Raw genomic sequence first — 55784 nt, forward strand, 5'->3', positions numbered from 1 at the left:
CCGGCAATCGCCGTCTCAGCTCTCCGGCAGCTCGACGCCGCGCATGCGCAGCCAGTCTTCCATCTGGTCCACCTCACGCTGCTGTTCGGCCAGGATGTGACGGGCAAGGTCGAGGATCTCCGCGTCGCCGCCGGCTTCGAGCTGGATGAGGGCCATGTCGATGGCGCCCTGGTGGTGGGGGATCATGCCGAGGACGAAGGCGACGTCCGGGTCGGGATGGGCGATGCCGGTCATCATCGCCTCGTGCATGCCGGCCATCGAGGCCGCGTAGGCGCCGGCGAGGTCTTCGCCTGTGGCGGCGGCTTCCGTCCCGGCCTGGGGCCGGGCGTTCATGGCCGGGGGGCCGTGGGGGTGCTCGGCCGAGAAGCTGTGCGTCGCGCGCTCGGCCTGAAGCTCGGCCATCGTCCGGGCATCGGCGCCGTAGAAGCCCGCGTGCAGGCCCCAGTAGCCGGCGACGAACAGCACCATCGCCGCGCCAAGCCCCGCGGGCACCCCGGCGAGCGCGCCGCGCAGCCTCGGCAGGACGTGCAGGTCGCGGCCCGGGTCGGCGAAGATGACCACGATGATTGCCATGATCAGCGCGTGGCCGATCAGGTCGATCCGGCCGAACGGGTAGACCGCGGTGATGAAGATCACCAGCAGCGCCAGCGCCGACAGGCGCCGCACCAGCGGCGTCCAGAGCAGACCGAAGCCCAGCGTGAACTCGGCGACGCCGGCCATCGGAATAAAGGCATCGCGGGCGATGCCGAAGGTCAGGAACGGCTTCTCCTCCACCAGCGGATGGAACCATTCGGGGTAGGCGAACTTCTCGAGGCTCGACCACATCAGCGCGATCGCCACGCCCCAGCGCAGCACCGCGAAGCGCTTCGCCCGCCAGTCCGGCCGGTCGGAGGCGGCGAGGACGAGGTAGGCCGCGACCGCGACGCCGAGGGCGAGGTAGTCGAGCAGGTGGAACAGGTCGTAATCGCGCAGGGCCAGCAGCCACAGCCCGATGATGCCTGCTGCCGAGAGCGGCATCGTGCGGCGCCAGATCACGCCGACCGCGATCAGCAGCTGCATCCACGACACCCATTCCGACGGCGTCGCCAGGTCGGGCGTGAGGTAGACGCCGCCGACCGAAAAGATGGCCACGAAGAAGCCCGCGATGACGATGCGCAGGAAGCCGTCGATCCCGTTCCAGAGTGGCGCGCTGGCCCGGTCCATTGCGGCCAACGCCTGCTCGCCGGCCGGGCGCCGCTCCACGAGGCGGGTCGCGAGGAAGAAGGCCAGCACCAGCACCAGTCCGGTCCAGAACCATGGATCGGCGAGGGTGCGGGCAATCGGCGCGGGTGCGGCGTCGACGATGTAGGGCGCGAACCACTTCACGTGCGCCGTGGCGATCCCGGGCCACGCTGCGAAAACGAGCGCGGCGGGCAGGAGCGCAGCGCGATCAAGAGGGAGGGACATTGCTTGGGTCTCCAATGGTGATGACAGTCGACGCCATAACGGAGGCGCCGTGAGGGAAGGGGCGCTCAGCCTTGCAGCGTCGCGAGATACTCGCCGAGGGCGGCGAGCGCGGCGGGCGTCGGCGTCAGGATGCCGTCGCCGCTGTCGAACGGGATCAGGGTGCCGCCGAGCGCGTCGCCGAACTCGGGCATGACGAGGTCCGGATCGTCGGCGCGGCGATAGCCGTCGATGTGCGACATCGCCTGCGCCATCGGAAAAGCACCGTCCGGGTCCGTCAGCCGCGTCAGGTCGGTCGGCGCGCGGGGCAGCCCGTCGGCCAGCGGACCGTCGCCGCGCCCGCCGTCGCCGTGGCAGCTGGCGCAGTTGGCCCGGTAGAGCGCCCGGCCATCGACCGCCCCCTCTGTCGGCGCCTGCGGGGCGCAGGCCGCGACAAGCAGGAAAGTGGCGATGAGCGCTCGGGTCATGGTCGTTTCTCCAGTCGATTTGCGGGCGGTCCGTTCGGCCGCTGCCCGGGTTTCGCCGGAGCGCTCGGGGCGCGCCTTGATCTGGATCAAGGTCGGAGAGGAATTTGCGGGACATGATCCGGGCACACGCTTGCACAGGAGTTTGCCATGCCCCGCGGAACGCTCGCCGTCATCGCAACCGACACCTCTTCCGACCGGGAAACCGTCGCCGCCGCCGTCCGAATAGCCGAAGCCGAGGACGCGCATCTGGACATCCACGGCCTCGGGATTGAGATGGTCCTGCCCGAGGCGTACGTCTCCGGGGCTGCCGGGGTCTTGGCCCGGCCCGACCTGGCGGCCGCCGAAAAGCGCGTCGAAGACCTCGAGGCGGAGCTGCAGATGCTGGCGCCCACGACTCGCGCGGAGGTCCAGGTGCATCGGCATGTGGTTCTGCAGGATGCGCTGGCGAGCAAGGTCGTCGAGCTCCTGCGCTTTGCCGATCGCGCTGTTCTGACAGCGCCGTCTCCCGGTGAGCCGCTCGACCAGCTCCAGTTGGTCGAGAGCGCGCTGTTCGCGGGACGGTGCCCGGCGGTGGTGCTGCCGACCGACCCGCTACCTGCCGCCGCGCCGCGGCCCGAGCGGGTCGTGCTGGCCTGGGATGACAGCGATCCCGCGCTCGCGGCCGCCCGGGCAGCCCTGCCGCTCATGCGGCGTGCTGGCGGGGTCGAAGTGGTGCTGGTCGATCCGCCCGCACAGGCGCGGGACCGCTCCGATCCCGGCGGCGCGATCGCGCAGTTCCTTGCCCGTCACGGCCTTCGCGTCGAGGTGACGGTGCTGGCCCGCACGCGCCGCCGCATCTCCGATGTGCTGCGCCGCCACGTGCTGGAGACGGGCGCCGACGCGCTCGTCATGGGGGCGTGGGGTCACTCCCGGCTACGGGAGGCGGTCTTCGGCGGCACCACCCGCGACCTGCTCGCCGATCCGCCGGTCCCGCTCTGGCTCGCTCGCTGACGCGCCCGGTCAGGCCGCCTCGCCGATCTCCGCGGCGAGGTGGTCGATGTCGGGCAGGGCGAGGGCGCGGCCGGGACCGAGCACCAGCAGCCCGTCCCGCGCCAGCGCACCAAGCTGACGGCTCACCGTCTCCAGCGTCAGGCCGAGGCAGTTGGCCATCGCCTCGCGTGTCAGCGGAAAGTCGAGCCGCAGCGGCTGGCCCGCGCGCCCGCGACCGGGCGTCAGCGCGGTCTGCCGCCGCGCCACGGTCCAGAGCAGGCTCGCGACCCGCTCCCGCGCGGTCTGCCGCCCCAGCACCGACATCCAGGCCCGCGCCGCGTCGAGTTCGTCGAGCGTCATCTCCAGCAGCCGGCTGGTCAGGTGGGGGCTGTCCGCCAGCAGCCGCTCGAACGGCTTGCGCCGGAAGCAGCAGAGCGTGACCTCGCCCGCCGCGCTGGCGTCGAAGGCCACGGTTTCGCGCCCCGGCCGGCCGAGGAAGTCCGACGGCAGCAACAGCCCGACCGTCTGCGCCCGCCCGTCCTCGAGCGTCTGCGACAGCACCACCACCCCCGACACCACCGAGGCCACCACCTCGGCCGGATCGCCCGCCCAGGCGATCGGCTGCCCGGCCGGGAAGCGGCGGTAGAACTTCACCGCTTCCAGCTGCTCGAGTTCGTCATCGTCGCAGCGGGCACAGACGGCGCGGTGCCGGATGCCGCACTCGGCACAGGAGGGGGGTGGGCCTGAAGCAGTCATGGCAGTCTCCGCACGCGCCGGTCTCAGATGCCGCCACTCTAGCAGCCGTCCAGGTTCTCGATAGACGCGCTGTCGTCGCAGCTCGGGAGTGGCGACGAACCGAGGGGCAGCAGCTCTCCAAGGCGTGGTCGGTGGTCCCGCGCGGGCGGTGCTCGACGTCGATCTCCCCGTCGAGCCGCCTGCTCAGGTCCAGCTCAGGATCGCCAGCGGGTCAGAGGTCGATGCGCAGACCGTCATGGCCCACGATCAGCGCGCCATCGTAGTGGCCTGCGACGGCGTCGTGCCAATCCTGCGGCCCGTAGGACGGATCGTCGGAGGGGATGAGGTGCGACAGGGCGAGACGGGTCGCACCGGCCCTCGTCGCCGTCTGCGCGACGTCGTGGGCGGAGGTGTGCGAGCGGAGCAAGTGCTGCATCAGCTTTTCGGAGCCGTTCCCGACGCGCGCCGTCAGAGCCGGCAAGGCCGACTTCAGCATCGCCTCGTGGATCAGCAGATCAGCGCCGCGCGCGAAGTCTTCCAGTGCGGGCAGGGGCGCGGTGTCGCCGGAGAAGACGACGTGGACCCCGTCGGTCTTGAAGGACAGCGCGAAGGTGTCGACCAGCGGCGGATGCTCGGTGCGGAGGGCGGAGACGGCGACGCCGTTGCGCACCATCACATGGCCCGCGTCCATCACGTGAATCGCCACGAGATCGCGCAGGTCGGGCCGCCCCTCGTCCTCGATCCTCAGGTCGATGTCGGCCCGCATGGAGGCCAGAAACGCCTGCCAGTAGGCGTCGACACCCGCAGGCCCATAGACATCGACTCGGGTCTTCAGGCCCGCGGTCCAGGCCGTGTGCAGGAGGGGGCCGAGTTCGAGGTAATGGTCCGAATGCAGGTGCGTGATGAAGATGAGGGACAGGTCGCGCAGCTGCATCCCCTGGTCGACGAGGCCCCGGGACACGCCGAGGCCGCAATCCACAACGATCTGTTCGCCCTCCAGGCAAAGCAGGTTCGACGTCGGCATGGAGGAGCCGGGGCGGATCGCGGGGCCGCCCTTGGTGCCCAGAAGGACCACGTAATTTTGCGTCATGTCGGGGTTCTCCGGTGACGGTGGGACCAGCGGCGAGCGCGCGGTTCAAGCTGGTGCGTAGCATGCCGCCGTGCTGGCAGGCGAGCCGGCCCGACCCATCCGCGCGGCGAGCCGCTTGACCCGCCAGTCACGCTGCGGCTTCGCTCGGCCGGTTGGCTGTCGGGCCTCGGGGCGGGCCAAGGCTACCTGTTGCGACGGAGGTCGGGGAGCGAGGGTCCGTTCACTCGAGAGCCCGCACTGGCGGAACCGACGGGTGGAGCTCTCACCCGTCGCAGCGCGCCATGAGGGCTTCGGCGGTGAAGAGGTCGAGGTGGCCGCCGCCGACGTTCTTGCAGACGGTGACCTCGTCCTGGTCGCTCCGGCCGGGATGGCCGCCCTGCACGAGTTCGTAGAAGTCGGCGCGGATGTCGGACCAGTCCAGAAGGCCGTTCCCGACCGGCTGCGCGAGATCGCCTGCGCCCTCCATTCCGTTTCGGGTATCGACGAACAGCGTGCCGCGCGACATCGCCCTGTCGTCGGCCTCGCGCATGTCGGGGCGGTAGGCTCCGACGAGGTCGAGGTGGCAACCGGGCTTCAGCAGGTCGCCGCGCACCAGCGGAGTGGTCGACATCGTGACGCAGGAGATGACGTCTGCCTCGGAGGTGGCGGCGTCGAGATCCTCGGTGGCGGTGACGGTCACGTTTTCGAGCTCGGTGCCCCCCGCCAGGCGGCGGGCGCGCTCGGCGGTCCGGTTCCAAACCAGCACGCGGCGGATCGAGGGCCGCGCGGCGCAGTGGGCCGCCAGCACGTGCGGGGCGAGCCCGCCGGCCCCGACGACCAGCAGGACCTCGCTGTCGCGCCGCGCCAGCAGGGCCGCGCCGAGCCCGGAGACGGCGGCGGTCTTGCGGAAGGTCATCGCCTCGCCATCGGCCACGAAGCGCGGCGCGCCGGTGTCGGGGTCGAAGCCCGCGACGATGCCCTGCACGCTGGCCTGCGGCGGGTCGAGGTCGCGGTTGCCGGGGAAGACGCCGACGAGCTTGGCGGCGATGGCGCTCTCGGCCTTCCAGCCGAGCAGGCTGACGAACTGGTTGCCGCTGCCGGCGGGATCGTCGGCGAGCAGGTGGTCGCCGTAGGGATGCTCGGAGAGATGCGCGCGGCGCAGGGCCTCGATCAGGTAGGGGTAGTCGAGCAGGCGGTGCACCTCCTCGGCGGAAAACAGTTTCATGGGACGATCCTGGGTCAGGTCCGGATGGAGAAGGTGATGAGGTGGGTCGGGGTGACCAGCCTGGAGAAGGCGAGCGGGTGGCCATCGGCGGCGAACAGCGTCTTGTCGACGAGGTAGACGGGCTGCGTGGAATTGATCGCCAGGTGCTGGCGCTGGGTCGTCGTCGGGAAGCCGACGTTCATCACCCGCTCGGCGGAGGCGGGCTGCGGCGCGCCCTCGCTGCGCAGCGTGGCGAAGAGCGGCGCGCCACGGCCGACCTGCGCGACGACGTCGCCTGGGAGGGCGGGGTCGAGATAGAGCGATTCCAGCGTCAGGGGCCGTTCGTCCAGCAGGATCAGGCGGTCGATGCGGGTGGCGCTTGGTGTCTTCAGTGCGGCCAGCGCCTCCGGCGTCCGCGCCTCCTCGACGATCTCGAGGATCTCGTGGACCACGCGGTGCTCGCCCTCGAACGCCTCCGAGAAGCCCGAAAGCGAGACCAGCGTCTGCTGCAGCTTCTTGCGGGCCACGATGGTGCCCCGACCCTGCTGGCGCACCAGCAGGCCCTCGTCGCAAAGCTCCTTGACCGCGCGGCGCACGGTTATGCGGCTCACGCCCATCTCCGCGCAGAGGTCGGGCTCCGGCGGCAGGAAGTCGCCTTCCCTGAGCGCGCCGGCGGTGATGCGCGCCGACAGCCGCTGCTTGACCTGGGCATAGAGCGGGGCGAGCTTGTCATAGGCTTCCACGATACTCGCCCCTTGTCCCTAGTAGTCGTCCAGCTTCTTCATGTAGCGCCGCGCCTCGAGCATCTCGTGGCCGCGAAGGTCGGCGATCTTATAGGCAAAGCGCCAGAGCGTGTCGAAGAAGATCAGCGGAACGAGGTTGCCGCGCAGGGCGGGATCGATCCCGGACAGGTCCAGCGTCTCGGCGTCGAGGACCATGATGTTCTCGGCCGATCCGAACCGGGTCAGGAAGGTTTCGGCGCGCTCTTCCAGCGCGCGGGTGCTGTCGAGGCCCTTGAAGAGGATGAAGGCGCTGTCCTCGTCGAGAACCTCGAATGGGCCGTGCAGGAACTCGTTGGCGTGGATGGCCTGCGAGTTGATCCACTGCATTTCCATCAGCACGCAGATGGCGAAGGAGTAGGCCGCACCGTAGCTCGCCCCGCTGGCCATGGTGTAGATGACATCCTTGCGGGCCAGGCGCGGAGCGTAGTCGTCGAACAGCGGAGCGAAGGTTTCCTGCGCCTTGTCGATGGCCGTCTGGAGGTTGCCGAGCGAGGCCAGCAACGCGTCGATCTGGGTGTTGCCGTCGAAGGCGCGGGCGAGGCCCAGCACCAGCTGGTAGAGGCGCGCGTAGTTGCTGTTCTTGGCGTCGATCGGAACGCCCGTCGTGTAGGGGGCCTCGAAATCGACGACGTGGTCGCCCGCCTGCGCGAGCGGCGAATCCGTGTCGGTGGTGAGCACGATGGTGCGCGCGCCGGTCTCGCGGGCGAATCGCGTGGCGGCGACGGTTTCGCGCGTCGTCCCGGTCATCGAGCAGAGGATCACGAGGCTCTGCGGCGTCAGGCGGCGTGGCTTGCGGCTGGTGAACTCGGCCGCGTTGTAGACGTCCGACGGCAAGCTCGCCGAGGCCTGGTCAAGCATGAACTTCGCCGGGTGCATGATCGAGAGCGAGCCGCCGCACGCAACGAAGAAGACGTGGTCGATCCGGCTGGCGGTCGCGGCGTCGAGGGCGCTGGACACGCCCGGGTCGAGGGAAACTGGGGGCACTGCAAATTCTCCGTTGCGGTATGACGTTATATAACGTATTACAGATGGCAGCCGGAGGAGGTCAAGCCGTAAGGCGCTCGCCGGGGGAGGGTTTGGAAGTTGCGTGAGAAAGGTCCCGCAATGCGTGAGGAGCATATGTCGACGCCGCGTGTCGTCACCTTCGGGGACAATGTGGTCGACTGCTATGTGGGCCGGGGCGAGATGTATCCGGGCGGAAACGCCGTGAACGTGGCGGCCCATCTCTCCCGGTTCGGTGCCAGGGCCGCCTATTGCGGTGCCGTCGGCGACGACCCGGCGGGCCGGCATGTACGCGACAGCCTCCGGGACGCGGGCGTGGAGACGACGCGCCTTCGCATGGGCGGCGGTCCCACCGCGTTCTGCCTGATCGGCCACGAGGAGGGCGATCGCGTCTTCCTCGGTGCCGACCTCGGCGTGTCGATCATCGCGCCGGAGGCGGAGGATCTTTCCGCCATCGCGCAGGGCGATGCCGTCCACACCGGGCGCTCGAGCCGGATCGAGCCTCACCTCGCCGATCTCGCGGAGCGTGCGCGCCTCTCCTACGACTTCGCCGTCGTCCGCGACGCCGACCGGATCGGGCGGATCGCACCGCTCTGCTTCCTCGCCAGCTTCTCCGGCGGAGACCTGTCGGACGGCGAGGCGGAAGAGCTCGCGCGCTCGGCCCGGGAGGCCGGTGCCGACTGGGTGCTCGTCACGCTCGGCGGCAGGGGCGCCCTGCTCGCGGGGCCGGGCGGGATGCACCGCGCCGAGGCCGTCGCCGCCGACCTCGTCGACACGCTGGGCGCCGGCGACACGTTCATCGCGCGCGTGCTCTTCGGGCTTCTGACGGAAGAGGCGCCCGAGACCTTGCTGCGCGCGGCAGCTCGGGAGGCCGCGCAGACCTGCAGCCGCTACGGCGGCTTCGGCCCCGCAGCGCCCATCGCCGTGGATCGCTCCCGCGCGAAATCCCTGAGCGAGATATACAGCACCGAGACAACGGTGCGGGCCTGATCAACGACTTAACCAACCGGAGGAACTGATGACCAAACTTAACACCCGCACGGGCCTCGCCGCCCTTCTGAGCCTCGGAGCCGCGCTCGCCGGCACGACCGCGCTGGCGCAGGACGTCACCCTGCGCATCGCGTCGGTCAACCCGCCCACGGCGCTCTCGGTGCAGATCGCCGAGCAGGTGGCGGAGCGCGTCACCGAGCGCACCGAGGGGCGGATCGCCTTCCAGGTCTTCCCCTCGGCGCAGCTGGGCACGACCACCGACTCGCTGGAACAGGCCAGCCAGGGCCAGCCGGTGATCACCTTCACCTCGGCCTCCTTCATGAGCCAGTTCGGCGTGCCCGAGCTCGCCGCCGTCGAGGGCCCGTTCGTCATCGAGAACGCCGAAGAGGGCGAGCGGCTCGCCAGTTCTGACCTGATGACCGGGTACTACGACCAGCTGGCCGAGGAGTCCGGAATCCGGGTCCTGGCGCTCAACTGGTTCGATGGCGCCCGCCACATGATCGGCAAGGAGCCCTACGTCGAGCCGACCGATCTCGAGGGGGTGCGCATGCGCGTCCCGCCGGTGGAAACCTGGCTCAAGACCTTCGAGCCGCTGGGTGTCGTGGCCACCACCGTCGAGGCGGCGGAGACCTATTCCGCGCTCGCGCAGGGCGTGGTCGAGGCGGCGGAAGCGCCGATCACGGGGCTCAGCGCCTCGAAGTGGTACGAGGCGGCGCAGGAGATCACCCTGACCGGCCACTTCAACCTCTTCCTCGGCTGGGTCACGTCCGAGGAGGTCATGCAGAGCCTCTCGGAGGAGGATTACGCCATCCTCGTAGAGGAATTCCGCCGCGGCGGGCGCGAGCTGACCGAGCAGTCCATTGAGCTCGAGACCTCGATCCGCGAAGAATTCGAAGCGGCCGGCGTCACCTTCCACGACGCCAACATCGCAGCCTACCGCGATGCCACGGCAAGCTTCTGGGACGCCTGGCCCGAGGGCTTCTACGACGAGCTGCGCGCCGCTGCCGGCGAGTGACGCGGCAAGGGCTCCGGGGCGCATCGCGCCGTCCCGGGGCCTCGCACATCGAGGATCGGCCATGCGCCCTCTGTCTTACCTTCTCACGTTTCTGGGGTCCGTCGTGCCGGCGGTGCTGCTCGGGGTGATCCTCATGGTGGTCAGCGCCGACGTCTTCATGCGGCTGGTGCTCAGGGATTCGCTTCACATCGCCCATGACCTCGCCATCGTGGCGCTGGCGGGCGTGGTGTGGTTCGGCATCGTCGGCACCGCGCGCGAGCGCGAGCTCTTCGGCATCAAGGTGCTGACCGACAGGTTGCCGCACAGGTGGCGGATCGCGGTCGGCGTGGCGGTGGACCTGCTGGTCATCCTCATCGCGGCGCAGGTGCTGCGCGCGGCCGTGATCCAGGTGGAGACGGCGCGCTTCACGCGCTTCGTCGCGCTGGGTTGGCCGAAGTGGATCGTCTCGGCCGGGCTGGCCGCCGCGATGGCGGCGCTGATCGTCGTGCAGCTGCTGCACCTGTGGCGCCTGTTCCGGGGGAGCAAGAATGACTGAAGCCGCGCTGACCTTCCTGCTGCTGCTCGTCTCCGGCGTTCCCATCGCCTTCACGATCCTCGGCGCCTCGGTCGTGTACTTCGCGCTCAACCCGATGATGGCCTCCATCGTCGCGCAGCGGATGTCGTCCTCGCTCGAGAGCTTCCCGCTCCTCGCCGTGCCGTTCTTCATCGTCGCCGGCGCCGCCATGGCGCGGGGCGGCATCGCCCGCCGGCTCTACCACCTCGCCGACGGCATGGTGGGCCACTGGTGGGGCGGGCTGGCGCAGGTGGCGGTGATGAACTCGCTGTTCCTCGGGGCGATGTCCGGCTCGGCCAACGCCGACGCCGCCATCGACGCCCGCACCATCGCGCCGATCATGCGCGAGCGCGGCTACTCGAACGGGTTCGCCTCGGTGGTCAGCGCGACCTCGGGAGCCATCGCGCCGATCATGCCGCCCTCCATCGGGCTGATCATCTACGGGCTGCTGACCGACACATCGATCGGCAAGCTGTTCATCGGCGGCATCGTTCCGGCGATGCTCATCACGCTGGCGCTGATGCTGACCGTGCGGGGCACCGCCCGGGCGCGCGGCTACGCGCCCGAGCGCGATCACCGGTTGCCGACGCCGCAGATCCTCGGGCGGGCCCGCGCCGCGCTCTGGGCGCTGGCGATGCCGGTGCTGCTGATCGTCGGACTGCGCGGTGGCTGGTTCACGCCCACCGAGCTGGGCGCCATCGCGGCAGTCTATGCCTTCGTCGTCGGGCTGTTCATCTATCGCGGCCTGCACTGGTCCGAGACCTACGACCTGCTCAGGGAGTCCGCCCGGACCACCGCCAACGTCCTCTTCATCATCGCCGCCGCCGCCGTGTTCTCGCTGGTGCTCGCGCTCGAGCAGGTGCCGCAGCAGATGGTCGGCCACCTGCTCGCGCTGTCGGACAACAAGATCGTGGTCCTGCTCGCCATCAACCTGCTCCTGCTCGTCCTCGGCACCCTGCTCGAGGGGCTCGCGCTGATGATCATCCTCGTGCCGATCCTGCTGGAAGTGACGCGCGCGCTCGGAATCGATCCGGTGCATTTCGGGATCGTGCTGGTCTTCAACACGACCATCGGTTCGGTGACGCCGCCGGTCGGGACGGTGCTCTTCACCGTCTGTTCGCTGACGAAGTGCTCCATCGAGGAGTTCACCCGCGAATCCGTGCCGTTCATCGCGGCGCTCGTCGGGGTGCTGCTGCTGCTGACCTTCGTGCCGCCGCTGGTCACGTTCCTGCCGAACCTGTTGTTCTGAGGGAGGAGGGCTTGATGCAGCGCGATGCCAATCCCGGCCTCTGGCCGATCAGCAACCCCCACGCGATCCGTACGCGGCCTCTCGCGAGCGACGACGACGTCGATCTGGCCATCGTCGGCGGCGGCATCACCGGCTGCGTCGCGGCGCTGGAGGCGGCGCGGCGCGGCGCGAAGGTGACGCTCCTCGAGGCCGACACCGTGGCCCATGGCGGATCGGGCCGCAGTGTCGGGCTGGTCAATGCGGGGCTCTGGCTGCCGCCCGAAGCCGTGACCGCCCGGCTCGGCGAGGCCGCGGGACTTCGGCTTCTGTCCTGCCTCGCCGAGGGGCCGAGCCAAGTCTTCGAGCTGATCTCGCGCGAAGGCATAAGCTGCGAGGCGACGCGCGCCGGCACGCTCCACCTGGCCCACAGCGCCGCCGGCCTGCGCGAGCTGCGCGAGCGGCACCGGCAGGGGCTGGCGCTCGGCGCGCCGCTGCAGTTGCTGAACGCCGAGGCGACCCGTCGGGAGACCGGCTCGGCAGCCTTCCACGGCGCCCTGCTCGATCCGCGCGCCGGCACAATCCAGCCGCTGGCCTACTGCATGGGGCTGGCCGCGGCGGCGCAGCGCGCGGGGGCGACGATCCACGAGAGGTCGCGCGTCGGGCACATCGACCGGCGCGACGGACGCTGGCACGTCGCGGCGAACGGGCGGCGCCTGCGCGCCGGTGCGCTGCTGGTGGCGACCAACGCCTACGGTCACGGTCTCGACGGCGTGCCGGCGCCCAGCCATGCGACGGTCGCGTTCAGCCAGTTCGCCACCCCTCCGCTGCCCGAGCAATTGCGGGGCGAAATCCTGCCCACCGGCAAAGGTTGCTGGGACACCGCGACCGTCATGAGCTCCTTCCGCACCGACCAGTCCGGCCGGTTGATCCTCGGCGGGATCGGCGACCTGCAGGGGCCGGGCCGGCGCATCCACGAAAGCTGGGCGCGGCGGAAGCTGCGCGAGGTCTACCCGGCCCTCGCCGACATCGGCTTCGCCTACCGCTGGCAGGGCCGGATCGCCATGACGGCGGATCATATCCCCAAGGTGGTCCGGTTCGGCCCCGACGCCTGTTCCATCTTCGGCTATTCCGGCCGGGGGATCGCGCCGGGCACGCTCTTCGGCACCGCCGCGGTGCAGGCACTGCTCGACGGCGATCCGTCTGCTTTCCCGATCGCGCCGCAGACCCGCTACGCCGAGCGCTTCACGCAGACCCGGTCCGCCTACTACGAGTTCGGCGCGTCAGCGCTGCACGCGGTGTCGTCGCTCAAGCTGCCTGCGTGAGCGCCCGGCCTGGTCAGGGCCAGATGACGAAGACGTAGGCGACGTAGCCCGCGAGCAGCAGGGCGCCCTCCCGCCGCGAAATGCGCAGGCCCGTCCAGGCCACGGCGACGAGCAGGACGGAGACGGCGAGCATCACGAGGTTGTCGAAGCTGACGATCTCCTGCGGGACCGGGCCGGGCGCCATCAGCGCGGTGATCCCGGCGATGCCGAGCAGGTTGTAGATGTTGGAGCCGACGATGTTGCCGAAGGCGACGTCGCCCTGCCGCTTCAGCCCGGCGACGACCGAGGTCACCAGCTCCGGCATCGACGTGCCAAGGGCGACGATGGTGAGCCCGATCACCGTTTCCGAGATCCCGAAGCCCCGGGCGAGGGAAACGGCGCCGTCGACGAGGAACTTGCCGCCCAGCACCACGAGCGCGAGGCCCCCCAGCGCGATCAGGGCCGAGACCAGCAGCGGCTTTCGGGGCAAAGCGGAGGGCACGGTGGCGGGGTCGGTCTCCTGCAGCGCGAGGTTCTTGTCGTAGAGCGCGCCGTGATCCGCCCGCGACTGCGCGCGCTCCTGGCGGAACGTCATGTAGACGTAGAGGGCCAGCGCAAGCACGAAGGCCGCGCCCAACGCACGGCTCAGCGGAAAAAGCGCCGCCGCGCCGGCGAACACCACCGCGACCGCCAGCATGGTCGCCCCGTCGCGCTTCAGCGAGGCGGAGGTGACCGCGATGGGAAACAGCAGCGCGGCGATGCCGCCGATGAGCAGGATGTTGGCGATGTTGGAGCCGACGACGTTGCCGTAGGCGATCCCCGGCGCGCCGGCCAGGGCGGCCTGCACCGAGGTGACGAGCTCGGGCGTTGAGGTGCCGAAGCCCACCAGCGTCAGCCCGATCACGAGCGGCGACACCCCGAGCGCGGTCGCCACCTGCACCGCGCCCCGCACCAGCAACTCGCCCCCCGCGATCAGCAGCGCCAGTCCGCCGAGCAGCGGCAACCATACTTCCAGCATCATGATTATGTCCGTTCAGCGCAAAGTGGCGTCGATGGCGATGACCGCCGGCTTGCCCGGGCCCGACGGCTCGATGACGATCTGTCCGTTGAGGATGTCCTGCCCGGTGAAATGGACGCTGCGTTCTTCGCCGACGTCGCGGTCGCGATCGATCTCGTAGCCGCCCGCGTCGAGAGCGGCTTCCCAGCGGGTGAGCAGGTCGGGGGCGTTCTCGCTGGTGGAGATCTTCACCATCCGGAAGAAGTCGCCGATGTCGCGCGAAGCGGTGACGTCGGCATCCGCCGGCATGTCGATCGCAGCCGGGAGCCAGTCGGGCACCACAGGGTCGGCTTGCGCAGCCGACGCGCCCAGAGGCACCAGCAAGAGGCAAAGTCTGACGAGCTGCATCGGAGTCCATCCCTGTGGCGCGAGTTGCATATCGTAGTGCGCATGGAGCAGATCAAGGCCGCGTTCCAGCGGCAATCGCGGCGGCGAGGCTGGTGAGCGCCTGTTGGCCCAGCACCCGGTCTCGCTGCCTGAGGAACCATTCCGTTAACCGCTAGTGCCGGGAGCAATCGGCTTGCCCACGCGGCCGTTCGGCACACTATTGGCGCATGCTGGACGCTTTCCGCCGATCGTGGCCCTTCGACTCCATCCTGCTGCCGCAGTTGGACCTGCTCGCCTCGGTGCTTTTGCTGCTGCTGCTCTGGGTCGCCCGGAAGATCGTCGTCAGATCGATCCGCGCGCGCCCGGAACTGGCGCCGCAACACCAGAGGCGGTTGATCACCTCGGCCCGCAACGTCTTCCTCCTGCTGCTGCTCATCGGCCTGGCGATGATCTGGGCGCCCCAGCTGCGCACCTTCGCGCTGTCCTTGACGGCCGTGGCCGTCGCCATCGTGGTCGCCACGAAGGAGCTCATCCTCTGCCTGTCCGGGGCAGTCCTCCGGGCGACCACGCGCGCCTTCTCGGTGGGCGACTGGATCGAGGTGGGCGAGACCCGGGGCGAGGTGACGGACCACACCCTGCTGGCGACGACACTCCAGGAGTTCGGCGCCGGTCCGAACGCCCAGGTTCCGACGGGCCGTACGATCACCGTCCCCAACAGCCTGCTGCTGACCGTCCCGGTGCGGAACCAGGCGGCCCTGCGCGGCTTCACCTACCACCATTTCGCGCTGACGTTCGATCCTGCGCCCCGGATCGACAGAGCTCACGGCCTCGTCTCGGAGATCGTCAGTAGGCACTACGATCCGTACCGCGACGAGGCCGCCCGAACCAACGCCGCGATCGAGCGGCGAACCCACAGCGATCTGCCCGACCCGGCGCCCCTGGTCCGGTTCAGAACCTCCGACCTCGGCAAGCTGCGCGTCGAGGTGACGCTTTTCTGCCCGGCGCACGCAGCCGAACAGCTCGAGAGCGACATCACGCTCGAGCTGCTTTCGGCGGTCGAAGCCGAAAGGAGGGCAGTGCCGGGTTCGGTGATACCGGCCGAGACGGCGGAGGGAGGCGGGAGGGCGAGCTGACGCTGTGCGATCTTGATCAAGTGTCAGGATAACGAAGTCGAGAGTGTGGCGAACGATCGATGCTCGGCTTCGTTGGTGGGGTCTACGACAGAGAGGATAACCAATGACCACCCGCTTCATGAATACCACCGCCGCTGCCGCACTCGCCGCCGCGATCGCAGCCCCCGCCGCCGCGCAGAACATGATCGACACGTCCGACGTCATGGTCGACGGCGCCGACGCCACCTTCTCCTCGGTGAGCATCGAGCAGGACGGTTACCTCGTCCTGCATACGATGCAGGATGGCGAAGTTGTCGTGCCGCAATCGATCGGCAGCACCCCGATCAGCGCCGGCGACAACAGCGATGTCACCGTGACCGCCGAATACCCGCTCGTCGAGGGCGAGAACTACGTCGCCATGCTCCACGTCGAGAGCAACGGCAATTCCACCTACGATTTCGGCCCCGGCAACACCGATGTCGACACGCCCGTCGTCGTCGACGGAGCCCCCGTCACGTCGAGCTTCGCGGGCTCGGGCACCATGATGGACGAGGCGAGCGCCGACGGCATGAACGACAATGCGATGGACGGCGACATGGCGATGGCCGACCTCGAGGCGCACATCGCCGGCTGGCCCGAGGCCTCGCAGAAGGCCGCGATGGAAATGTGGGACAAATACGGCGCGCCCGACGAGATGGCCGAGACGCTGCTGATCTGGCACGACACCGGCCCGTTCGTGCGCTCCTATGTCTACGGTGAAGCCATCGACCACGACTGGCCCGCGCCGCACCAGGACGTGCTGGAGCAGTTCATCCACTACGACGTGCCGGCCGACAAGTTCGACGAGCTCGCCATGTTCGACGGCAGCATCATCGCCGAGCGCACCCGGGCCGAAATGTCGGCGCGCTGCCACTCGGAGTTCGCCAACCTGATCGCGCTGAACCTCGGCAACGACGTCGTCACCGGCGAGAAGACGGTGGAAGAGGCCCGTGCCGCCTATGAGGAAGCGGTGCGCGAGCACATGGCCGGCAACAGCCCCGAGATCGCCCAGCGGCTGACGTTCGAGCCGGCGCAGCAGGACATCACCAACAGCGACGAGGCCGTGATCGACATGTGATCTCGCGCCACCGTCGCAACGAGAAAGGGCAGCCCGCGGGCTGCCCTTTCCTTTTGCACGGTCGGCTGGCCTCAAGCGAGGAACAGGCCGGCGATGTCGAGCACCTGCTGCTTGCTCAGCGGCTCGTCGTAGGCTTCCGAGGCATCGGCCGCGCCGACGAAGCGGGCGTTGTCGATGCCGAGCTGAACCGTCTGCCCCTCGCCGGCATAGACCGCCTGCGCCGCCGCCGGCAGCCCGGTGCGGCTGGAGCCCGAGATCCAGGGCAGTACGCCCCGCACCAGCCGCACCTGCGCGGCGTGGCGCGCCTCCACCGAGTGGATCTGCAGCGCCGTGGTGAGGCTGTTGGGATCGAGCATCAGGTTCGGCGCCTGGCCCTTGTAGGCCCGCACGCCGGTGTCCTCGAACGCCTGGCTCAGCGCCGCGAAGGTGTTGAAGTTCGAGAACACGTCGCCGAACCGTCCGCCGGCGGTGAAGTCGAACTGCGGCTTGGCGATGGCGTCCACGTCGAGCGCCGCCACGAGGGCGGCGACGTGCGCTGTCTCGTGCGCCGAGATCTGCTCGAACGTCGGGCGCCACTGCGCCGGGATCAGGTTCGGCTGGGCCAGCGCGGTGCGGTAATACTCGTCCTCGAGATATTCCAGCGTCAGCGCGAAGTTCAGCACGTCCTTGACCTGCTGCGGCAGCGGCGTGACCACGGTCTTCACCGCGGCGCAGCCGGCGAGCAGGACGGGGATCGTCGCGGCCGGGCCGAAGCGCTTGGCGGAGGCGAAGAGCACCTCACGGCGCGACAGGCGCTCGCCGAGATCGGGGTCGATGTCGTCGAGGATGCCCGGGGCGGGGGATTGAGTAGCGTCGGTCATGTCGATCTCCTCGCTCAGGGCAGCTGGTTGGCGCTGACGCGCGTGGCAATGAAGGGCGCGGCGGCAGCCAGCACCTCGGACGGCGGTAGCGCCTGGTCGAGCCCCAGCAGGTTGACCACGTCGTCGCCGGCGAAGTCGGCCGAGCCGGGGTTGAGCAGGGTGCGGATCGTCGCCGCGTGGCGCGCCTCGACCGACACGATCTTGCCCGCGAGCACGAGGATGTCGGGCGACTGGATCGCCGCACCGCCGCCGTTGTAGGCGGCGACGCCGAGGTCCTCGAAGGTGCGCGCGGTGGTGAGCACGCTCTGGCGCGAGGAAAAGTCGACGGCGGAGAAGTCCACCTGCAGGTCGGGGATCCGGTTCTCGCCGAGCGCGACGCGGAAGGTCTCCCGGTGCGCGATCTCGTGATCGCGCAGGTCGGCGAGGATGTCCCGCTCGGTGCGGGTCATGCCGGAATAGGGATTGTCGACGACCTGGGTGTAGTAGGCTGCCTCCAGTTGCTCGAGGGCGTAGGCGTAGTTGAGCACACCGGTATCGCCGCCGCCGAGATCCACCACGCCGTCGGCGCTGACGGTGGGGCCGCTGGCGGTCTGCGCCATCGCCTGCGTCAGCGTCAGGTCATGCAGCATGACGCCGGTTGCAGTGCCGAGCACGCCGAGCGTCGAGCCCCGCAGGAAGCCCCGGCGCGACGCGGATGCGGGCGCGGAGCTGGTTGAGCGGGAAGTTGTCCGAAACATCATTTTCTCCCTGTCGGATTTTCTTGGGACAGAGGGAAAGCGCGCGGGAACCTGCCGGGTTGCAGTAGGGTAAGCACATTCTTCTGCAAGATTGAGGAACATCAACGCAGCAAAAGCACATGATTACGGAGGTTCGTGTAGCAATTTCTGCGGGTCAGTCGAGCGTGAAGTCACGCTCAACCACCTGCTGAAGCTGTACAATATCGGCGCGAGGAAACGAGCGTGAACCCGCCGAGGCCTTCGATTGCTCTCATATCGCGAGCCGAGTGACGCCGCCCGAAATAGATGCGGTTGGGGCACAGTAAGTGCTTGTGGCGACTTTTCACGGTAAGGTGATTTTCTCCGGTAACGGCGCAAGCTCGCGACGGAATCGGTAGATCGCCGCCCTCCGTACCGGGAGTAGGCACGGCGACGCCTGAGGCGCCGCCGTGCCATAAATCACTCAACATCATCGCCAGATCCGCGCCCGCGGATCAGGATCGACAAGGGTCATGGCACGCCTCCCCGTCAGTCTGCTCCGGATGTCGCTGCGGCATCGCCATCGAGGGCGCCCTCGATCATCGGCACGAGCCGCTCCACCGCGTAGGGGATCGACAGGAGCGAGGCATGCGAGAACGCGCCGGTCAGTTCCTCGTCGAGGAAGATCTCGCTGCCCCGCTCGACGGCCCCGAGAAAGGCCCGCGCCGGCAGGTCGAGAACGGGCTGCCTGTCGCCCTCCTGGGGCAGCCACACGAGAAGGTCGGTATCGATCGGCGAGAGATCCTCGGGGGAGAAGGTGACGGCGAACTCGTTGCCGACGATCAGGTCGTCGAGCGCTTGCGGTGTCTCGAAGCCGAGGTCCGCGAGCAGCTGCGGACGGACGTCGTTCGAGGTGTAGGCCCCGAGTTCGCCGTTCCAGAGGTAGGCGACGGCGGCGGTCTTGCCCGACCATTCCGGGTGCGCCGCGCCGGCGGCCTGCAGCTGCGCCTCCACCGTCTCGATCCGCGCCTCGGCTTCGGCCTCGCGGCCGACGGCCCGGCCGGTCAGGCGTGCGCGTTCGTCCCAGGGCAGCGCGTAATCCCCGACGCCCTCGGGCACCGCGACGACCGGCGCGATCAGGCTGAGCCGCTCGTATTCCTCCGCCGTGATCCCGGACCACAGGGCGACGATCACGTCGGGCTCCGCCGCCGCGACCGCCTCGAAGTCGATCTGGCCGCGCAGGATCGTCGGCGTCTCCTCGAGCAGCGGCTCCGCCCAGGGCCAGACCGAGCGCGGGTAGTCGCCGTACCAGTGCCGGATCGTCACCGGCTGGATCCCGAGGGCGAGCAGGTCGTCCGCGCCGGCAAAGTCGAGCGAGGCGACCCGTTCGGGCGCGTCCTCGATGACCGAGGTGCCGAACTTGTGCTCGAAGGTCACGGGGTAGTCCTGCGCGAGGACGGGGCCCGAGAGGGCCGTGAGGATGGTCGCGGTGGCGGCGGTGAGGCGCAGCATGTCTTTCTCCGGTGTGCTTGTCGGTTGGGTTGTTCGTGAAGCCGGGGGCTCAGGCGGCCGGCAGCCCGTGCCGCCGGCGCAGATAGGCGCGGAGCATCTCGTCGCGGCTGTCGGGATCGCGCAGGACGCAGGTCGAGCAGTAGTCGCCGCCCTCGGTGGTGTAGTAGCGGCAGCATCCGCCGCGCGCGCGAAACCAGTCGCCGATGTCCGGCCGCTCCGGCAGGTCGACGCGGCAGAACCCGGTCTGCCGGGCGAAGAGCGGGCTGCCTCGGTCGCGCAGGGTCGCGAGCGCGAGCGCCATGGCCTCGTCTTCCCGCTCGTCGTGCTTGCCCTGCAGCAGCAACGCGCCGGCGAAGGAGTCGCCGACGATCCGCCACAGCGCCCCGCGCGACAGGCCGGAGCGAGCGGTCAGCGCCTCGACGAGCGGCGTCAGGAGGACCGGGATGGCCGGCCCGAGCGCGGCCGTCGCGTCGTCGCGGGAGACCAGTCGTGGCTCGGACAGCACCACGTCGTAGGCCCGGCCTTCGCCGCTCTCCCCGTCGAGGCTCCAAGTGGCACGCCGGGCCACCAGCGCGACGCCGTCGGGGGAGAGGTCGCCGGGCCCCATCCCGCGCAACGCGAGCGCGGCGAGAACCTCGCACAGGGCGAAGGCGACGCGCCCCAGCAGGTATGCCGCCCCGACCTTGTGGTCCGCGCCCGCCTCCGCGCCGGCCTCCGCCAGCAGCCATGCGTCCACGAGAGCGCCATCCGGCGAAGCGAGCCGGAGGGCGTCGCGGGGCAGGGCGCCGTGCGACAGGACGGCAGAGAAGGCGTCGCGTGGCCGAGGCAGGGACGCTGCCACGGTGGCGAAGTCGGGGTCGTCCTGCGTGCCGGGCACCGGCGTGCCTTCGACTGGTCTTCGGAACTCGACGGTCATGCGGGCCTCGCTTGCGTGCGCAGGATGAGCCAGACGAAGATCGGCACCCCGAGGATCGCCGTGACGAGGCCGGCGGGGATCTGCACGGGCGCGAAGGCCACGCGTCCGACGAGGTCCGCGGCGCCGACCAGGGCCGCGCCGGCCGCGGCCGAGAGGGCGAGGTGGAGGCCGACGCCCGAGCGGGCCAGCCGGTGCGCGATGTGCGGCGCCACGAGGCCGACGAAGCCGAGCGGCCCCACCATCGCGACCGCCGACGCCGCGAGCGCGACCGACAGGGTGATGAGCGCCGCGCGCGTCCGCCCGACCTTGAGCCCGAGTCCGACCGCCACGTCCTGCCCCATCCGCATCGCGGCCATCGGGCGCGACGCCGCGAACAGGGCCGGGACGAGGCACAGCAGCGTGCCGGCCAGCATCCCGGCCTCGCTCCATCCGGCCGCGTGGACGGACCCGGCCAGCCAGCCGAGCGCCGAGACCGCGCGGTCGATCTGCCCGTAGGTCAGGAAGGCCGAGGTCAGGGCGGAGATGAAGGCGGCGATGCCGATCCCCGTCAGGATGAAGCGCATCGTCGCGCCGCCCGTCCGGCGCATCGCGATGCCCTGGATCAGCGCGGCCACCGCCAGCGCGCCGCCGAAGGCGAGCAGCGGCCGGAGCGCCTGCGGCAAGTCCGGCCAGACCACGATCGCCGCGACGACGGCCAGCCCGGCCCCCTGGCTCACCCCGACCAGCGAGGGGTCGGCCAGCGGATTGCGGGTCACGTTCTGCAGGGCCGCCCCGGACAAGGCCAGCAGCGCCCCGGCCGCAAGCGCGGCGAGGGTGCGGGGAAAGCGGAACTGCCACACGACCGTCTGCGCCATCTCGGACGGCGGCCGCCCGGTGAGCGTCGCGACGACGTCGAGGGCGCCGAGAGGGTAGCTGCCCGCCATCAGGCTGACGATGAGCAGCACGCAGCACAGCCCGAGCAGCAGGCCCAGCACGGCAAGCGCCCGCAGGGGCAGGGCGAAGCTCACCGGGCCGTCGAGCCGGCTGAACATCCCGGCGGTCGTCACAGTCGCGTCCTCACGAGCCACACGAAGATCGGCGCGCCGATCAGGGCGGTGACGAGGCCGGTGGAGATCTCGACCGGCGCCAGCAGCAGCCGCGCGACCACGTCGATCACCAGCAGGTAGCCGGCGCCGGCGAGCGCCGACCACGGCACGATCCGCCGATAATCCTGCCCGACGAGCAGCCGGACGGCGTGGGGCACGACGAGACCGACGAACCCCATCGGCCCGGCCAGCGCCACGGCGGCGGCGGTCAGCGCCACCACGGCGAACAGGCTCAGCGCCTTGAGCCGCACCACGTCCGTGCCCAGCCCGATCGCCGTCTCCTCGCCCATGGCCAGCGCCGTGACCTGCCGGGCAACGGCCAGGGCGACGATCAGCCCGGCGCCGAACCAGGGCAGGGCCCACTTGAGGACCTCGTTTTGCGCCCCGGCGAGCGAGCCCGTCATCCAGACGCGCAGCTGCTCGAAGGTCTGCTCGTCGAGCAGGCTCGCGACGGTCACGAGCGCGGCGAGGAAGGCCATGACGGCCGCGCCCGCCAGGATGAGCGTGAGCGGCGCGGCGCCGCCCGGTGCAGCGGCCGCGATCCCCCAGACCGCGCCCGCGGCGAGAACCGCGCCGACGGCCGCGACGAGCGGGATCAGGGTCGGCGATGTCAGGTCGAACACTCCCACGACGACCACCACGGCGAAGGAGGCGCCGACCAGCAGGCCGAGGATGCCGGGCTCGGCGAGCGGGTTTCGCGTCACGCCCTGCATCAGCGCGCCCGCCACCGCCAGCGCCGCACCGACCAGCGCGGCCAGCAGCGCGCGCGGCAGGCGCAGGTCGACGACCACCACATGATCGAACAGTGCCGGATCGTAGCTCAGCAGCGCCTCGACCACGACGTGGAGCGGGATCGACCGGGCGCCGACGGAGATGTGCCAGGCGAAGGCGAGCGACACCGCGGCAATGCCCAGCAGCGGCGCGAGGGACGACAAGCCCGGTCGCTCGAGCGGCACAATCATTCCGCCGCGATCCTCGGCGTGTGAAGGACGGCGGGTTCGACTCGGGGCACGCAGACGGGCCTGCCGCTGACGGGATCCCGCACGACGGTCGCATCCAGCCCGAAGACCTTGGCGAGATTGGCGGCGTTGAAGACCGCGTCGACGCAGCCCTCGGCGCGGATGCGGCCGTCCTGCATCATCACCAGGTGGTCGGCGAAGGCGGCGGCGACGTTCAGCTCGTGCAGGACGACGACGACCGTCCGCCCCTCCTGCTTCGCGATCCGTCGCAGCAGCTGCATCAGGTCGACCTGCACCTTGAGGTCGAGGAAGGTCGCGGGTTCGTCCAGCAGCAAGAGTCCGGTCTCCTGCGCGAGGACCATCGCGATCCAGCACCTCTGGCGCTGCCCGCCCGACAGGTCCGACACCGGCCGCTCGGCGAACTGCGCTACATCGGCGGCCTCCATCGCCGCCTCGACCGCGTCCGCGTCCCGGCGCGACCACTGACGCAGCAGGGACTGGTGCGGGAAGCGCCCCTGAGCCACCAGCTCGCGCACCCGCAGCCCCTCCGGCGCCACCGGCCCCTGCGGCAGCAGGGCGAGGCGCCGCGCGACCTGCCGGGTCGGAAGCTGGCCAATGGGGCGCCCGTCCAGAAGGATGTTTCCGGCGTCCAGCCGCAGCACGCGCGCCATCGCCTTCATCAGCGTCGACTTTCCAGAGCCGTTCGGCCCGACCAGCACGGTCAGGGCGCCGTCCGGCACGTCCAGCGACACGTTCCGCACGATGGGTGCGCCGCCATACCCGACCGAGGCATCCCGGAGCTGCAGACGCGGCGCGTCCCGCTGCTCCACCGGCTCATCGTACTGTGCTGTCGAACATTTCAACCTCATGCCGCAGTGACTAAGTAAAAGAGTCGGGTAATGCAATAGCTGACAGGAATGGTCGGAGATTTCGCACCGCTTCGCGATTGATCGAGCCGTGCCACGGCCGCTACACTTCTCTGATGAGGATGCCGCGATATCAGGTTCTGCTGCTCGCCGCGCTCGAAACGGTCCGCGGCCTCTCCGGCGCGTATGCCGACGAGCTCACCGTGGCGACCTGGGGCGGCATCTATCAGCTCAGCCAGAAGAACGCCTACGCCGGCAGCTTCGAAGACCTGAGCGGGTTCGGCATCACGTGGGTCGAGTACCAGGGTGGCCTCGACGAGGTTCGCGATCAGGTGGCGCGCGGCGAGATCGAGTGGGATGTCGTCGACGTGCTCGGGCAGGATGCGCGGCAGGGATGCGCGGACGGCCTGTTCCTGCGGTTGCCCGACGACCTGTTCCCCGTCGAGATCATCCGCGACCTCGTCATGGAGCGCCCCAACGACTGCGTCGGGCCCAACATCACGTGGTCCTGGGTGACGGCCTACGACACCAGTGCCTTCCCCGCAGCGCCTCCCGCCTCCGTCGCCGACTTCTTCGACGTCGCCGCCTTCCCCGGCCCCCGCGCGATCGCCGCCTGGCCGCAGGCCAATCTCGAGATGGCCCTGCTGGCCGACGGGGTGCGCCCGGGCGAGGTCTACCCGCTGCTGCGCACCGAGGCGGGGCAGGACCGGGCCTTCTCGGTGCTGAGCCGGATCGCGGCGGACCTGCGCTTCTGGTCGTCGGGGGAGGAGCCGGTGGCGTTGCTGCTGGCGGGCGACGTCGTCATGAGCACCGCCTACAACGGCCGCGTCGCGGCGGCGCAGCTCGCGGGGGAGACGCGGATCGGCGCGGTCTACGAGGGGCAGATCCTCGACGAGGAATGGTTCGCCATCGTCGCCGGCACGCCCAACGAGGCCGCCGCGCTGGCGTTCCTCCGCCATGTCGCCGCGCCCGAGCAGCAGGCCGCGCAGGCGCGCTGGATCCCCTATGGCCCGATGCGCCGCTCCGCGCTCGCGATCATCGCCGAGGGAGAGCCGTGGTTCCACACCGGCCAGCCGGTGCTGCCGCACATCCCGTCGCGCACGGACCGGCTCGAGGATGCGCTGGTGCTCGACCCGGACTTCTGGGTCGAGCACGGTGACGCGCTGACGGCGCGGTTCGCCCGCTGGCGGCGGGGGCTCGGCCTCTGAGCCCGCTCAGTCGGGGTGATGGTCGCGGGCGGCGCAGCTCGAGGCCAGGAGCACCCAGGCCCAGTTGAAGCCGCCGGTCTCGCCGTGGGCGTTCAGGTAGTCCTCCTGCAGGAGGTAGGCGTCCCACTCCATCGCCTGCGGGCAATACCAGTGCTGCGCCTCCGCCTGCCGGTGGTGGACCATCTCGTGCAGCAGCACGCTGCGGTCGCGGGTGGTGTCGCCATACCATTGGCGCACGAGGTAGATCGTGGCGCTCTGCTCGTCGTAGACGCCCCGCACCGTGTGATCGAGCGTCGTCGTCCGCCCCTCGAGCAACAGCTCCGCCCCCGGCGGGACCAGTTCCACGCGCGCGAGCGGCGTGGCGGCGCGGGGCAGGTCGGTGTGAAGGTCGAGCCAGTGGTCCAGCTCGTCCACCAGCGACAGGATCGTGCCGCGCTCGTGCGGCGACTGCAGGCCGGCGACCTCGGGCTCGGCGCTGGCTTGGGCGGTGGCGAGGAACAGGGCGGCGAAGGTGCTGAGGGGTCTCATCTGCGAATCTCCCGTGCTGGATCGCGATGAACCGAGGCTGGCGTTCGCCTCTCAGCTGAGGGCGATTGCGCTCTCAAGGCAGTCTCAAAAGCGCACGGCCCGGCCGTTCGGCGACAGCTCCGCCCCCGGGCGGCCGCTTGACCGGGCCTCCGGCTTGGCCGGATCATCCGGCATGAGCTGCCTCAGGCTGACACTCCTCGGACCGTTCGCGCTCGCGACCGCCGCTGGCGCGCCGATCAGGATCGACACGCGCAAGGCCCGCGCCTTGCTGGCGGTGCTCGCCATGGCGAATAGCCGACCGCTGGCGCGGGAGCGGCTCGCCAGCCTGCTCTGGAGCCGCGGCAGCACGCGGCAGTCGCTCGCCTCCCTCAGCCAGGCGCTCTACAGCCTGCGGCGCGCGCTGGGCGAGGCCGCGCCGGCGCTCGTCGTGTCGGCGGAGACCGTGGCGCTCGCGATGGATCGGGTGTCGGTCGACGCGCTGGAGCTAGAGGCCGCGGCCAGCGAGGGAGGAGCGGCGGGCTGGCGGCGCAACCTCGCGCTCTACGCCGGGCCGTTCCTCGACGATCTGTCGATCGACACCGAAGACGGCTACCGCGAGTGGCGGCAACAGGAGCGCGCGCGGCTCGAGGCCATCGCGACCGGCGCGGGCACGGCGCTGATGAACGCCTGGGAACATGCGCCCGACGAGGCCGACCCGGCGCTCGTGGACCGGCTCCTGCAGATCGACCCCTACAACGAGCCCGCGACGCGGGTGAAGATGCGCTGTCTCGCGCTGGAGGGCCGGAGCGCGGCGGCGATCGAAGCGCTGGAGGCGATGACGGCGCGGCTCGAGGAAGACCTCGCTGTCGCCCCGTCGGAGGCATCGCTCGGGTTGGCGGAGGAGATCAGGTCCGGCTCCCTCGCCCCGCGAGCGGGCGCTGTGGCGCGGGGGGTGCCTTCGGGCCGATCCGCGACCGGGCCGCTCGTCGCCATCGCCGTGACCTGCGTCCTGCTTCTGTCGGTCTTGCTCCTGCGCGATCCGCTGCCCCGGCCCGACAGCATCCGCCTCCTCGTTCGCCCCTTCCACGCCGACAGCGGGATGACGGAAGACCTCGCCACAGGCTTCGCGGACGATCTGGCGACGGAGCTGGTGCGCCGCGCGTCGCTCCACGTCCTGTCGCGCGAGAGCGGCCGGCTGGTGCCCGTGGGGGGCGAGGCCCGCACCGCCGCGAGCCATGTGCTCGAGGGGCGGGTGCGGGCGGTGGACGAGGGCTGGACGATCAACCTCTGGATCACCGAGCTGTCGACGGGCCGCGAGGTCTGGGCCGAGCGCTTCGAGGGCAGCGCCGGCGATCCGCGCCTCCTGCGCGACGAGATCGTCGCGGAGCTCGGCGAGCGGATCGGCATCGCCCTCCGCCCCGCCGCCGACCTGCCAGCCACGACCCTCACCGATGCCGCGATGCCGGCCTACCTGCGCGCGCTCGCCCGCCTCCATTCCGGCACGCCCGAGGGCAACGCCGAGGCGATGGCGGCGCTGGAAGAGCTTGCGCAGGCTCATCCCGCCGCTCCCGAACCCGCCGCGGCGCTGGCGCTGGCCTACGAGCGGATCGCCTTCGGCGCCGACGCCCACGCCCGCGCGGCCGGTCTGCACTGGCGGGAGGGCTACCTCCTGCTGAAGTGGCAACTGGCGCGCACCGAGGCCGACCACCCCGGTCTTCTGGCCGCACGCGCCCGCCTGGCGCTCCGGCGGCTCGATCACGCCGAGGCCGAAATCTTGGCGCGGCAGGCGCTCGCCTCGGAGAGCGCGCATGTCGCCGCCCTCGAGGTGCTGGCCGAGAGCCTCGCCCTGACCGGCGATACGGGGGAGGCGCGCCGGCTGGCGACCCGCGCCGTCCTGCTGTCGCCGTCCGCCCCCGCCGGCGGTTACACCGCCATCGCGCTCGCGACTTTCGCCGAGGGCGACCTCGCCGCGGCGGCGGACGCCGTGGCCATGGCGCTCGACGGCACCGCCAGCCCGTCCCCGCGCCTCCTCGCCCTCGCCGCCGCGATCCGCGGGCTGGGGCCGGACGCGCCCCGCGCCCGCGCCGCCTTCGCCGACCTCGTCGCCGCCTCCGAGAGTCGCCCCTTCGGCGCCTGGCGCCTCGGCGACATCACCTACACCAACCCGCGCGCCGCCACCTGGAGCCGCCCCACGGGCACCGACGCCGCACAGCTGATCCGCTTCGCCGACCCAGCGGTGGACGCCCTGCTCCGCAGCGGCCTCGCCCGCGCGGCGGGCGAGGCGGCCTCGACCGCGCCCGCCCGCTCGACACCTCTCGAGGGCGGCGAAATCGAAGAGCTGCTGATGAACGCCCGCATCGTCGGCCGGCCCAGCTGGCTGGCGCGCCAGTCCTGGAGCCAGATCCGCACCGCAAGCGGCCACCTGGAGCAACGCGGCCCGCTCGGCCCCCTGCCCGCCGCCCGCGAGGGCCGAAGCCGGATCGTCGACAGCCGCCTCTGCGACCGCTGGACGTGGCGGGACAGCGATCTCGAGAGCTGCCAGCTCGTGGTGCGGACCGGGTTGCCCGGGACCTTAGCGATGATCGGCGAGATCGGTGTCTTCCCCTTCGTGGCTCCGGATTAGAGACGGGCGCCGCTTCTGTCAGGGATAGTAGACGCCGCCCGTCGCGCGGCGGGGTTTGCCAATGTTCTCGGGCAGGGGGATGAACTCGGCCTCGTCGCCCGGCACCGTCTCGAACCGGCCCCGCGCCCATTCCTCCTTGGCGGCCTCGATGCGCTCGGGGCGCGAGGAGACAAAGTTCCACCAGATGTAGCGCGGCCCGCCCATCGGCGCGCCGCCGAACAGCATGAACCGTGCCGTCGACGTGGCCCTGACGGTGATCGCGTCGCCCGGGCGCAGCACGAGCAACTGACCCGGCGGGAAGCTGTCGCCCGCGATCTCGATCTCGCCCGAGATGGTGTAGAGCGCGCGCTCCTCGTAGGTGGCGTCGATCGGCACCTGCCGGCCGGCCTGCAGCTCGATATCGCCGTAGAGCGTCTCCGAGGCGGTCCGCAACGACGAGCGCTCGCCGAAGGCCTCGCCCGCGATCAGCCGCGCCTTGATGCCGTCGCTGTCGAATACGGGCAGGTCCTCGGCGCCGTGATGGATGAACTCGGGGTCGGATTCCTCGTCCGCCTCGGGCAGCGCCATCCACGTCTGCAGCCCGAACAGCCGCTGGCCCTGCTTGCGCTTCTCGTCGGAGGTGCGCTCGGAGTGCACGATGCCCTGGCCGGCCTTCATCCAGTTGACTGCGCCGGGGCGGATCGCCTGCTCGGTGCCGAGCGAGTCGCGGTGCAGGATCTCGCCCTCAAACAAGTAGGTGAGCGTGGCGAGGTTGATGTGCGGGTGCGGGCGCACGTCGATGCCCCGGTCGGTCAGGAACTCCGCCGGGCCCATCTGGTCGAAGAAGATGAACGGGCCGACCATCTGCCGCTGGGTCGAGGGCAGGGCGCGGCGCACTTCCATGTCGCCCAGATCGACGGCGCGGGGCACGATCAGCGTCTCGATCGCGTTCACCGTGTCGCGGTCGCCGAGCTTCGGGTCGGGGATGGGGGAATAGCTCATGGTGTCGGTCCTCGTCTCGCTCTCGGGAAACATAGCGCATCGCGCGTTCAATCCGAGAGGGGGCGGCCGCATCGGTCGCGGCCATTGTGAGAGACGGCCTCGAACGCTAGTCACGCACTGGATCGGCCGCGCCCGATTTGGCGCACAGGGAGGGACGGGTATGGCGCATTTGAACCGACGGGCGGCGCAGCGCCTGATGCAGGCCGAGGGGCTCGACGCGCTGGTGCTGTTCTCGCCGGAAGCCTTCGCGCACGCCACCGGTGCGGCGCCGGGGGTGGCGACGATGTGGCGGCGCGAGGGGGCGGTGGCGGTGTTGGTCCCGGCCGATCCGGGCGTGCCGGAGACCGCCGTCGTCAGCGACCTCTTCGCGGCGGGCTTCCGCCGCGGCAGCCACATTGCCGACGTGCGCGAGAGCGCGATCTGGGTGGAGTCGATGACGCTGGCCGAGCCCGACCTCGACGGGCCTGCCGCCGCGCAGTTCGAGCCGCTCTGGAGCGGGGCGGAGCGACCCGCGGGCAACGCGCGCCCCGAGACCTTCGACGCCCGCGCGTGCTATCGCCACCTGCGCGACGCGCTCGCGGAGAAGGGGCTCGCGCGGGGGCGGATCGGGATCGAGCTGGCGGCCGTCTCGGCGCGGGGCTACCCGGTCCTCGCCGAGGAGCTCGCCCCCGCGCAGCTCGTCGATGCGACCACGATCGCCCGGACCCTGCGCGCCGTGAAGTCGCCCGGGGAGATCACGCTGCTGCGCGACGCGGTGCAGGTCGCGGAAGTCGGCATCGCGGCGGTGCGCGACGCGGTGACGGTCGGCGTCCGGCGCAGCGATCTGGCGGCGGTCTGGTCGGAGACGGTCGCGGCCGAGGGGGCGGGGCGGCCGATGACCGGCGCGTGGGAGTACATCTCCGTTGGGCCCGACCCGTGGGGCGGCGACGCGGTCGCGGCGGCCGGCGACCTGGTCAAGGTGGATGTGGGCTGCCTGATGCAGGGCTACACCTCCGACAGCGGGCGCACCTTCGTCGTCGGGCCGCCGCGCCGCCTGCAGTCCGACATGCATGCCGCCCTGATGGCCGGCTTTCACGCCGGCGCGGCGCTGCTGCATCCGGGCGTGGCGCTGGCGGAGGTGCATCGCGCCACGCAATCGGCAATTCGGGCACAGGGCCTGAGCGGCTACAGCCGGGGCCATTTCGGCCACGGCCTCGGCACCGGGCCGGGCTCCGAGGAATGGCCGTTCATCTCGGCGCAGGCCGAGACGCGGATCGAAAGCGGCATGGTGCTGGCCTTCGAGTGCCCGATCTACGTCACCGGCGTGGGCGGCATGATCGTCGAGGACCAGGTCGAGATCACCGACGACGGCCCGGTCTTCATGAACCGCTTGCCCCGCGACCTCGTTTCCTGCTGACGGCGGATCGCTTGCACCCGGGGTGAGTTGACGTGCAGAAAGAAGCTCGAGACGCCTCCCAACCGTGATCCGACAGGAGACCCCCATGAAAACCTCACTGCACGCCACCGCACTCGCCCTCGCCGCCGGCACCGCGCTCGCCGGACCCGCGCTGGCCGAGACCTGGCGCTTCAACAACTTCCTGCCCGAGACCCGCCCCGAGTCAGCGCAGATCGAGCAGTTCGCCGAGGACGTGAACACCGCGCTCGCCGATCGGGACTTCGAGATCGAAGTCTACCACGGCGGCTCGCTCGGCCTGCCCAACACCGACCTGCTGCGCGTGGTGCCGACGGGCGCCGTCGAAATGAGCCTGATGTGGGCGAACTATCTCGGCCGCGACGCGCCCGCGCTCGGCTCGGTCTTCGTGCAAGGCGCGATCAGCACGGTGGACGAATTGCTCAAGGTGCTGCCCGTGGCCCAGGAGATCTACGAGGAGGAGTACGACGAGTGGGGCATCACCACCGTCGGCTTCGTCGCGATCCCGACGCTCTCCGTCTCGGTCTTCTGCCGCGACGAGCCGGTGAACACGCTCGAGCAGCTGCGCGACGTCAAGCTGCGCGTCTGGGCGCGCGAGCAGGTCGAGACCTTCACCAACCTCGGCGTCGCCGCGCAGATCATCCCGCAGGAAGAGACGTACGTGGCCCTGCGCACCGGCGTTGTCGATTGCGCGCTCTACCCGGCGCTCTACGCCAGCACGATCTCCCTGCAGGAAGTGACGGAACACGCCGCCTTCCTCTATCCGATGGCCTCGGCGCCCTACACGATCGGCGTGCCCGACGAGTTGTGGGAATCGACCGATCCCGAGATCAAGTCGGCGATCACCGAGGCGGCGGACGCGCTCTGGGAGCGGACCAACCAGTACGACGCCGACCTCGAGAACGAGATGGCCGCACGCGAGGCTCTCGCGGAGCAGGGGATCACCTGGCACGACGACTTCCCGGAGGAAGACCGCGCGCTGTTCATCGACGCGGTCTCGGAGACCTGGCAGATGCTGGCCGAGGAAGCGGGCGGCAACGCGCTCGACTACCGCGAGCGCGTGCTGACGGCCCTGGGGCGCTAAGCCTCCGGTGACGCGCTTTCGTCATCACCTCGCGCAGGGGCTGGACCGTCTGGCCCTTGCGTTGGCGCTGGCCGCGTCGGCGTGCATGATCGCCATCGTGGGTCTCGTCACGACCAGCGTGATCCTGCGCCGCGTCGCGGGCACGCCGCTGCACATCACCGAGGACGTCGTCGGCCTGCTGCTGACCGCGATGCTCTTCCTCGGCCTGCCCTTGGTGACGCTCAGGGCGCAGCACGTCCGCGTCTCCATCGTGTCGAACGCGCTCGAGCCGCGGTTCGGCGGCGCGGTGCGGATCGCGGCGCTGCTGGTGGGGCTGGTGTTCTTCGGCTGGATCTTCCTCAAGGCGCTGCCCTGGCTCGAGTTCGCGTGGAAGCGCAACCTCAAGTCCGAGACGGCGCGCCTGCTGCTCTATCCGTGGATGGCGGCGCTGCCGGTGTCGGTCGGGCTGACGTGGCTGATCTTCGCCGGCCGCCTCACCGGCCTGCTGCCCCCCGAGCGCCATGCCTCGCTCGAGGCGCTGCCCGACGTGACCGACAACAAGGACTGAGCGGTGTTCTGGACCACACTCATCGGCGCGCTCGTGGCCAGCGCCGCCACCGGGGTCGCCCTCGGCGCGGCCCTCGGGCTGACGGGCATGATCCTGCTCCAGGTCTTCTCCAACGGCGCCACCGGGCTGGCCGTGGACGCGATCTGGAACGTCTTCAACTCGTTCACGCTCAGCGCCGTGCCGCTGTTCATCCTGCTGGGCGAGATCCTGCTGCGCAGCGGCGTGAGCAACCGCGCCTACGCCGCATTCGCCCCCGTCTTCAGCAAGGTGCCGGGCGGGCTGCTGCACACCAACATCGCGGTCTGCACCATGTTCGGCGCGGTCAGCGGCTCGAGCCTGTCGACCGCCGCCGCCGTCGGCTCGGTCGCCTACCCCGAGATGACGCGGCGCGGCTACGACAAGGACGTAATCGTCGGCTCGCTCGCGGGCGGCGGTACGCTGGGGCTGCTGATCCCGCCGAGCCTGTCTTTCCTGATTTTCGGCGCGCTGACCGAGACCTCGATCGGGCGGCTGTTCATGGCCGGCATCGTGCCGGGGCTGATGATCGGCGCGGCGTTCATGGCCTACATCTTCGTCAAGGCGCTGCGCCAGCCCCACGTCGCGCCGCGCGAGCAGGGTCACATGCCGCTGGGTGCGATCCTGCGCGGCATGGCGCAGATCTGGCCGCTGCTGCTGCTGATCCTCGCGGTGATCGGCAGCATCATCGGCGGCATCGCCACGCCGACCGAGGCCGCCGCGCTCGGCGTCGTCCTCGCGACGGCGATCTCGTTCATCTGGGGCGACCTGACCCTCGCGAAGCTGCGCGAGGCGATCTTCCACGCGACGCTGCTCTTCGCCGCCATCGGCTTCGTCGTGCTCGGCGCGACGATCCTCGCGCAGTCCGTCAGCATCCTCGGCGTGCCCCAGCAGATCCTCAATGCCGTCGCGGGCAGCGGGCTCGACCGCTACACGATCCTGCTCCTCGTGGTGCTGATCTACCTCGTGCTCGGCTGCTTCTTCGACGGCCTGTCGCTGATGATCATGACCCTGCCCGTGGTCTTCCCGCTGCTCGTCGGCCTCGGATACGACCCGATCTGGATCGGCGTGATGATCACCATCGTCATCGAGATCGGCCAGGTCACGCCCCCCGTGGGCCTCAACCTGTCGGTCCTCGCGAGCCTGACCGACAACGAGGTCAGCCTCGGCCGCGTCGCCCGGGCCACGGTGCCCTACTGGATCATCCACCTCGCGGCGATCGCGGTGCTCACCGCCTTCCCCGCCATCGCCCTGTTCCTGCCGGACCTGCTGTTCTGAACCCCGCCCGTTCGCTGGCGACAGGCTTGCTGCCGCCGCCGGCAGCGAGCCGCTGAAGATGTGTCCTTGCGCGATCGGATATATGATATACCGTCCGCCGCAGGGAGGACGTTCGGGTGACGGAGACGACCGCGTCGAAGGAGCGGCTGGAGCGGCAGAAGCTGTCGGAACAGGCGCGCGAAGCGATCCGCGACAGGATCGTCCGGGGCGCATTTCCGCTCGGGCGCAAGTTGCCGGAGGCGGAGCTGGTCGAGCTGCTGGGGATGAGCAAGAGCCCGATCCGCGAGGCCCTGCTGCAACTCGAGCGCGAGGGGCTGATCGAGATGGCTTCGGGCCGCAGCGCGCGCGTCTTCGCCATGGCCGACGGCGAGGTCGGGGAACTCGGCGAGCTGCGCCAGATGCTCGAGCTGCAGGCGATGCGCATGGCCGTCGCGCGCAATCCCGACGCGTTGCGCGCCGCGCTCGAGGACGTGGTGGCGCGGATGGAGGTGGCCATGTCGCGCGGCGACACGGACGCCTACAAGCTGCTCGACAACGATTTCCACCACGCGATCTTCCGCAATTGCGGCAACAGCTACGTGCACGACAACTACCGGATGCTGTCGTTCCGGGTGCAGGCGCTGCGCAACCGGCTGTCGCTCGACGACGCGCTCAACAAGAAGTCCCTGCGCGAGCACCGCGAGATCGCGGATGCCGTGGCCGCCGGGCGGATGGACGAGGCCGTGGCGCTGCTGGAGGTTCATATCGGCGACACGACCGACGCCTACCTCGCCCGGCTCGCGGCGGAGGCGGAGCAGGAGGCCGCGCCGGCGCAGGCGCTGGCGCCGGTGCGCGTGGATCTGGCCGAGATGGAGCGCTTCTCGCGCGCCGCGCTCGCGGCGGTGGGGGCGGACGCGGCCACGACCGAGGCGGTGACGAAGGCCCTGCTGCACGCCTCGGAGCACGGCGTCGACACCCACGGCTTCCGGCTGCTGCCCCACTACCTGCACGGTCTGCGCGACGGGCGACTCAACAAGCGCCCCGACGTGCGCGTCGTGCGCGAGAGCGGCGGCGCCTGCGTGCTCGACGGCGACGACGCCCACGGCGCCCGCGCGGCCTACGCGGCGGTGGAGCGGGCGCTGGAGCTTGCGCCGCGTCACGGGCTGGCGGCGGTGGCGATCCGGGGCTCGTCGCACTTCGGCGCGGCCGGGGCCTACGCGCTCGAGATCGCGCGGCACGGCATGATGGGCCTGGCCTTCTGCAACTCCGACAGCTTCGTGCGGCTGCATGGCGGCGCCGAGCGCTTCCACGGCACCAACCCCATCGCCGCCGCCGCGCCGGCGGGCGAGGGCGATCCGTGGCTGCTCGACATGGCGACCAGCGCGATCCCCTTCAACCGGGTCCAGCTCAGCCGCAGCCTCGGCCGTGCGCTGCCCGACGACGTCGCCTCCGACGCCAGCGGCGCCAACGTCACCGACCCGGACGTCGCCGAGATGCTCGCCCCGCTGGGCGGCGCGCTGTTCGGCTACAAGGGTGCGGGGCTCGCGGGGCTGGCGGAGGTTTTCTCCACCGCCTTCTCCGACGCGCCGCTCAGCGCCGAGCTGCCGCCGATGATCAGCGACGACATGGCGACGCCGCGCAAGCTCGGCGCCTTCGTGATGGCGCTCGACCCGGAGGCCTTCTCCGGCCGCGCCGTCTTCGAGGGCGTGATCCGCCGCTACCTCGCGGCCATCGCCGCGTCGGCCGCCGCGCCGGGCGAGACGGTGATGGCGCCCGGCACCCGCGAATGGGCGGAGGCCGCGCGCCGGCGCGCGCTCGGCATGACGCTCGACCGCACCTCCGTCGAGGCGCTCGCGCGCTTCGCCGAGGCGCACGGCATCGACCCGCTCCGGACCCGTCCGGAGGGGAGGTGACGACCCGAAACCAAGCAGTCATCAATCAGGGAGGATACAAGATGACGAAGAAGCTGACCCAGGCCATCGCGCTGGCCACCACCGCCGCCGCCGCGCTGACCGCCGCCGCGCCGGCCGCGGCGCAGGACGCGGAGCGGATGCTCAAGTGGGCCCACGTCTACGAGTCCACCGAGGCCTACCACACCTGCGCCGTCGAGGCGCACGACGATCTCGTCGAGGCGACCGACGGCCGCTACGGCATCGAGGTCTTCCCGGCCTCCTCGCTGGGTAAGGAAGTCGACATCAACGAGGGCCTCGGGCTCGGCACCGTCGACATCATCTACACCGGCCAGCTGTTCGCCGGCCGGGCCTACGGCCCCATGGCCATCGGCGGCGCGCCCTACATGTTCCGCGACTACGAGCACTGGGACGCGTTCCGCAATTCCGACCTGTTCGAGGAGCTGAGCCAGGGCTACGCCGACGCCACGGGCAACCACATCGAGGCGCTCACCTACTACGGCAACCGCCACGTCACCTCGAACAAGCCGATCACCGCGCCCGAGGACATGGAGGGGCTGAAGATCCGCGTGCCGAACGCGCCGCTCTACATGATGTTCCCCGAGGCCGTGGGCGCCAACCCGACGCCGATCGCCTTCGCCGAAGTGTACCTCGCGCTGCAGCAGGGCACGGTCGATGCGCAGGAGAACCCGCTGCCGACGATCCAGGCCAAGAAGTTCTACGAGGTGCAGTCGGACATCAACCTGACCGGCCACATCACCGACGCGCTGCTGACCATCGTCGGCGGCCCGACCTGGAACAGCATGGACGAGGCCGACCAGCAGGCGCTGTCGCAGGCCATCGACAACGCCGCCGCCTGTGCCACCGACGCGATCCGCGACCAGGAGGCGGAGCTGTCGGAGTGGTTCCGCGAGCAGGGGGTGAACGTCAACGAGGTCGACCGCGGGCCGTTCATCGAGGCGGTGCAGGCGATGCACAACGGCGAGATGGCGACCTGGGACCAGGAGACCTACGACCGTCTCCAGGCCATCGGCCAGTAACCGCGAGCCAGCCCGGCCGGCCCCCGCGCGGGGGCCGGCCCCTTGCCCCACAGGGACGACGAGATCATGACCGACAGGCGCGAGCAGACCGACGAGGACGGCCAGATCCGGCCGGCGCTGCATATCGAGGAAGACGAGATCGACCTGTCGGACCTCCGATGGGACGACGCGCTCGTCATGCTCATCTTCTGGGTGCTCGCGTTTGTCGTCTTCCTGCAATTCTTCACCCGCTACGTGCTCAACGACTCGCTCGGCTGGACCGAGGAGATCGCCCGCTTCCTGCTGATCGCGGTGACCTTCACCGGCTCGGTCATGGCGGTGCGCAAGAGCGCGCACATCGCGGTTGAGTTCCTCTACCGATGGGTCCCGCGGCCGCTGCGGCGGGTGGCGCAGACGCTGATCGACGCGGTTTCCATCGCCTTCTACGCCGGGCTCGCCTACCTGTCGGGCCAGCTCGCCGGGCGCACGCAGCAGATGATGGTGTCGATCGACGTGCCCAAGTCGCTCGTCTACTGGTTCGTCGCCGCCTGCTTCGCCGCGATGGCGCTCTACGCGCTGCGCAATGCCTGGCTCCACCTGAGCACCGGCACCAGCAAACTCATCGACCCCGAGCTGCACGCCGACGCCGTGCGCGCGATGGACTAGGAGCGCCCAGCCGTGGAAATCGCCTTTCTCTTCGTCATCCTCTTCGGGCTGCTGCTGTTCGGGGTGCCGGTGGCCATCGCGCTGGCGGGCTCGTCGGCGCTCTACATCCTGGCCAACGGGATGCCGCCGCCGATGGTCGTGGCGCACCGGATGATCAACGGGGTCGACAGCTTCCCGCTGCTCGCGGTGCCGTTCTTCATCCTCGCCGGCAACCTGATGAACACCGCCGGCATCACAGAGCGGATCTTCAACTTCGCGCTCGCCCTCGTGGGCTGGATGCGCGGCGGCCTCGGCCACGTGAACGTCGGCGCCTCGGTGATCTTCGCGGGCATGTCCGGTGCGGCGGTGGCCGACGCGGGCGGGCTCGGCGCCATCGAGATCAAGGCGATGCGCGACGCCAAGTACGACCCCGGCTTCGCCGTGGGCGTCACCGCCGCCTCGTCGACCATCGGCCCGATCATCCCGCCCTCGCTGCCGATGGTGATCTACGGCGTCGTCGCCGGCACCTCGATCGGCCAGCTCTTCGCCGCCGGCTTCATCCCCGGCATCGTGATGGCGCTGTCGTTGATGCTGATGGTCGCCTACTTCGCGCGCCGCCGGAACTTCCCGCGCGACCAGCCCTTCGTCATGTCGGTCCTGGTGAGCTCGTTCGGGCGCGCGTTCCTGTCGCTGATGACCCCGGTCATCATCGTCGGCGGCATCCTGTCGGGCGCCTTCACGCCGACCGAGGCGGCCGTCGCGGCCTGCGCCTGGGCGATGTTCCTCGGCCTCGTCGTCTACCGCACGCTGACGATGCGCCGGTTCCTGCGGGTGACGTTCGACACCATCGAGACCACGGCGGTGGTGCTCTTCGTCGTCGGCGCGGCGTCGATCTTCGCGTGGATCCTGACCTCCAACCGCGTGCCCGAGGCGGCGGCGGGGATGCTGCTGTCGGCGTCCGACCGGCCCTGGATTATCCTGCTGCTGATCAACCTGATCCTGCTGGTGGTGGGCTGCTTCATGGAAACGGTCGCGGCGATCACGATCCTCGTGCCGGTGCTGCTGCCGGTGGCGGTGGAGCTCGGCATCGACCCGGTCCATTTCGGGGTCATCATGGTGCTGAACCTGATGCTGGGGCTGCTGACGCCGCCGGTGGGGATGGTGCTCTACGTGCTCGCGCGGGTCGCCAAGATCCCGTTCGAGCGCTGCGTCGTCGCCACCGCGCCGTTCCTGCTCCCGCTGGTCCTGGTGCTCGGCCTCATCACCTTCGTGCCGGCCATCACCATGTGGCTGCCGACGCTGATCTACCGCTGAGGCGCCGCCCTCAGCGCGCCGACCAGCCGCCGTCCACGGGCAGGATCACGCCGTTGATGTAGCTGGCGGCGTCGGAGGCGAGGAACACCGCCACCTCCGCCACCTCCTCGGCCCGCCCGACCCGGCCGAGGGGGATGTTGGTGGTCATGGACGCCTCGAACTCCGGGTCCTCGAGCAGCTCGCCGATCATCGGCGTCGCGATGGGGCCGGCGCAGATGCAGTTCACCCGCACGTTGCGCGGCCCCCAGTCGGAGGCGAGGACCCGCGTGAGGGAGACGACGCCGCCCTTCGCGGCGGTGTATGCGTCGGCCCCGGGCACGGCGGCGATGGCGTTGATCGAGGCGCTGTTGACGATCGCGCCGCCCCCGCCGCGCGCCATGAGGGGCAGGGCGTGCTTGCAGCCGAGCGCGACGCCGCGCAGGTTGATCGCGACGATGGCGTCGAAGGCCTCGAGGGGGGTCTCGGTAATCCCCGCCATCTTGTAGCGCGGGCTCGCGCTGAAGCCGACGCCTGCGTTGTTGAACAGAACGTCGAGACGGCCGAAGCGGCGCTCGGCCTCGGCCACCATCGCCGCCAGGTCCGCCTCGCGCGCCACGTCGACCTCGAGCGCGAGGCCGCCGATCTCGTCGGCCGCCGCCTGCGCGCCGGCGAGGTCGACGTCGGCGAGGATCACCTGCGCGCCGCGCGCGGCGAACATTCCCGCCGCGACCCGCCCCTGGCCGGAAGCCGCGCCGGTGACGATGACCACCTTGCCCGAGAAATCCTGCGTCGCGTTCATCGCGTCATCTCCTGTTGCAACTGACATTGTTGGGCGAATTCGCCGATGCTACGGTCCGCCCATGATCCTCGACAGCCACATCTGCCTCATCGCCAGCGGCGCCACCGGACAGGCGCTGACCCATGATCTCGACTGCAGCGTCTGGGCCTTCCGGGGGCCGGAGGGCTGGCTGGTCTTCGACACCGGCGCGGGTGTCGACACCGGCGCGATGCTGGAGCGGATGGCCTTCTGCGGCATCGCGGCCGGGGACGTCGCGGCCGTTCTGCTCACCCATGCCCACGCCGACCATTCCGGCGGCGCGGCGGCGCTGATGGCGAAGCTGCCGCGCGCGCGGCTTCTGAGCGGGGCGGAGACGGCGCGGATCCTGGCGGGGCGCGACGAGCGGCTGATCAGCCTCGACAAGGCGCGCGGCCATTTCTACCCCCTCGATTACGAATGGACGCCTCCGGAGGTCGACGAGGTGCTGGCCCCGGCGCAGGCGCACCGGCTGGCGGGGCTCGAGGTCACGCTGCTCGAGACGCCCGGCCACAGCGCGGATCATTGCTGCTACCGGGTCCGCGGCGACGGGATCGACGCGCTGGTGGCGGGGGATGCGGTCTTCGCGGGCGGTCGGGTGATCCTGCAGGACATCGAGGATTGCAGCGTCTCCGCCAGCATCGCCTCGATCCGCAAGCTCGCCGGGCTGGACTTCGAGAGCTTCTTCGCGGGGCATGGCGGCTTCTCCCTGCGCGGCGGCCGCCGTCATGTCGAGGCGGCGATGGTGCACGCGGGGGCGGGCCTTCCGCCCCCGCAACTCTGAGCCGTCCCGCGCCTCACTTGGAGGCGCCGGCCGTCACGCCCTCGACGAAGTAGCGCCCGGCGAATGCGAACAGCGCCACGACCGGCAGCGCCGTCATCACTGCCGCGGCCGACAGCAGGCCCCAGTCGATGCTGTACTGCGTCACCAGCCCTTCGAGCCCGATGGGGAGGGTCTTGAGGCTGTCGTCGATCAGGAACACCGAGGCGAACAGGAACTCGGTCCAGCTGTAGACGAAGGTGTAGGTCCCCGTGACGACGATCCCCGGCGCGGTCAGCGGCACGATGATGCGACGCAGGATCTGCATGTCCGTCGCCCCGTCGATGGCCGCGGCCTCCTCGATCCCGTGCGGGATCGACGTGAAGAAGCCGCGCATCAGCCAGACGCTGAAGGGGGCGCTGAAGGTGACGTTCATGATGATCAGGCTCAGCCACGTGTTCAGCACGCCCGACATCGAGAACAGCTTGAACAGCGGCGCGAGCAGCAGGATCCCCGGGAAGACGTAGACCACCAGCAGCAGCAGGTAGACCGTCTGCCGCCCCCGGTAGCGCGTGCGGTAGACACTGTAGGCCGCCAGCAGCGCCAGCGGGATGGCGATGGCGGTGCTCGCCAGCGCCACCACGAGGCTATTGCGCAGGATCAGCAGGAAATTCGCCTCCGACGGCAGCCGGGCGTAGTTCTCCAGCGTGAAGGCGTCCGGGCGGAACAGCTCGCGCGGGTTGATGAGCACCGAGGTGGGCTGGAAGGACGACAGGATCATCCAGATGAACGGCAGGCCGATCACCAGCAGCATCAGCAGCGTCAGCAGGTTGCGCATCACTGGCGCGGCAAGGGGGCGAGCGGCCATCAGATCACCTCCTGTTCAGTCGCGCCGCGCGGCACGAAGCGGATGAAGCAATAGGCGAAGACGAGCAGGAACAGCGCCAGGCTGACCGACATCGCGCTGGCCTCGCCGAGCCGGAACTGCTGGAACGCGCGCTCGTAGATCGCGACGGGCATCGTCTCGGTCATGTCGAGCGGGCCGCCCTTGGTGGTCAGCCAGATGATGTCGAAGACGTTGATCGACCACAGCGTGCCGAGCAGCCCGACGACGTAGAGGACCGGCTGGATGAAGGGCAGCGTGACGCGGGTGAAGACCTGCCAGGAGGTGGCGCCCTCGACGCGTGCGGCCTCGTAATACTCCGGCGCGACGCGGGTCAGCGCGGCGAGGATCAGCAGCGTCATGAAGGGGAACCAGCGCCAGGCGTTGACGAGCGTGACGGTGATGAAGGCGAAGTCGGGATCGCCGAGGAAATCGATGGGCCGGCCGATGAGGCCGAGGCTCTGCAACACGTGGTTCACCACGCCGAAGTCGGCGTTGAGCATCCAGCGCCACAAAAAGGCGGTGACGATGGTGGGCACGACCCAGGACGCCATGATCCAGGTGCGCGCGATATGCTGGCCCGCGAAGCGGCGGTTGAGCAGCAGCGCCGCGCCGGCGGCGAGCAGGGTCTGGATGATCGCGCCGCCGATGGCCCAGGCGAGGCTGCGCAGGAACGGGCCGCCGACCGTGCCGTCGGTGAGGACGGTGACGTAGTTGGCGAGGCCCACGAAGCGCGGCGTGCCGCCCATCGTGTTGGCGTTGGTCAGGCTGATCCAGATGCAATAACCCAGCGGCAGCGCGATGGTCAGCGCCAGCCAGATCATGATCGGGGCCGCGAAGAGGCGGCCGAGACGCGCGCGCACCGGGACAACCGCCGACCCTTTCGGGCCGGCGGCGTCGGTCTCGGCGTTCGCAGCCTGTGCGGAACTGCCGGTGGTGCTCATTCCGACAGGGCTTCTTCCATCTGCTGCTGGCCCCAGGCCACGGCGTCGGCGGGGCTCTCGTCGCCGACGACGACGCGCTGGACGACCTGACTCATCAGGTTCTGCGCCATGATCGGGCCGATGGCGTCCTCGACGGTGCCGCGGTTGAAGCCGGGCAGCTTGCCGTAGGTGGATTGCTCGATCATCAGCTCGACGCACTCCTGGTAGGGCTGCAGCGCCTCGGCCTGCTTCCACGCGTCGGTGGCGCCGTCCTCGGTCAGCGGCAGGAACAGGCCCGGCTCGGCGAGCAGGAACTCGGCGTAGTTCTCGGGCTCGAGCACGAAGGCGAGGAACGCCTCGGCCCCGGCGCGGCGGTCGGGATCGTCGGTCATGATCATCGCGCCGTTCGAGTAGTAGATCGACGCGCGCTCCCCGTCGTCGGAGACCGGCACCGGGGCGCAGCCGAGATCTGAGGCGGGCCGGCCGGAGGCGGATTCGAAGGTCGACAGGTACTGACCCTTCTCGATCGCCATGGCGACGCTGCCGGCATTGAGCGCGTCCTGCGGCTCCGCCCAGGTCCACGAGCCGATGCCGCTCGGCGACAGCTCGGCGAGCTGGCGGTAGAACTCGAGCGTCTCGACGTTGTCGGGCGTGTCGAAGGCGACGCTGCCGTCCTCGGCGAACAGCTCCTGGCCCTTGTTGGCGGCCATGAACGAGTAGAGCACCTGGTCGGTGGCGAGGCTCTTGGAGGCCGGCACGCCGATGCCGAAGGTGCGATCACCCGTGAGGGTCTCGGCGGCGCTCAGCAGCTCGTCCCAGGTCTGCGGCGGGCTCTCGGGATCGAGGCCGGCGGCCTCGAACATGTCCTTGCGGTACCAGAGCACCTGGATCATGCCGTAGACCGGCACCGCCCAGACCTCGCCGTCGTCGGTGTAGGGCACCACGGCCTGCTCGATGAAGCCGTGCTCCTCGTCGAGGCGCTCGACGAACTCGGTGACCGGCTGCACCACGCCCGTGTCGCGCACGGTGACGGTGAAATCGGGAATGGTGAACTGGATGTCGGGCTGGATGCCCGCTTCCACGGCCGGCGGCAGCTTCTGGTAGATGTTGCCCCAGCTCTGCACCTGCTGGACGACCTCGTACTCGTCCTGCGATTCGTTGAACGCGTCGATCACCTTCTGGAACTGGTCGATCCGCGGCTGCACCTGCTCCTGGTGCCAGACGGTGACCTCGGTCTGGGCGAGAACGCCCGTCGCCGCCGTGGTGGCGAGAAGGGCGGCTCCGAGCCGCGTCGCCATTGTCATCATGCTCATTCCTGAGCCTCCTCTGTTGGTCTCGGCCTTTTCGTCCGGAGGTTTGGCCTCCCGTTTCGAACGCGAGTTGCCGGGCCGCCGTGCGGCGCTCGCGGCAGCTTGCGCGCTCGGATCAATCGTTAGGCGCGTCCGGCGATTCACGCAACCTTAATCGATTGACTAAGCGAAAATGACCGGATATTCCGCTGAAAGTGGCCCGGATCGACCGTTTCGCCGGGGCAGCAATCTGTGCGACCCGCCCGCGAGAGGCGGCGCGAGGGAGGGATGACGATGGCTAGGGTAGAGCTGCGCCAGGTGGCCAAAGATTACGGCGGCGTCCGGGCGGTGCACGGCATCGACCTCGAGATCGCCGACGGCGAGTTCGTCGTCCTCGTCGGCCCCTCGGGCTGCGGCAAGTCGACCACGCTGCGGATGATCGCGGGGCTCGAGGATATCTCGTCGGGCAGGATCAGCATCGGCGACCGCGAGGTCAACGACCTGCCGGCGCGCGAACGGGGCATCTCGATGGTGTTCCAGAACTACGCCCTCTACCCGCACCTGTCGGTATTCGAGAACATGGCCTTCGGCCTCAGCCTCGGGAGGACGCCGAAGGACGAGATCGAGCGGCGCGTCCGCGAGGCGGCGCGCATCCTCGACATCGAAGGGCTCCTCGAGCGCAAGCCACGCGCCCTGTCGGGCGGCCAGCGCCAACGCGTCGCCATGGGCCGCGCCATCGTGCGCCACCCGCAGGCCTTCCTGTTCGACGAGCCGCTGTCCAACCTCGACGCCGAGCTGCGCACTCAGATGCGCAGCGAGATCAAGCGAGTGCACCAGCGCGTCGGCACCACCACGATCTACGTCACTCACGATCAGGTCGAGGCGATGACGCTCGCCGACCGTGTCGTCGTCATGCGCGATGGGCGGATCGAGCAGGTCGCCCCGCCGCAGGAGCTCTACAGCCACCCCGCCAGCCGCTTCGTCGCGGGTTTCATCGGATCGCCGGGAATGAACTTCCTGCCCGTTCAGGTCGAGGCCGGCGGGGCGGCGCTCGTCTTCGCCGACGCCACCCGCCTGCCGCTGCCCGAGGCGCAGGCCGCCCGCTTCGCCACCCATGCCGGGCGCGACGTGGTCTTCGGCGTCCGCCCCGAGCACATGCAGCCGCAGGGTGCGCCGATGGACGAGCCGTCCGTGGAGGTGCCCGCGCAGGTGACGCTGGTCGAGCCGCTCGGCGGGGAGGTGATCCTGCACCTAGACCTCGCCGGCACCGAGATCGTCGCCCGTGCCGCGATGGACGACCTGCCGCGCGAGGGCGAGACGATCGTGCTGAAGCTCGCCATCGAGCGCACCCGCCTGTTCGATGCGCAGACCGGCGCGGCGCTCGACAGCCGGACGGCAGGGCTCTCCTGATGTCGACGGCGACACGAGACGCTGCGCCCCTCAACGGGGCCGAACTGGAATGCTTCTTCTGCGGCACGCGCCGCGCGCCCGACCTCCTGCCGCGCTGCGCCGCCTGCGGCGGCACGCTCTCGGTGGCGGGGCAGGGCTATGCGGCCCCCGGGGCCGACACCGGCATCGCGCGCTACCGGGCGTCGCTGCCGCTCGACGGGGAGGTCGTGACGCTCGGCGAGGGCGGCACGCCGCTCCTGCGCCTCTCGCGGCTGTTCCCCGACAGGCCGGTCTGGGCCAAGCTCGAATTCACCAATCCCACCGGCTCGTTCAAGGACCGCGGCTCCGCCGTGGCGGTCTCGGCGGCGAAGGCGCTGGGCGCGGAGGGCATCGTCTGCGCCTCCACCGGCAACAACGCCGCCTCGGTGAGCGCCTACGCCGCGCGCGCCGGGCTGCCCTGCATCGTGACGCTCGGCAAGGGGACGCCGGTGGCCAAGGTGCTGCAGGCCAAGGCGCACGGCGCAATCACAGTGGAGGTCGCCGGCGACTTCAGCGACGCCTACCGCATGGCCGAGGAGATCAACCGCGCCGACCCGGCCTGGGCCAACCTCACCTCCACGTACCTCAACCCATACACCACGGTCGCCCACTCCACGATCCTCTACGAGGTCGTCGAGGAAATCGGCGCGCCCGAGGCCGTCGTCGTGCCGGTCGGCGCGGGGCCGATGCTCGACGGGATCGTCACCGGCGCGCGGCGGATGCAGGCGGCGGGGCGGCTCGAGACGATCCCGCGCCCGATCGGCGTGCAGGGGGCGGGCTGCGCGCCCATCGCCCGCGCCTTCGCCGAAGGGGCCGAGGAGGTGGCCGCCTGGGGCGAGGTCTCCGGCATCCCCGGCTCGATCAACGACGCCCTCCGCGGCTACCCCGAGGACGGTACCCGCACGCTGCGGCTGATCCGCGAGACCGCCGGCGCCGCCGTCGCCGTCTCCGACGACGAGATCCGCGACGCCATGCGCGAGCTCGGCGCGCGCGAGGGCATCGCCGCCGAACCCGCCTCCGCCGCCACCCTCGCCGCCCTGCGCCGTGCGCCGCTCGGCGAGCTGTCCGGTCCGGTGGTGCTCGTCATCTCCGGCCACGCCCTGAAGGACGGCCCAGCGCAGCCCGCCGCGGCCGATCCCTCCATCGAGCTCGATACCGACACCGGGCCGCTCGAAGTCATCGAGCGCGCGCGGTCCCGGTTCAACGCCAACGAACAAGCAGTACAAGGTCCCCCCGATGCGTAAAGCCATCATCGTCGAAGACGCGATCCCGCCGGTCGGCCACTTCTCCCACGCCGTCATCCTCAACGGCACCGTCTACGCCTCGGGGCAGGGGCCGCAGGACCCGGAGACCGGCGCCGTTCCGGACGACTTCGAGGCCCAGGTCCGCCAGACCCTGCGCAATCTCGAGACGGTGCTGAAGGGCGCGGGCAGCTCGCTGGCCGACGTGCTGAAGATGAACGTCTACCTCACCGACGCCACCCGCTTCGCCGACTTCAACCGGGTCTACGCCGAGTTCTTCCCCGAGGAGCCGCCGGCGCGCACGACCGTCTCCTGCCAGCTGATCGGGATCCTCGTGGAGATCGACTGCATCGCAGCCGTGCGGGAAGAATGAGCGCCTACGACACGCTGATCGAAGGCGGGACGGTCGTCGACGGCACCGGCTCGCCCGCGTTCCGCGCCGACGTGGCCATGCGCGACGACCGCATCGTCGCGGTGGGCGATCTCGCCGGGGCGGAGGCCGCGCGGCGCATCGACGCCACCGGCCTCACCGTCGCGCCGGGCTTCATCGACTGCCACACCCACGACGACGGCTACCTGTTGACCCAGCCCGACATGAGCGCCAAGGTAAGCCAGGGCGTCACCTCCGTCGTCATCGGCAATTGCGGCATCTCGCTCGCGCCGACCTTCGGCCGCCCGCCCGCGCCGCCGATGAACCTGCTCGGCGAGGCCGACCTGTTCCGCTTCCGCACCTTCGGCGGCTACCTCGACGAGCTGGAGAAGGCGCCCGCCTCCGTCAACGCGCTGCCGCTGGTGGGGCTGACCACGCTGCGGCGCTCGGTGATCGAGGATCTCGACAAGGCCGCCACCCCGCGCGAGATCGACGAGATGCGCGAGCTGTTCGCCGAGGCCATCGAGTCCGGCGCGCTCGGCTTCTCCACGGGGCTGTTCTATCCCAACGCCGCCGCCGCGACGCCGCAGGAGGTCGTCGGCGTCGCCGCGCCGGCGCAGGGGCTCGATCTCGTCTACGCGACGCACCTGCGCAACGAGGGTGACTGGATCGCCGCGGCGCTCGACGAGGCGTTCGATATCGGCCGCCGGCTCGAGGCGCGAGTGCTGCTATCGCACCACAAGCTGATCGGCGTGCAGAACCACGGCCGCTCCCGCGAGACCCTGTCGATGGTCCACGCGCGGCGCATGCAGCAGAAGATCGGTCTCGACCTCTATCCCTACACCGCCGGCTCGTCGGTGCTGGACCTCAAGACCGTCGCCGACACCGAGCGCGTCGTCGTCAGCTGGTCGGAGCCGCACCCGGAGTTCGCCGGCCGCGATCTCGAGGAGATCGCCGCCGAGCTCGGCCTGTCGCTGCCGGACACGATCGACAAGCTGTCGCCCGCAGGGGGCATCTTCTTCATGATGGACGAGGACGACGTGCGCCGCATCCTCGCCTACGAGGGCACGATGATCGGCTCCGACGGCCTGCCCAACGACCGGCATCCCCACCCGCGCCTGTGGGGCACCTTCTCGCGGGTTCTGGGCCGCTACAGCCGGGAGCTGGGCCTGCTCGACCTGCCCGAGGCGGTGCACCGCATGACGGGGATGACGGCAAGGTTCTTCAAGCTCGCCGACCGGGGCGTCGTCGCGCCGGGCTACAAGGCCGACCTGACGCTGTTCGACGCCGAGCAGGTGCGCGACGTGGCCGACTGGGACGCGCCGACCGAGCCGTCCGCCGGGATCGACCGGGTGCTGGTGAACGGCGTCGAGGTCTGGTCCGACGGCGCGCATACCCGCGCGCGCCCGGGGCAGGTGCTGCGCCGCCAGACCGCCTGAGCGCTCAGGCCAGTTGCCGCGCCAGATCGGTGAGGATGGCGATGCCGTCCTCGATCTGGTCGAGGTCGACGTACTCGTCCTGCGCATGGGCCTGGGCGATGTCGCCCGGGCCGAAGATCACCGTCGGCGTGCCCGCCCGGGTCATCTTGCTCGCGTCCGATCCGAAGGCGACGCCGATGGGCGTGGCCTCGCGGCCCCGCGCCGCGAGTGTCGCGCCGAGGCCGGTGACGATGCGCGCATCGCCCGGCACCTCCATCGAGACCGAGTCGATGAACGGCGCGTGCATCGTGACGCGGGCGCCCTCCGGCAGCCCCTCCTGCCAATCCGCGACGACGGCGGCGATCTCGGACCAGGCTTCGGGGCCGGTCTGGTCGGGCAGGGTGCGGAAGTCGAATGTCAGCCGCGCGTGGCCCGGCACCGTGTTGGCGCCCTCGCCGGCTTCCATTCGCGTGCAGGTGAGGCTGCGCGTGCCCAGCAGCGGGTGCGCGCGCTGGTGCGCCGCCATGTGCGCGTCGAGCCGGTCGAGCAGGCCCCGCGCCAACCGCAGCGCGTCGAGCCCCCGCTCGGGCGCGGAGGAATGCGCCGGCCGCCCGGCGATGTCGACATGCCAGCGCACGCAGCCCTTGCAGGCCGACACTATCCGCAGCCCCGTCGGCTCGCCGGCGATGCCGAGATCGTAGGGCGCGGCGTGGGCGATGTGATGCAGGATGCCGGTGAAGGTCAGCTCCTCGTCGACGGCGGCGACGAGCGTGAGGTCGATCCCGGGCGGCCCCGCCGCGAGATCGGCGGCGGCGAGCATGAACATCGCCAGGCTCGCCTTGTCGTCCACCGCGCCGCGCCCGTGAAGCCGCCCGCCCTCGACGCGCGGCGTGAAGGGGTCGTCCATCCCCGTCACCTGCACGGTATCGAGATGCGCCTCCCAGACCATGCGGGGCGCGCCGGGCGCGCACGGCAGGTGCGCCACCACGTTGGGACGGCCCGGCGCGACCTCCTCGCGCCTCACCGTCAGCCCGGCCCGCTCCAGCCAGTCGGCCACGAAGGCGGCGCAGGCGGCCTCGCCGAACGCGTCGCCCGCCTCGTCGGGCTGGCGGAAGGCCGGGTTGATCGACGGGATCGCCACGAGCGCCGATAGCAGCTCCACGATCCGGTCCGGGGCGTCGCGCTCGACCATCTTAGGCCTGCAGGACGATGGTCTTGATGACCGTCATCGCCTCGAGCGTGTGCCGCCCGCCGATCCGCCCGGTGCCGCTCTTGCGGCCGGCGCCGCCGCCGAAGGGCAGGTGCAGCTCCCAGTAGCTCGGCGCCTCGTTGACGTTGACGATGCCGCTGCGCAGGCTCTTGCCGAAGCGCAGCGCCCGGCCGAGATCGCGGGTGAAGACGGAGCTGGTCAGGCCGTAATCATTGTCGAGCGCCAGTGCGAGGGCCTCGTCGTCGCTGTCGAAGGCGAGGATCGGGACGACCGGGCCGAAGGTCTCTTCCCGGTTGATCCGCATGTCGGCCGTGACGCCGGTAAGCACGGTCGGCTCGTAGAACAGCTCGGAGCCGAGGTCGTCGCGGCTGCGTCCGCCGGCCAGCAGCGTCGCGCCGTGGTTCAGCGCGTCCTCGACGTGCTCGCGCGTCTTCTGCGCCACCTGGGCGTTGTTGAGCGGGCCCATCTGGGTCTCGCGGGCGGCCGGGTCGCCGAGCACCTTCGCCTTCGCGATCCGCGCGACCTTGTCGGCGAACGCGTCGACCACGTCGCGGTGGACCAGCACCCGCTCCGTCGCCGAGCAGACCTGCCCGGCGTTGAGGAACGCGGCGGCGGCCGCCGCCTCGGCGGCGCGGTCGAGGTCCGCGTCGTCGAAGACGATGACGGGCCCGTTGCCGCCCAGCTCCAGCAGCATCTGCTTGCCCGCGCCGCGCTCGGCGATGCGCTGTCCGGTCGCGGTGCTGCCGGTGAAGCCGATGCCGTCGGTGCCGGGGTGGGAGACGATCTCGTCGCCCACCACCGGCCCCTCGCCGATCACCAGGTTGACCACGCCCGCCGGCAGCCCCGCCGCCTCGATCGCCTCGGCCAGCTCGATGGCGCAGAAGGCGGTGGTGGGGGCCGGGGTCCAGACGACGGCGCAGCCGCTGGCGATCGCGGGGCCGAGATACTCGACGGGGATGTTGATCGGGAAGTTCCACGGCGTGACCACGGCGAAGACGCCGCGCGGCTGGCGGATCGTCAGCGCGAGCTTGCCGCCGTCCTCGGTCGGGATCGTCTCGCCGCCGAGCTGGCGCACCTCCTCGGCCGCGAGCCGGAACCCGGCCACCGCGGCGCCGACCTCGCCCTCGGCCTCGGCGCGCGGCTTGCCCTGTTCGAGCACCAGCATGTCGGCCACCCGCTCGCGCCGCGCCTCGAGCTCCGCCGCGATCCTGAGGCAGGCGTCCGCCCGCTCCCAGACCGACACCTCGGCCCACCCCGCCTGCGCGTCGCGGGCCGCCGCGACGGCGCGCTGCGCGTCCTCGCGACTGCTGCGGGGCAGGGTGCCGATCGGCTGGCCGCTGGCCGGCGACCGGGCCGGCATCGTGTCTCCGGCGCCGCTCCAGGCTCCGCCGATCCAGTTGCGGCCGGTTCTCTCACCTGCGCTTGCATCCATGGCTCATTCTCCTGCTGGCCGTGCTTTCGGCATGGTCAAACGATTTACTAAGCGGCAAACTACGCTGATTGGAATGGCAGTGACAAGCGGGTCCGTGCAAAGGACAGCCGTGCGAGAGGAGTTGGACGCGATGCGAAAGATCACCATGGCCGACCTGGCCCGGCTGGCCGGGGTGTCTCCCGCCGCGGTGTCGCTCGCGCTGCGGGGCAGCAGCAAGATCTCCGAGGCGACCCGCGAGCGGATCCGGGCGCTCGCCGTCGAGCACGGCTACGTCTACGACCGCCAGGCCGCCTACCTGCGCACCCGCGTCTCGAGCACCATCGCCATGTGCCTGCACACGATCACCAACCCGACCTTCTCGGCGATCCTGACCAGCGCCGAGCGGGTGTTCTGGGAGGAGGGCTGGACGGTGATGTTCGGCGACTCGGAGGACGACCTCGCCAAGCAGCGCGCCTTCATCGCGCGCTCCATCGAGAGCAACATCGCCGGCCTCGTCGTAAGCCCCGCCGCGGGGACGCGGTCGGCGGACCTCGAGGAGTTCCGCGGCCACGTGCCGATGGTGCTCGCCTCGCGCGAGGTGGAGGCGACGGAGCTCGACCTCGTGCGTATCGACTACGTGAAGGGGATCGAGCTCGCGGTGGCGCACCTGGCCGAGCTCGGCCACCGGCGCATCGCCTGGATCGGGCGCGGGGCGGAGACCGGCGCGCGGCCTCCGGGCTTCGCCAGCTTCGTCGCGGCGCTCGAGGCGCGCGGGCTGGCGTTCGAGCCGCGCCACGGCCATTTCTGCGACCCCGACCGCAGGAGCGGCTACGACGGGATGACGCGGCTGCTCGAGACCGCGCCGGAAATCACCGCCGTGCTCTGCTTCAGCGACATGATCGCCATCGGCGCGCTGCGCGCCCTGCACGAGGCCGGGCGCGCGCCGGGGCGCGATGTCTCGGTCGTCGGCTTCGACGACCTCGATGAGGCGCAGTACGCGACGCCGCCGCTGACCACCGTGCGCATCGATCTCCCCGAACTCGGCCGCGCCGCCGCGCGCACCCTCCTCGACCGCATGGCCGACCCCGCCGCGCCGCAGCGCCTCGTCAAGATCGATGCCGTGCTCGTCCCCCGCGGGACGACGGCGCCGCCGCGGGAGGGAGGTGGGTGAACGCGCGCCCTGCGGGCAGGCCAAGGCTGCCGCCGCGTCTTGGTGGGCGCGCATCCATCGCGCATCCCGGGCGTCACGGGTGCGGTCGCGGTCGCCGGCGGCGGCAGGGTAGGGTGCGCAGTCATTGCGCACCCCCGGGACGTCACAGGTGAGGGTTCCGGTCGCGGTAGCGGGCGACGATCCGGGCGTTGATCTCGGAGGCGCCGTCCATGTTGGCGCTGCGGTAGATCGGCGCCTCGCCCCCTTGCGCCACCAGCCGTTCGGCGACCTCGGCGAACACCGCGTTGAGGAGCGCGGCGCTGACGACCGTCGAGACCGGCCCGACGCGCATCTCCGAGCCCTCCAGCGACAGCGCCGCGTCGCCGGGGGGGCCGCCGTTGTCGAGCACCACGTCGGCGAGGTCGGCGAGGCGGTCCCGCCCCCGCGCCGCCGCGGTCGAGTAAGCCAGCGACGTCACCGCGACGACCTTTGCGCCCCGCGCCCGGGCCTCGCGCGCGGCCTCGAGGGGCGCGGCGTTGACGCCGGAATTTGAGATGACGATCAGCATGTCCCGCGGCCCGACGCCGTAGCGGTCGAGGATCGGCGCGACGATCCCCGGCAGGCGTTCGTAGACGGTCCCGGCGACCGCACCGTCCTGCACCGTGGTCGGGCCCGACAGGATCGGCACCGTGATCGCCAGGCCGCCGGCGCGGTAGTGGCACTCCTCGGCGAGCACGTGGCTGTGGCCGGTGCCGAAGAGGAACACCCGCCCGTCGGCGGCGACGACGTCGAGCACCGCGCGCACCGTGGCGTCGATGGCCTCGGCGGCGGCGTCCTGCAGCGCGCTCAGGCGGGCGATGAGGTCGGTGAAGTAGCGGTCGCGGGCGGGGTCGGTCACGGGCAAGGTCTCCTGGTCAGTCGGGGGTACGGCGCGCGCGGGTGTCGCGGTGGGCACGGTAGCGTCGCAGCGCATCGGCGTAGGCGGCGTGGCGGGCGGGATCGGGGAGGACGCGCAGCTTGCCGCGCGGCGCCATCTCGAAGAGCGGATCGGCCGCTCCCCTGGGCGCGGTCGCGGCGGCGGCGAGCATGGCGGCGCCGCGCGCGCCGAATTCCTCGCCCTCGAGGATCGTCACCGGCCGGTCGAGGATGTCGGCGATCATCTGAACCCAGACCCGACTGCGCGCCCCGCCGCCGATGATCCGCAGCTCGCCCGGCCCCGGCGCCAGCGCCTCGACGAGATCGGCGATCGCGAAGCCGACGCCTTCGTAGACGGCGCGCAGCATCTGCGCCCGCCCACGGCCCGGCGAGAGGCCGGCGAACTCGGCGCGGGCGGTCGGGTCGATGACGGGCGCGATGATGCCGCTCTCGCTGAGGTAGGGCAGGAAGGTCACGCCCCCCGCGCCGGGCGGCACCTCGGAGATCGTGCGCTCGGCCCGCTCGTAGCGGCCGGCGTCCTGCCCCCAGTCCGGGCAGAGCGTGTCGAGCGCCCAGTCGAGCGCCAGCGTTCCCGCCACGTTCACCATCGCCCGGAACCAGCGCTGCCGGGGCAGGGGGAAGAGCAGGCCGAGATCGGGCGGATCGAAGACCGGCCGGTCGTGGGTCACGCCGAGCATGCAGGTCGTGCCGAGCACCAGCGTCAGGCTGCCGGGCGCCAGCGCCCCGGCCCCCACGACATTGGCCGGCACGTCTCCCGCGCCGACGGCCACCGGCGTGCCTTCCCCAAGGCCGCACCGTCCGGCGGCCTCGGCCGTCACCCGCCCGGCCAGGGCATCGGAGGGCCGGACTGCCGGCAGCAACCCGGCGCGGTGCGCCAGGCGGAAATGGTCGAGCATCGCCGCGCTGAAGCCGCGCGCGCGCGTATCTCCGGGCGCGACGCTCGCCTCGGTCTCGTCGGCCGCCATCTCGCCCGTCAGCCAGAACCGCAGCATGTCCTTGTAGCCGAGCACCGCGGCCGCCCGGTCGAGGAGCTCCGGCTCGTGCGCGTCGAACCACGCCAGCAGCGGCAGCGTGCAGCCCGACTGCAGCGCCGAGCCCGAGCTGGCGAAGATCGTCGACAGGAAGGCAGGGTCTTCGGCGATCCGCGCGTCGATCGACGGCTGGGCCCGGCAATCCTCCCAGTTGATTCCCCGCGCGACGGGTGCGCCGGCCCCGTCCACGAGCCAGGCGCCCACCATCGCGCCGGTGATGCCGATGCCGCCGAGCTCCGCCCCCCGCACCGGCGCGGCCTCGAGCAACTCGCGCAGCACCCGCTCGAAGATCTCCCGCGCCGCCTGCGGGTCCATCTCGACCCGCCCGCTTTCGCCGCGGACGATGGCCGAGCGGCAGTCGGCGCGGGCGATCAGGCTGCCGCGCGCGTTGAACATGGCGGCCTTGGTCACCGAGGATCCTGCGTCGATGCCGAGGTAGAGGAGCTCGCGTGTCATGGCCTTCGTCGACGCTGGTGAGGTACGTTAATCGGTTAACAAAGTTGCCGGGGCTGTGAAAGCTCTCTCGACCGGGCGCGGCGGCCTCACTCGACGGGGAACGCCGTGCGCCAGTTCTCGACGAAGGCGGCGCGGGTCTGGGCGTCCATGGCGACGAGCATGGCGAGGGAGAGGGGGATCGTGCGCGAGGCGGCGGAGGTGTCGGGCGGCACTTCGAGGATGTCGCCCTCGCGGTCGTCGAGGTCCACCCAGAGGCGGGCGCGGGCGAGGTGGCGGCGGCCCGGCGCGGACAGCAGGAAGTCGAGCAGGCGCGCGGCCGGGTCGGGCGCGTCCGAGCCGCGCGGGATCATCGCGGCGCGCGACAGCAGCATCGTGTAGTCGCTCGGCGCGACGATGCCGAGCCGGGGCTCGGACTCGGCGAGGCCGAGCGCGTAGGAGCCGAGCACGTTGTAGGCGAGGACGTAGTCGCCGCGGATGACGCCCTCGATGATCTCGGCAGAGCAGCAGGTCGCCACGGCGTCGCTCGCGCCGAAGCCCTCGAGCAGGCTGCCGAAGGTCGTCGCTTCCAGCGAATCCGAGAAGGCGAGCAGGAAGCCGAGGCCCGATTCCTCGATGTCGTAGGTGGCGACGCGGCCGCGGAACTTGCTCTCGTCGGGGCGCATGAGGTCGAGCAGGTCGAAGCGCGATTGCGGCACCTCCTCCGGAGACAGCAAGGTGCGGTTGTAGACCATCACCACCGGCTCGCGGGGGATGCCGAATAGCTCGCCGCGCCAGCTCAGGTCGGGCTCGAGCGCGGCGGTCTCGGCGGAGGCGTGCGGCCGGGCGCAGCCGGCGTTGACCAGCGCGACCATGTGGTGGATCGCCGAGCTGATCACGAGGTCGGCGCCGGCGCGCCCGGCCGCGCATTCGGCGCGCGACAGGGCGAGCAGGTCGTTGGAGCCCCATTGTTCATAGCGCAGGCGCAGCGCGGGCTCGGTGGCGAGGAAGGCCTCGAGAACCGGGGCGAGGACGTGGAAGTCGGTGGTCGTGCGCAGGGTCACGGTCGGCGCGTCGGGCGCGGCGCTGCCGAGCATCGCCTCGACCTCCGCCCCCCGCGCGGGCAGCGCGGCGACAAGCCAGAGGAGAAGGGCGAGGCGGATCATGCGAATTCCAACGCGGCGCGAAAGCCGCCGGGGGCGTGGTGAAACCGCAGCACACCCGAGTGGACGCGTGCCACGTCGTGGGCGATCGCGAGCCCGAGGCCACCGCCGGAGCGGCCCGTCATGTGGCGCTGGGCGAGCGCCTCGGGCGCCTCGGTCGGGCCGGGGCCGCTGTCCTCGACATAGATTGCGCGGGTCTCGGCGTCGACGCCGAGGGTGATCGGGGCCCGCCCGTGGCGCAGCGCGTTGGTCAGGAGGTTCTTGCCCGCCTCCACGAGCGACAGCTCGTCCCCCTCGAGGCGCACGGCGGCGTCGGGCAGGCGCAGGTGGACGCCGGTGCCGTCGCGCAGGATCAGATCGTCGCACGCCTCGAGCACCTCGACGGCGATGTCGCGCAGGTCGACGACCTCGCGCAGCACCACCTCGGCGCGGTGGTTGACCATCGCGTGCGCGAGCATCTGGTCGAGCAGCCGGTTCAGCGCCTCGGTCTGCCGCTCGGCCCGCACCAGCGCCGCCTCGCGCTCGGCCGCGTCGCCCGCGTCGGCGGCGGTCTGGAGCTGCGCGCGGATGCCGGCGACGGGGGTGCGGAGCTGGTGGGCGGTGTCGGCGATCAGCTTGCCGCTGGCCTCGGACTGGCGCTGCAGGCGGTGCATGAAGGTGTTGAGCGAGGTCTGCACCGCCGCGATCTCGCTGGGAGCGGTGCCGGTCACGGGGGTGAGGTCGGTGGGGGCGCGCGCGGCGAGGGTGTCGCTGAGGCGCGACAGCGGCGTCAGCGCCCGCGCCACCGCGCCCCAGGCCAGCACCGCGATGGCGACACCGGCGAGGCCGAGCCCGATCAGCGAGCTCTGCGCGATCTCTCGCGCGAGGGCCTGGCGGGCGCGCATGGTCTGGCCGACGATCACCTGCACCGGGCCGGAATAGCTGCGCTCGGCGAAGCGGCGGGTGAGGGCGACGTAGCGCGCCGGCTCGTCGCCGAAGTCGGCGTCGTAGAGGGCGGGCTCGGCGGCGCCGTCTGGCGGGCGCGGGGTGGCGGCGTCGCCGGTGATGGGCGTGCCGTCGGGGGCGACGATCAGGTAGCGCACCCGGTCGTCGGGGGCCTGCCCGAGCAGCTCGAACGCCGAGACCGGCAGCACGACGCTGGCCGCGCCGTCGCGCACGCTGATCGTCTCGGCGATGTCGCTCGCCGCGCCCACGAGCAGCCCGTCATAGACCTCGCGCGCCGCCTGCCGCCCGTAGACCAGCGCCGACCAGACCACCACCACGCCCCCCAGCGCCAGCACCGCCGCGACGGCCGTGGCCACCCGCAGGCGCAGCGAATGGGTCGGGCGGATCTCGGGGGCGTCAGCCATCGGGCGCGGTGAGCTGGTAGCCGAGACCCCGGTGGGTGACGATGCTGACCGACGAGGCGGCGAGCTTCTTGCGCAGCCGCGCGACGTAGAGCTCGACGGTGTTCAGCCCCACGTCCTCGTCCATGGAGAACAGCCGCTCGAGGATCTGCTCCTTGGCGATGATCCGGTCGCGCCGCGCCACGAGGAGGCCGAGCAGCGACACCTCGCGGCGG

Annotated in this window: 53 protein-coding genes (1 of these 53 running past the window's edge); 24 read left to right on the forward strand and 29 right to left on the reverse strand. The window is 70.9% G+C overall.

The annotated features are described in order from the left end of the window. Positions 1-15 precede the first annotated feature (15 nt). Positions 16-1446, reverse strand: coding sequence for a CopM family metallochaperone (copM, locus tag OG2516_RS16690; RefSeq protein ID WP_040616169.1), 1431 nt, complete (start codon positions 1444-1446; stop codon positions 16-18). A 65-nt stretch (positions 1447-1511) separates the two neighbouring features. Then, entirely contained in the window at positions 1512-1910 is a 399-nt protein-coding gene (locus OG2516_RS16695; protein WP_007256781.1) for a cytochrome c, read from the reverse strand. A gap of 147 nt (positions 1911-2057) precedes the next feature. Here OG2516_RS16695 and OG2516_RS16700 point away from each other — a divergent pair, with 147 nt between their 5' ends. Next, on the forward strand, positions 2058-2900 hold the full coding sequence (locus OG2516_RS16700; RefSeq protein WP_007256782.1) for a universal stress protein: 843 nt from the start codon (positions 2058-2060) through the stop codon (positions 2898-2900). A 9-nt stretch (positions 2901-2909) separates the two neighbouring features. Here the strand turns inward: OG2516_RS16700 and fnrL are convergent, their stop codons facing one another. From fnrL to OG2516_RS16725, 5 genes are all read right to left on the reverse strand, one after another. After that, positions 2910-3635, reverse strand: a complete 726-nt coding sequence (gene fnrL, locus OG2516_RS16705) for a transcriptional regulator FnrL (RefSeq protein WP_040616171.1) — start codon at positions 3633-3635, stop codon at positions 2910-2912. A gap of 211 nt (positions 3636-3846) precedes the next feature. Beyond that, complete coding sequence (locus OG2516_RS16710; protein WP_245544334.1) at positions 3847-4689, reverse strand: MBL fold metallo-hydrolase; 843 nt, start codon at positions 4687-4689, stop codon at positions 3847-3849. A 277-nt stretch (positions 4690-4966) separates the two neighbouring features. Continuing rightward, positions 4967-5908 carry an ornithine cyclodeaminase family protein gene (locus OG2516_RS16715; protein ID WP_007256785.1) on the reverse strand — a complete coding sequence of 314 codons (942 nt, stop codon included), beginning with the start codon at positions 5906-5908 and terminating at the stop codon, positions 4967-4969. A 14-nt stretch (positions 5909-5922) separates the two neighbouring features. Beyond that, positions 5923-6630, reverse strand: coding sequence for a GntR family transcriptional regulator (locus OG2516_RS16720; RefSeq protein ID WP_007256786.1), 708 nt, complete (start codon positions 6628-6630; stop codon positions 5923-5925). An 18-nt stretch (positions 6631-6648) separates the two neighbouring features. After that, a complete protein-coding gene (locus OG2516_RS16725) occupies positions 6649-7653 on the reverse strand; it encodes an SIS domain-containing protein (RefSeq protein WP_040616175.1) in 1005 nt (334 codons plus the stop codon). A gap of 135 nt (positions 7654-7788) precedes the next feature. Here OG2516_RS16725 and OG2516_RS16730 point away from each other — a divergent pair, with 135 nt between their 5' ends. From OG2516_RS16730 to OG2516_RS16750, 5 genes are all read left to right on the forward strand, one after another. Further along, positions 7789-8661: a PfkB family carbohydrate kinase gene (locus OG2516_RS16730; RefSeq protein ID WP_007256788.1), complete on the forward strand. Its 873-nt coding sequence runs from the start codon at positions 7789-7791 to the stop codon at positions 8659-8661. A 28-nt stretch (positions 8662-8689) separates the two neighbouring features. Next, on the forward strand, positions 8690-9676 hold the full coding sequence (gene dctP / locus OG2516_RS16735; protein ID WP_007256789.1) for a TRAP transporter substrate-binding protein DctP: 987 nt from the start codon (positions 8690-8692) through the stop codon (positions 9674-9676). Between the two features lie 61 nt (positions 9677-9737). After that, positions 9738-10211, forward strand: a complete 474-nt coding sequence (locus OG2516_RS16740; RefSeq protein ID WP_007256790.1) for a TRAP transporter small permease — start codon at positions 9738-9740, stop codon at positions 10209-10211. Then, positions 10204-11478: a TRAP transporter large permease gene (locus OG2516_RS16745; protein WP_007256791.1), complete on the forward strand. Its 1275-nt coding sequence runs from the start codon at positions 10204-10206 to the stop codon at positions 11476-11478. The genes OG2516_RS16740 and OG2516_RS16745 overlap by 8 nt, the downstream gene beginning before the upstream one ends. Positions 11479-11492: 14 nt before the next feature. Continuing rightward, on the forward strand, positions 11493-12779 hold the full coding sequence (locus OG2516_RS16750; RefSeq protein ID WP_007256792.1) for an NAD(P)/FAD-dependent oxidoreductase: 1287 nt from the start codon (positions 11493-11495) through the stop codon (positions 12777-12779). Between the two features lie 13 nt (positions 12780-12792). Here the strand turns inward: OG2516_RS16750 and OG2516_RS16755 are convergent, their stop codons facing one another. Together OG2516_RS16755 and OG2516_RS16760 are read right to left on the reverse strand one after the other, a co-directional pair. Further along, positions 12793-13776, reverse strand: a complete 984-nt coding sequence (locus OG2516_RS16755) for a calcium/sodium antiporter (protein ID WP_040616230.1) — start codon at positions 13774-13776, stop codon at positions 12793-12795. A gap of 15 nt (positions 13777-13791) precedes the next feature. Then, entirely contained in the window at positions 13792-14163 is a 372-nt protein-coding gene (locus OG2516_RS16760; protein ID WP_156799416.1) for a hypothetical protein, read from the reverse strand. A gap of 206 nt (positions 14164-14369) precedes the next feature. On the opposite strand from OG2516_RS16760, the gene OG2516_RS16765 reads away from it, so the two are divergent. Next, the gene (locus tag OG2516_RS16765; RefSeq protein WP_007256795.1) at positions 14370-15275 is read left to right on the forward strand and encodes a mechanosensitive ion channel domain-containing protein; all 906 of its coding nucleotides are present in this window, start codon (positions 14370-14372) and stop codon (positions 15273-15275) included. A 103-nt stretch (positions 15276-15378) separates the two neighbouring features. Next, entirely contained in the window at positions 15379-16371 is a 993-nt protein-coding gene (locus tag OG2516_RS19765; protein ID WP_007256796.1) for a DUF7282 domain-containing protein, read from the forward strand. Positions 16372-16442: 71 nt separating this feature from the next. Here OG2516_RS19765 and OG2516_RS16775 read toward each other — a convergent pair whose 3' ends face one another. The 7 genes from OG2516_RS16775 to OG2516_RS16805 form a co-directional block, all read right to left on the reverse strand. Further along, positions 16443-17231 (reverse strand): ferritin-like domain-containing protein, encoded by a 789-nt coding sequence (locus OG2516_RS16775; protein ID WP_007256797.1) that lies wholly within the window; start codon positions 17229-17231, stop codon positions 16443-16445. A 14-nt stretch (positions 17232-17245) separates the two neighbouring features. Next, the gene (locus OG2516_RS16780; protein ID WP_007256798.1) at positions 17246-17860 is read right to left on the reverse strand and encodes a ferritin-like domain-containing protein; all 615 of its coding nucleotides are present in this window, start codon (positions 17858-17860) and stop codon (positions 17246-17248) included. A 615-nt stretch (positions 17861-18475) separates the two neighbouring features. After that, positions 18476-19438 carry an ABC transporter substrate-binding protein gene (locus OG2516_RS16785; RefSeq protein WP_007256799.1) on the reverse strand — a complete coding sequence of 321 codons (963 nt, stop codon included), beginning with the start codon at positions 19436-19438 and terminating at the stop codon, positions 18476-18478. A 49-nt stretch (positions 19439-19487) separates the two neighbouring features. Then, positions 19488-20354, reverse strand: coding sequence for a (2Fe-2S)-binding protein (locus OG2516_RS19150; protein ID WP_050769189.1), 867 nt, complete (start codon positions 20352-20354; stop codon positions 19488-19490). Continuing rightward, the gene (locus OG2516_RS16795) at positions 20351-21400 is read right to left on the reverse strand and encodes a FecCD family ABC transporter permease (RefSeq protein ID WP_007256801.1); all 1050 of its coding nucleotides are present in this window, start codon (positions 21398-21400) and stop codon (positions 20351-20353) included. Before OG2516_RS16795 ends, OG2516_RS19150 begins: the two co-directional genes overlap by 4 nt. After that, complete coding sequence (locus OG2516_RS16800; protein WP_007256802.1) at positions 21397-22401, reverse strand: FecCD family ABC transporter permease; 1005 nt, start codon at positions 22399-22401, stop codon at positions 21397-21399. Before OG2516_RS16800 ends, OG2516_RS16795 begins: the two co-directional genes overlap by 4 nt. Continuing rightward, positions 22398-23228, reverse strand: coding sequence for an ABC transporter ATP-binding protein (locus OG2516_RS16805; RefSeq protein ID WP_007256803.1), 831 nt, complete (start codon positions 23226-23228; stop codon positions 22398-22400). Before OG2516_RS16805 ends, OG2516_RS16800 begins: the two co-directional genes overlap by 4 nt. Positions 23229-23386: 158 nt before the next feature. On the opposite strand from OG2516_RS16805, the gene OG2516_RS16810 reads away from it, so the two are divergent. Continuing rightward, positions 23387-24472: an extracellular solute-binding protein gene (locus OG2516_RS16810; protein WP_007256804.1), complete on the forward strand. Its 1086-nt coding sequence runs from the start codon at positions 23387-23389 to the stop codon at positions 24470-24472. Positions 24473-24478: 6 nt separating this feature from the next. Here OG2516_RS16810 and OG2516_RS19155 read toward each other — a convergent pair whose 3' ends face one another. Continuing rightward, entirely contained in the window at positions 24479-25000 is a 522-nt protein-coding gene (locus tag OG2516_RS19155; protein ID WP_007256805.1) for a DUF6647 family protein, read from the reverse strand. Between the two features lie 172 nt (positions 25001-25172). On the opposite strand from OG2516_RS19155, the gene OG2516_RS16820 reads away from it, so the two are divergent. Continuing rightward, positions 25173-27602 carry a BTAD domain-containing putative transcriptional regulator gene (locus tag OG2516_RS16820; RefSeq protein ID WP_007256806.1) on the forward strand — a complete coding sequence of 810 codons (2430 nt, stop codon included), beginning with the start codon at positions 25173-25175 and terminating at the stop codon, positions 27600-27602. A gap of 18 nt (positions 27603-27620) precedes the next feature. Here OG2516_RS16820 and OG2516_RS16825 read toward each other — a convergent pair whose 3' ends face one another. Then, entirely contained in the window at positions 27621-28583 is a 963-nt protein-coding gene (locus OG2516_RS16825; protein WP_040616245.1) for a pirin family protein, read from the reverse strand. Positions 28584-28743: 160 nt separating this feature from the next. On the opposite strand from OG2516_RS16825, the gene OG2516_RS16830 reads away from it, so the two are divergent. The 8 genes from OG2516_RS16830 (at position 28744) to OG2516_RS16865 (ending at position 37785) form a co-directional block, all read left to right on the forward strand. Next, positions 28744-29979 (forward strand): M24 family metallopeptidase, encoded by a 1236-nt coding sequence (locus tag OG2516_RS16830; RefSeq protein WP_007256808.1) that lies wholly within the window; start codon positions 28744-28746, stop codon positions 29977-29979. 85 nt (positions 29980-30064) lie between these two features. Next, positions 30065-31078, forward strand: a complete 1014-nt coding sequence (gene dctP / locus OG2516_RS16835) for a TRAP transporter substrate-binding protein DctP (RefSeq protein ID WP_007256809.1) — start codon at positions 30065-30067, stop codon at positions 31076-31078. 85 nt (positions 31079-31163) lie between these two features. Then, complete coding sequence (locus tag OG2516_RS16840; protein WP_007256810.1) at positions 31164-31625, forward strand: TRAP transporter small permease; 462 nt, start codon at positions 31164-31166, stop codon at positions 31623-31625. Positions 31626-31628: 3 nt separating this feature from the next. After that, positions 31629-32918 carry a TRAP transporter large permease gene (locus OG2516_RS16845; protein ID WP_007256811.1) on the forward strand — a complete coding sequence of 430 codons (1290 nt, stop codon included), beginning with the start codon at positions 31629-31631 and terminating at the stop codon, positions 32916-32918. Between the two features lie 116 nt (positions 32919-33034). Beyond that, on the forward strand, positions 33035-34810 hold the full coding sequence (locus tag OG2516_RS19770) for an Ldh family oxidoreductase (RefSeq protein WP_007256812.1): 1776 nt from the start codon (positions 33035-33037) through the stop codon (positions 34808-34810). A gap of 41 nt (positions 34811-34851) precedes the next feature. Beyond that, positions 34852-35847, forward strand: a complete 996-nt coding sequence (locus tag OG2516_RS16855; protein WP_007256813.1) for a sialic acid TRAP transporter substrate-binding protein SiaP — start codon at positions 34852-34854, stop codon at positions 35845-35847. A 66-nt stretch (positions 35848-35913) separates the two neighbouring features. Then, on the forward strand, positions 35914-36492 hold the full coding sequence (locus OG2516_RS16860; RefSeq protein WP_007256814.1) for a TRAP transporter small permease: 579 nt from the start codon (positions 35914-35916) through the stop codon (positions 36490-36492). Between the two features lie 12 nt (positions 36493-36504). Then, on the forward strand, positions 36505-37785 hold the full coding sequence (locus OG2516_RS16865; protein WP_007256815.1) for a TRAP transporter large permease: 1281 nt from the start codon (positions 36505-36507) through the stop codon (positions 37783-37785). Between the two features lie 10 nt (positions 37786-37795). On the opposite strand, the gene OG2516_RS16870 is transcribed toward OG2516_RS16865, so the two are convergent. Next, on the reverse strand, positions 37796-38563 hold the full coding sequence (locus OG2516_RS16870; RefSeq protein ID WP_007256816.1) for an SDR family NAD(P)-dependent oxidoreductase: 768 nt from the start codon (positions 38561-38563) through the stop codon (positions 37796-37798). A 61-nt stretch (positions 38564-38624) separates the two neighbouring features. Here OG2516_RS16870 and OG2516_RS16875 point away from each other — a divergent pair, with 61 nt between their 5' ends. Beyond that, complete coding sequence (locus tag OG2516_RS16875; protein WP_007256817.1) at positions 38625-39362, forward strand: MBL fold metallo-hydrolase; 738 nt, start codon at positions 38625-38627, stop codon at positions 39360-39362. A gap of 13 nt (positions 39363-39375) precedes the next feature. Here OG2516_RS16875 and OG2516_RS16880 read toward each other — a convergent pair whose 3' ends face one another. The 3 genes from OG2516_RS16880 to OG2516_RS16890 are packed head-to-tail and all read right to left on the reverse strand — an operon-like array spanning position 39376 to position 42457. Continuing rightward, positions 39376-40206: a carbohydrate ABC transporter permease gene (locus OG2516_RS16880; protein WP_050769191.1), complete on the reverse strand. Its 831-nt coding sequence runs from the start codon at positions 40204-40206 to the stop codon at positions 39376-39378. After that, positions 40206-41165 (reverse strand): carbohydrate ABC transporter permease, encoded by a 960-nt coding sequence (locus tag OG2516_RS16885; protein ID WP_007256819.1) that lies wholly within the window; start codon positions 41163-41165, stop codon positions 40206-40208. Before OG2516_RS16885 ends, OG2516_RS16880 begins: the two co-directional genes overlap by 1 nt. Then, positions 41162-42457: an ABC transporter substrate-binding protein gene (locus OG2516_RS16890; RefSeq protein WP_007256820.1), complete on the reverse strand. Its 1296-nt coding sequence runs from the start codon at positions 42455-42457 to the stop codon at positions 41162-41164. Before OG2516_RS16890 ends, OG2516_RS16885 begins: the two co-directional genes overlap by 4 nt. Positions 42458-42727: 270 nt before the next feature. Here OG2516_RS16890 and OG2516_RS16895 point away from each other — a divergent pair, with 270 nt between their 5' ends. Genes OG2516_RS16895 through OG2516_RS16910 form a run of 4 tightly spaced genes read left to right on the forward strand, consistent with a single transcriptional unit; the run spans position 42728 to position 46911 of the window. After that, entirely contained in the window at positions 42728-43843 is a 1116-nt protein-coding gene (locus OG2516_RS16895; RefSeq protein WP_040616250.1) for an ABC transporter ATP-binding protein, read from the forward strand. Next, complete coding sequence (locus tag OG2516_RS16900) at positions 43843-45105, forward strand: pyridoxal-phosphate dependent enzyme (RefSeq protein ID WP_007256822.1); 1263 nt, start codon at positions 43843-43845, stop codon at positions 45103-45105. Before OG2516_RS16895 ends, OG2516_RS16900 begins: the two co-directional genes overlap by 1 nt. Then, positions 45098-45475: a RidA family protein gene (locus OG2516_RS16905; protein WP_007256823.1), complete on the forward strand. Its 378-nt coding sequence runs from the start codon at positions 45098-45100 to the stop codon at positions 45473-45475. Before OG2516_RS16900 ends, OG2516_RS16905 begins: the two co-directional genes overlap by 8 nt. Next, entirely contained in the window at positions 45472-46911 is a 1440-nt protein-coding gene (locus tag OG2516_RS16910; protein ID WP_007256824.1) for an N-acyl-D-amino-acid deacylase family protein, read from the forward strand. The genes OG2516_RS16905 and OG2516_RS16910 overlap by 4 nt, the downstream gene beginning before the upstream one ends. A 4-nt stretch (positions 46912-46915) precedes the next feature. Here OG2516_RS16910 and OG2516_RS16915 read toward each other — a convergent pair whose 3' ends face one another. Both OG2516_RS16915 and OG2516_RS16920 read right to left on the reverse strand, forming a co-directional pair. After that, positions 46916-48082 (reverse strand): M20 family metallopeptidase, encoded by a 1167-nt coding sequence (locus OG2516_RS16915; RefSeq protein WP_007256825.1) that lies wholly within the window; start codon positions 48080-48082, stop codon positions 46916-46918. 1 nt (position 48083) lies between these two features. Further along, complete coding sequence (locus OG2516_RS16920; protein WP_007256826.1) at positions 48084-49460, reverse strand: aldehyde dehydrogenase family protein; 1377 nt, start codon at positions 49458-49460, stop codon at positions 48084-48086. A 202-nt stretch (positions 49461-49662) separates the two neighbouring features. On the opposite strand from OG2516_RS16920, the gene OG2516_RS16925 reads away from it, so the two are divergent. Beyond that, a complete protein-coding gene (locus OG2516_RS16925) occupies positions 49663-50682 on the forward strand; it encodes a LacI family DNA-binding transcriptional regulator (protein ID WP_007256827.1) in 1020 nt (339 codons plus the stop codon). A gap of 142 nt (positions 50683-50824) precedes the next feature. Here the strand turns inward: OG2516_RS16925 and OG2516_RS16930 are convergent, their stop codons facing one another. From OG2516_RS16930 to OG2516_RS16950, 5 genes are all read right to left on the reverse strand, one after another. Continuing rightward, on the reverse strand, positions 50825-51559 hold the full coding sequence (locus OG2516_RS16930) for an SIS domain-containing protein (RefSeq protein ID WP_007256828.1): 735 nt from the start codon (positions 51557-51559) through the stop codon (positions 50825-50827). A 16-nt stretch (positions 51560-51575) separates the two neighbouring features. After that, positions 51576-53084: an FGGY-family carbohydrate kinase gene (locus tag OG2516_RS16935; protein ID WP_007256829.1), complete on the reverse strand. Its 1509-nt coding sequence runs from the start codon at positions 53082-53084 to the stop codon at positions 51576-51578. 86 nt (positions 53085-53170) lie between these two features. Further along, complete coding sequence (locus tag OG2516_RS16940; RefSeq protein ID WP_007256830.1) at positions 53171-54226, reverse strand: ABC transporter substrate-binding protein; 1056 nt, start codon at positions 54224-54226, stop codon at positions 53171-53173. After that, complete coding sequence (locus OG2516_RS16945; RefSeq protein ID WP_007256831.1) at positions 54223-55572, reverse strand: sensor histidine kinase; 1350 nt, start codon at positions 55570-55572, stop codon at positions 54223-54225. The genes OG2516_RS16940 and OG2516_RS16945 overlap by 4 nt, the downstream gene beginning before the upstream one ends. Beyond that, on the reverse strand, positions 55565-55784 hold the 3' end of the coding sequence (locus OG2516_RS16950) for a response regulator transcription factor (protein ID WP_007256832.1). It continues 452 nt past the right edge of the window; 220 of the gene's 672 nt are visible here — the last part of the coding sequence; the start codon falls outside the window, past its right edge; the stop codon is at positions 55565-55567. The genes OG2516_RS16945 and OG2516_RS16950 overlap by 8 nt, the downstream gene beginning before the upstream one ends.

Source organism: Oceanicola granulosus HTCC2516 (assembly GCF_000153305.1).
Classification (GTDB): Bacteria; Pseudomonadota; Alphaproteobacteria; order Rhodobacterales; family Rhodobacteraceae; genus Oceanicola; species Oceanicola granulosus.

Coding starts and splice junctions, on each gene's coding strand:
- OG2516_RS16860 (WP_007256814.1), top strand. CDS start 35,914: ATGACCGACAGGCGCGAGCAGACCGACGAGGACGGCCAGATCCGGCCG.
- OG2516_RS19150 (WP_050769189.1), bottom strand. CDS start 20,354: ATGACCGTCGAGTTCCGAAGACCAGTCGAAGGCACGCCGGTGCCCGGC.
- OG2516_RS16785 (WP_007256799.1), bottom strand. CDS start 19,438: ATGCTGCGCCTCACCGCCGCCACCGCGACCATCCTCACGGCCCTCTCG.
- OG2516_RS16925 (WP_007256827.1), top strand. CDS start 49,663: ATGCGAAAGATCACCATGGCCGACCTGGCCCGGCTGGCCGGGGTGTCT.
- OG2516_RS16945 (WP_007256831.1), bottom strand. CDS start 55,572: ATGGCTGACGCCCCCGAGATCCGCCCGACCCATTCGCTGCGCCTGCGG.
- OG2516_RS16810 (WP_007256804.1), top strand. CDS start 23,387: ATGCCGCGATATCAGGTTCTGCTGCTCGCCGCGCTCGAAACGGTCCGC.
- OG2516_RS16840 (WP_007256810.1), top strand. CDS start 31,164: ATGATCGCCATCGTGGGTCTCGTCACGACCAGCGTGATCCTGCGCCGC.
- OG2516_RS16905 (WP_007256823.1), top strand. CDS start 45,098: ATGCGTAAAGCCATCATCGTCGAAGACGCGATCCCGCCGGTCGGCCAC.
- OG2516_RS16755 (WP_040616230.1), bottom strand. CDS start 13,776: ATGCTGGAAGTATGGTTGCCGCTGCTCGGCGGACTGGCGCTGCTGATC.
- OG2516_RS16855 (WP_007256813.1), top strand. CDS start 34,852: ATGACGAAGAAGCTGACCCAGGCCATCGCGCTGGCCACCACCGCCGCC.
- dctP (WP_007256789.1), top strand. CDS start 8,690: ATGACCAAACTTAACACCCGCACGGGCCTCGCCGCCCTTCTGAGCCTC.
- OG2516_RS16875 (WP_007256817.1), top strand. CDS start 38,625: ATGATCCTCGACAGCCACATCTGCCTCATCGCCAGCGGCGCCACCGGA.
- OG2516_RS16700 (WP_007256782.1), top strand. CDS start 2,058: ATGCCCCGCGGAACGCTCGCCGTCATCGCAACCGACACCTCTTCCGAC.
- OG2516_RS16870 (WP_007256816.1), bottom strand. CDS start 38,563: ATGAACGCGACGCAGGATTTCTCGGGCAAGGTGGTCATCGTCACCGGC.
- OG2516_RS16745 (WP_007256791.1), top strand. CDS start 10,204: ATGACTGAAGCCGCGCTGACCTTCCTGCTGCTGCTCGTCTCCGGCGTT.
- OG2516_RS16775 (WP_007256797.1), bottom strand. CDS start 17,231: ATGACCGACGCTACTCAATCCCCCGCCCCGGGCATCCTCGACGACATC.
- OG2516_RS16920 (WP_007256826.1), bottom strand. CDS start 49,460: ATGCCGGCCCGGTCGCCGGCCAGCGGCCAGCCGATCGGCACCCTGCCC.
- OG2516_RS16880 (WP_050769191.1), bottom strand. CDS start 40,206: ATGGCCGCTCGCCCCCTTGCCGCGCCAGTGATGCGCAACCTGCTGACG.
- copM (WP_040616169.1), bottom strand. CDS start 1,446: ATGTCCCTCCCTCTTGATCGCGCTGCGCTCCTGCCCGCCGCGCTCGTT.
- fnrL (WP_040616171.1), bottom strand. CDS start 3,635: ATGACTGCTTCAGGCCCACCCCCCTCCTGTGCCGAGTGCGGCATCCGG.
- OG2516_RS16765 (WP_007256795.1), top strand. CDS start 14,370: ATGCTGGACGCTTTCCGCCGATCGTGGCCCTTCGACTCCATCCTGCTG.
- OG2516_RS16915 (WP_007256825.1), bottom strand. CDS start 48,082: ATGGTCGAGCGCGACGCCCCGGACCGGATCGTGGAGCTGCTATCGGCG.
- OG2516_RS16825 (WP_040616245.1), bottom strand. CDS start 28,583: ATGAGCTATTCCCCCATCCCCGACCCGAAGCTCGGCGACCGCGACACG.
- OG2516_RS16935 (WP_007256829.1), bottom strand. CDS start 53,084: ATGACACGCGAGCTCCTCTACCTCGGCATCGACGCAGGATCCTCGGTG.
- OG2516_RS16895 (WP_040616250.1), top strand. CDS start 42,728: ATGGCTAGGGTAGAGCTGCGCCAGGTGGCCAAAGATTACGGCGGCGTC.
- OG2516_RS16730 (WP_007256788.1), top strand. CDS start 7,789: ATGTCGACGCCGCGTGTCGTCACCTTCGGGGACAATGTGGTCGACTGC.
- OG2516_RS16890 (WP_007256820.1), bottom strand. CDS start 42,457: ATGAGCATGATGACAATGGCGACGCGGCTCGGAGCCGCCCTTCTCGCC.
- OG2516_RS16910 (WP_007256824.1), top strand. CDS start 45,472: ATGAGCGCCTACGACACGCTGATCGAAGGCGGGACGGTCGTCGACGGC.
- OG2516_RS19155 (WP_007256805.1), bottom strand. CDS start 25,000: ATGAGACCCCTCAGCACCTTCGCCGCCCTGTTCCTCGCCACCGCCCAA.
- OG2516_RS19765 (WP_007256796.1), top strand. CDS start 15,379: ATGACCACCCGCTTCATGAATACCACCGCCGCTGCCGCACTCGCCGCC.
- OG2516_RS16740 (WP_007256790.1), top strand. CDS start 9,738: ATGCGCCCTCTGTCTTACCTTCTCACGTTTCTGGGGTCCGTCGTGCCG.
- OG2516_RS16695 (WP_007256781.1), bottom strand. CDS start 1,910: ATGACCCGAGCGCTCATCGCCACTTTCCTGCTTGTCGCGGCCTGCGCC.
- OG2516_RS16750 (WP_007256792.1), top strand. CDS start 11,493: ATGCAGCGCGATGCCAATCCCGGCCTCTGGCCGATCAGCAACCCCCAC.
- OG2516_RS16940 (WP_007256830.1), bottom strand. CDS start 54,226: ATGATCCGCCTCGCCCTTCTCCTCTGGCTTGTCGCCGCGCTGCCCGCG.
- OG2516_RS16820 (WP_007256806.1), top strand. CDS start 25,173: ATGAGCTGCCTCAGGCTGACACTCCTCGGACCGTTCGCGCTCGCGACC.
- OG2516_RS16800 (WP_007256802.1), bottom strand. CDS start 22,401: ATGATTGTGCCGCTCGAGCGACCGGGCTTGTCGTCCCTCGCGCCGCTG.
- OG2516_RS16830 (WP_007256808.1), top strand. CDS start 28,744: ATGGCGCATTTGAACCGACGGGCGGCGCAGCGCCTGATGCAGGCCGAG.
- OG2516_RS16760 (WP_156799416.1), bottom strand. CDS start 14,163: ATGCAGCTCGTCAGACTTTGCCTCTTGCTGGTGCCTCTGGGCGCGTCG.
- OG2516_RS16900 (WP_007256822.1), top strand. CDS start 43,843: ATGTCGACGGCGACACGAGACGCTGCGCCCCTCAACGGGGCCGAACTG.
- dctP (WP_007256809.1), top strand. CDS start 30,065: ATGAAAACCTCACTGCACGCCACCGCACTCGCCCTCGCCGCCGGCACC.
- OG2516_RS16885 (WP_007256819.1), bottom strand. CDS start 41,165: ATGAGCACCACCGGCAGTTCCGCACAGGCTGCGAACGCCGAGACCGAC.
- OG2516_RS16780 (WP_007256798.1), bottom strand. CDS start 17,860: ATGCTGCATGACCTGACGCTGACGCAGGCGATGGCGCAGACCGCCAGC.
- OG2516_RS16715 (WP_007256785.1), bottom strand. CDS start 5,908: ATGAAACTGTTTTCCGCCGAGGAGGTGCACCGCCTGCTCGACTACCCC.